Source organism: Desulfotomaculum sp., assembly GCF_982386235.1.
Map to the genome: position 1 here is coordinate 57672 of NZ_CEVWQM010000005.1, position 57671 is coordinate 115342.

General features: G+C 43.4%; 56 protein-coding genes, 1 tRNA gene and 2 riboswitches (1 of these 59 only partly in view). Of the genes, 42 read left to right on the forward strand and 15 right to left on the reverse strand.

The genetic code is table 11. From position 1 onward, the window contains the following. Positions 1-489: 489 nt before the first annotated feature. The 5 genes from AC1U9Z_RS04200 to AC1U9Z_RS04220 all read left to right on the forward strand — a co-directional run bounded on the left by AC1U9Z_RS04200 (position 490) and on the right by AC1U9Z_RS04220 (position 4560). Positions 490-1311 (forward strand): ankyrin repeat domain-containing protein, encoded by an 822-nt coding sequence (locus AC1U9Z_RS04200; RefSeq protein ID WP_479955883.1) that lies wholly within the window; start codon positions 490-492, stop codon positions 1309-1311. Positions 1312-1851: 540 nt separating this feature from the next. Next, on the forward strand, positions 1852-2937 hold the full coding sequence (locus tag AC1U9Z_RS04205) for a transketolase C-terminal domain-containing protein (protein ID WP_333532047.1): 1086 nt from the start codon (positions 1852-1854) through the stop codon (positions 2935-2937). 30 nt (positions 2938-2967) lie between these two features. Further along, on the forward strand, positions 2968-3741 hold the full coding sequence (locus AC1U9Z_RS04210; protein ID WP_333532046.1) for a thiamine pyrophosphate-dependent enzyme: 774 nt from the start codon (positions 2968-2970) through the stop codon (positions 3739-3741). After that, on the forward strand, positions 3734-4297 hold the full coding sequence (locus AC1U9Z_RS04215) for a 2-oxoacid:acceptor oxidoreductase family protein (RefSeq protein WP_333532045.1): 564 nt from the start codon (positions 3734-3736) through the stop codon (positions 4295-4297). Before AC1U9Z_RS04210 ends, AC1U9Z_RS04215 begins: the two co-directional genes overlap by 8 nt. Before the next feature lie 11 nt (positions 4298-4308). Then, positions 4309-4560: a 4Fe-4S dicluster domain-containing protein gene (locus AC1U9Z_RS04220; protein WP_333532044.1), complete on the forward strand. Its 252-nt coding sequence runs from the start codon at positions 4309-4311 to the stop codon at positions 4558-4560. 81 nt (positions 4561-4641) lie between these two features. On the opposite strand, the gene AC1U9Z_RS04225 is transcribed toward AC1U9Z_RS04220, so the two are convergent. Continuing rightward, positions 4642-5778: a PRK06851 family protein gene (locus AC1U9Z_RS04225; RefSeq protein ID WP_479955886.1), complete on the reverse strand. Its 1137-nt coding sequence runs from the start codon at positions 5776-5778 to the stop codon at positions 4642-4644. Positions 5779-6177: 399 nt separating this feature from the next. Here AC1U9Z_RS04225 and AC1U9Z_RS04230 point away from each other — a divergent pair, with 399 nt between their 5' ends. Further along, the gene (locus AC1U9Z_RS04230) at positions 6178-7476 is read left to right on the forward strand and encodes a glutamine synthetase family protein (RefSeq protein ID WP_479955888.1); all 1299 of its coding nucleotides are present in this window, start codon (positions 6178-6180) and stop codon (positions 7474-7476) included. Positions 7477-7538: 62 nt separating this feature from the next. Here the strand turns inward: AC1U9Z_RS04230 and gdhA are convergent, their stop codons facing one another. Continuing rightward, positions 7539-8906: an NADP-specific glutamate dehydrogenase gene (gdhA, locus tag AC1U9Z_RS04235; RefSeq protein ID WP_333532041.1), complete on the reverse strand. Its 1368-nt coding sequence runs from the start codon at positions 8904-8906 to the stop codon at positions 7539-7541. A 353-nt stretch (positions 8907-9259) separates the two neighbouring features. Here gdhA and AC1U9Z_RS04240 point away from each other — a divergent pair, with 353 nt between their 5' ends. The 3 genes from AC1U9Z_RS04240 to glnA all read left to right on the forward strand — a co-directional run bounded on the left by AC1U9Z_RS04240 (position 9260) and on the right by glnA (position 13268). After that, positions 9260-9835, forward strand: a complete 576-nt coding sequence (locus AC1U9Z_RS04240) for an ANTAR domain-containing response regulator (protein ID WP_333532040.1) — start codon at positions 9260-9262, stop codon at positions 9833-9835. 250 nt (positions 9836-10085) lie between these two features. Beyond that, complete coding sequence (locus AC1U9Z_RS04245; protein WP_479955890.1) at positions 10086-11663, forward strand: FMN-binding glutamate synthase family protein; 1578 nt, start codon at positions 10086-10088, stop codon at positions 11661-11663. 270 nt (positions 11664-11933) lie between these two features. After that, a complete protein-coding gene (gene glnA, locus AC1U9Z_RS04250) occupies positions 11934-13268 on the forward strand; it encodes a type I glutamate--ammonia ligase (protein WP_479955892.1) in 1335 nt (444 codons plus the stop codon). A 27-nt stretch (positions 13269-13295) separates the two neighbouring features. On the opposite strand, the gene AC1U9Z_RS04255 is transcribed toward glnA, so the two are convergent. Next, entirely contained in the window at positions 13296-13604 is a 309-nt protein-coding gene (locus AC1U9Z_RS04255; RefSeq protein ID WP_479955894.1) for a DUF2508 family protein, read from the reverse strand. Between the two features lie 179 nt (positions 13605-13783). Here AC1U9Z_RS04255 and AC1U9Z_RS04260 point away from each other — a divergent pair, with 179 nt between their 5' ends. The 3 genes from AC1U9Z_RS04260 to AC1U9Z_RS04270 all read left to right on the forward strand — a co-directional run bounded on the left by AC1U9Z_RS04260 (position 13784) and on the right by AC1U9Z_RS04270 (position 15326). Next, positions 13784-13921: a hypothetical protein gene (locus tag AC1U9Z_RS04260; protein ID WP_333532036.1), complete on the forward strand. Its 138-nt coding sequence runs from the start codon at positions 13784-13786 to the stop codon at positions 13919-13921. Positions 13922-14075: 154 nt separating this feature from the next. Further along, on the forward strand, positions 14076-14585 hold the full coding sequence (locus tag AC1U9Z_RS04265) for a hypothetical protein (protein WP_333532035.1): 510 nt from the start codon (positions 14076-14078) through the stop codon (positions 14583-14585). 15 nt (positions 14586-14600) lie between these two features. Further along, entirely contained in the window at positions 14601-15326 is a 726-nt protein-coding gene (locus AC1U9Z_RS04270) for an endonuclease/exonuclease/phosphatase family protein (RefSeq protein WP_479955896.1), read from the forward strand. 40 nt (positions 15327-15366) lie between these two features. Here AC1U9Z_RS04270 and AC1U9Z_RS04275 read toward each other — a convergent pair whose 3' ends face one another. After that, positions 15367-16170: a LysM peptidoglycan-binding domain-containing protein gene (locus tag AC1U9Z_RS04275; protein ID WP_333532033.1), complete on the reverse strand. Its 804-nt coding sequence runs from the start codon at positions 16168-16170 to the stop codon at positions 15367-15369. Positions 16171-16176: 6 nt separating this feature from the next. After that, a riboswitch (cyclic di-AMP (ydaO/yuaA leader) is annotated at positions 16177-16327 on the reverse strand. Between the two features lie 220 nt (positions 16328-16547). Between AC1U9Z_RS04275 and AC1U9Z_RS04280 the strand changes: the two genes are divergently transcribed. From AC1U9Z_RS04280 to AC1U9Z_RS04305, 6 genes are all read left to right on the forward strand, one after another. Beyond that, positions 16548-17495, forward strand: a complete 948-nt coding sequence (locus AC1U9Z_RS04280; RefSeq protein ID WP_333532032.1) for an L-lactate dehydrogenase — start codon at positions 16548-16550, stop codon at positions 17493-17495. Positions 17496-17713: 218 nt separating this feature from the next. After that, positions 17714-17788 (forward strand) — tRNA-Arg (locus AC1U9Z_RS04285). Positions 17789-18086: 298 nt separating this feature from the next. Next, complete coding sequence (locus AC1U9Z_RS04290) at positions 18087-18767, forward strand: hypothetical protein (RefSeq protein WP_479955898.1); 681 nt, start codon at positions 18087-18089, stop codon at positions 18765-18767. Positions 18768-18770: 3 nt separating this feature from the next. Further along, positions 18771-19010 carry a 4Fe-4S dicluster domain-containing protein gene (locus tag AC1U9Z_RS04295; RefSeq protein WP_479955900.1) on the forward strand — a complete coding sequence of 80 codons (240 nt, stop codon included), beginning with the start codon at positions 18771-18773 and terminating at the stop codon, positions 19008-19010. Positions 19011-19108: 98 nt separating this feature from the next. Continuing rightward, positions 19109-20278: a sensor histidine kinase gene (locus AC1U9Z_RS04300; protein WP_479955902.1), complete on the forward strand. Its 1170-nt coding sequence runs from the start codon at positions 19109-19111 to the stop codon at positions 20276-20278. Next, the gene (locus AC1U9Z_RS04305) at positions 20266-20949 is read left to right on the forward strand and encodes a response regulator transcription factor (RefSeq protein ID WP_333532029.1); all 684 of its coding nucleotides are present in this window, start codon (positions 20266-20268) and stop codon (positions 20947-20949) included. Before AC1U9Z_RS04300 ends, AC1U9Z_RS04305 begins: the two co-directional genes overlap by 13 nt. A 220-nt stretch (positions 20950-21169) precedes the next feature. On the opposite strand, the gene AC1U9Z_RS04310 is transcribed toward AC1U9Z_RS04305, so the two are convergent. Together AC1U9Z_RS04310 and AC1U9Z_RS04315 are read right to left on the reverse strand one after the other, a co-directional pair. Continuing rightward, positions 21170-21487: a transcriptional regulator gene (locus AC1U9Z_RS04310; RefSeq protein WP_479955904.1), complete on the reverse strand. Its 318-nt coding sequence runs from the start codon at positions 21485-21487 to the stop codon at positions 21170-21172. 34 nt (positions 21488-21521) lie between these two features. Continuing rightward, on the reverse strand, positions 21522-21953 hold the full coding sequence (locus AC1U9Z_RS04315) for a MarR family winged helix-turn-helix transcriptional regulator (RefSeq protein ID WP_479955906.1): 432 nt from the start codon (positions 21951-21953) through the stop codon (positions 21522-21524). Between the two features lie 220 nt (positions 21954-22173). Between AC1U9Z_RS04315 and AC1U9Z_RS04320 the strand changes: the two genes are divergently transcribed. The 3 genes from AC1U9Z_RS04320 to AC1U9Z_RS04330 all read left to right on the forward strand — a co-directional run bounded on the left by AC1U9Z_RS04320 (position 22174) and on the right by AC1U9Z_RS04330 (position 25666). Then, the gene (locus tag AC1U9Z_RS04320) at positions 22174-22821 is read left to right on the forward strand and encodes a DUF502 domain-containing protein (RefSeq protein WP_333532026.1); all 648 of its coding nucleotides are present in this window, start codon (positions 22174-22176) and stop codon (positions 22819-22821) included. A gap of 313 nt (positions 22822-23134) precedes the next feature. After that, the gene (locus tag AC1U9Z_RS04325) at positions 23135-24838 is read left to right on the forward strand and encodes a Na/Pi cotransporter family protein (RefSeq protein WP_333532025.1); all 1704 of its coding nucleotides are present in this window, start codon (positions 23135-23137) and stop codon (positions 24836-24838) included. A 114-nt stretch (positions 24839-24952) separates the two neighbouring features. Next, positions 24953-25666 (forward strand): M48 family metallopeptidase, encoded by a 714-nt coding sequence (locus AC1U9Z_RS04330; protein ID WP_479955948.1) that lies wholly within the window; start codon positions 24953-24955, stop codon positions 25664-25666. On the opposite strand, the gene AC1U9Z_RS04335 is transcribed toward AC1U9Z_RS04330, so the two are convergent. Beyond that, complete coding sequence (locus AC1U9Z_RS04335) at positions 25661-26476, reverse strand: hypothetical protein (RefSeq protein ID WP_479955908.1); 816 nt, start codon at positions 26474-26476, stop codon at positions 25661-25663. The two genes, AC1U9Z_RS04330 and AC1U9Z_RS04335, sit on opposite strands and share 6 nt — an antisense overlap. Positions 26477-26700: 224 nt before the next feature. Here AC1U9Z_RS04335 and AC1U9Z_RS04340 point away from each other — a divergent pair, with 224 nt between their 5' ends. Then, entirely contained in the window at positions 26701-28083 is a 1383-nt protein-coding gene (locus AC1U9Z_RS04340) for a sodium-dependent transporter (RefSeq protein WP_333532023.1), read from the forward strand. A 16-nt stretch (positions 28084-28099) separates the two neighbouring features. Here the strand turns inward: AC1U9Z_RS04340 and AC1U9Z_RS04345 are convergent, their stop codons facing one another. Further along, on the reverse strand, positions 28100-28807 hold the full coding sequence (locus AC1U9Z_RS04345) for a zinc dependent phospholipase C family protein (protein WP_333532022.1): 708 nt from the start codon (positions 28805-28807) through the stop codon (positions 28100-28102). A gap of 184 nt (positions 28808-28991) precedes the next feature. Beyond that, positions 28992-29119: riboswitch (cyclic di-AMP (ydaO/yuaA leader) on the forward strand. 5 nt (positions 29120-29124) lie between these two features. On the opposite strand from AC1U9Z_RS04345, the gene AC1U9Z_RS04350 reads away from it, so the two are divergent. Further along, positions 29125-29775 carry a C40 family peptidase gene (locus AC1U9Z_RS04350; RefSeq protein WP_333532021.1) on the forward strand — a complete coding sequence of 217 codons (651 nt, stop codon included), beginning with the start codon at positions 29125-29127 and terminating at the stop codon, positions 29773-29775. A 257-nt stretch (positions 29776-30032) separates the two neighbouring features. Here AC1U9Z_RS04350 and AC1U9Z_RS04355 read toward each other — a convergent pair whose 3' ends face one another. After that, positions 30033-31424, reverse strand: a complete 1392-nt coding sequence (locus tag AC1U9Z_RS04355) for an S-layer homology domain-containing protein (protein WP_479955911.1) — start codon at positions 31422-31424, stop codon at positions 30033-30035. A gap of 317 nt (positions 31425-31741) precedes the next feature. Here AC1U9Z_RS04355 and AC1U9Z_RS04360 point away from each other — a divergent pair, with 317 nt between their 5' ends. Continuing rightward, positions 31742-32257, forward strand: a complete 516-nt coding sequence (locus tag AC1U9Z_RS04360) for a GerMN domain-containing protein (protein ID WP_333532019.1) — start codon at positions 31742-31744, stop codon at positions 32255-32257. 336 nt (positions 32258-32593) lie between these two features. Continuing rightward, entirely contained in the window at positions 32594-33001 is a 408-nt protein-coding gene (locus AC1U9Z_RS04365) for a metal-dependent transcriptional regulator (RefSeq protein WP_333532018.1), read from the forward strand. A 12-nt stretch (positions 33002-33013) separates the two neighbouring features. Here AC1U9Z_RS04365 and AC1U9Z_RS04370 read toward each other — a convergent pair whose 3' ends face one another. The 4 genes from AC1U9Z_RS04370 to lgt all read right to left on the reverse strand — a co-directional run bounded on the left by AC1U9Z_RS04370 (position 33014) and on the right by lgt (position 36481). Then, a complete protein-coding gene (locus AC1U9Z_RS04370; RefSeq protein ID WP_333532017.1) occupies positions 33014-34405 on the reverse strand; it encodes a nucleoside recognition domain-containing protein in 1392 nt (463 codons plus the stop codon). Further along, positions 34374-35186, reverse strand: a complete 813-nt coding sequence (locus tag AC1U9Z_RS04375) for a FeoB small GTPase domain-containing protein (protein WP_333532016.1) — start codon at positions 35184-35186, stop codon at positions 34374-34376. Before AC1U9Z_RS04375 ends, AC1U9Z_RS04370 begins: the two co-directional genes overlap by 32 nt. A 4-nt stretch (positions 35187-35190) precedes the next feature. Further along, positions 35191-35460 carry a FeoA family protein gene (locus tag AC1U9Z_RS04380; protein WP_333532015.1) on the reverse strand — a complete coding sequence of 90 codons (270 nt, stop codon included), beginning with the start codon at positions 35458-35460 and terminating at the stop codon, positions 35191-35193. 253 nt (positions 35461-35713) lie between these two features. Further along, complete coding sequence (lgt, locus tag AC1U9Z_RS04385) at positions 35714-36481, reverse strand: prolipoprotein diacylglyceryl transferase (RefSeq protein ID WP_333532014.1); 768 nt, start codon at positions 36479-36481, stop codon at positions 35714-35716. Between the two features lie 390 nt (positions 36482-36871). On the opposite strand from lgt, the gene AC1U9Z_RS04390 reads away from it, so the two are divergent. The 6 genes from AC1U9Z_RS04390 (at position 36872) to AC1U9Z_RS04415 (ending at position 44938) form a co-directional block, all read left to right on the forward strand. After that, the gene (locus AC1U9Z_RS04390) at positions 36872-37255 is read left to right on the forward strand and encodes a sirohydrochlorin chelatase (RefSeq protein ID WP_333532013.1); all 384 of its coding nucleotides are present in this window, start codon (positions 36872-36874) and stop codon (positions 37253-37255) included. A gap of 291 nt (positions 37256-37546) precedes the next feature. Continuing rightward, entirely contained in the window at positions 37547-38452 is a 906-nt protein-coding gene (locus AC1U9Z_RS04395; RefSeq protein WP_333532012.1) for a GHMP family kinase ATP-binding protein, read from the forward strand. 241 nt (positions 38453-38693) lie between these two features. Next, positions 38694-39920, forward strand: a complete 1227-nt coding sequence (locus AC1U9Z_RS04400; protein ID WP_333532011.1) for a GGDEF domain-containing protein — start codon at positions 38694-38696, stop codon at positions 39918-39920. A gap of 147 nt (positions 39921-40067) precedes the next feature. Next, positions 40068-42506 (forward strand): DEAD/DEAH box helicase, encoded by a 2439-nt coding sequence (locus tag AC1U9Z_RS04405; RefSeq protein WP_333532010.1) that lies wholly within the window; start codon positions 40068-40070, stop codon positions 42504-42506. Beyond that, positions 42466-44022: a helicase-related protein gene (locus tag AC1U9Z_RS04410; RefSeq protein WP_333532056.1), complete on the forward strand. Its 1557-nt coding sequence runs from the start codon at positions 42466-42468 to the stop codon at positions 44020-44022. Before AC1U9Z_RS04405 ends, AC1U9Z_RS04410 begins: the two co-directional genes overlap by 41 nt. A gap of 235 nt (positions 44023-44257) precedes the next feature. Beyond that, positions 44258-44938, forward strand: coding sequence for a CAP domain-containing protein (locus AC1U9Z_RS04415; protein WP_479955914.1), 681 nt, complete (start codon positions 44258-44260; stop codon positions 44936-44938). Positions 44939-45056: 118 nt separating this feature from the next. Here AC1U9Z_RS04415 and AC1U9Z_RS04420 read toward each other — a convergent pair whose 3' ends face one another. After that, a complete protein-coding gene (locus tag AC1U9Z_RS04420; RefSeq protein ID WP_479955916.1) occupies positions 45057-45398 on the reverse strand; it encodes a hypothetical protein in 342 nt (113 codons plus the stop codon). A 179-nt stretch (positions 45399-45577) separates the two neighbouring features. On the opposite strand from AC1U9Z_RS04420, the gene AC1U9Z_RS04425 reads away from it, so the two are divergent. The 3 genes from AC1U9Z_RS04425 (at position 45578) to AC1U9Z_RS04435 (ending at position 47408) form a co-directional block, all read left to right on the forward strand. Next, a complete protein-coding gene (locus AC1U9Z_RS04425) occupies positions 45578-45967 on the forward strand; it encodes a hypothetical protein (RefSeq protein ID WP_479955918.1) in 390 nt (129 codons plus the stop codon). A gap of 29 nt (positions 45968-45996) precedes the next feature. Next, positions 45997-46188, forward strand: a complete 192-nt coding sequence (locus AC1U9Z_RS04430) for a hypothetical protein (RefSeq protein WP_479955920.1) — start codon at positions 45997-45999, stop codon at positions 46186-46188. Positions 46189-46457: 269 nt separating this feature from the next. Then, positions 46458-47408, forward strand: a complete 951-nt coding sequence (locus tag AC1U9Z_RS04435) for a quinate 5-dehydrogenase (RefSeq protein WP_479955922.1) — start codon at positions 46458-46460, stop codon at positions 47406-47408. Positions 47409-47556: 148 nt separating this feature from the next. On the opposite strand, the gene AC1U9Z_RS04440 is transcribed toward AC1U9Z_RS04435, so the two are convergent. After that, positions 47557-48504: a L,D-transpeptidase family protein gene (locus AC1U9Z_RS04440; protein WP_333532004.1), complete on the reverse strand. Its 948-nt coding sequence runs from the start codon at positions 48502-48504 to the stop codon at positions 47557-47559. Between the two features lie 243 nt (positions 48505-48747). Here AC1U9Z_RS04440 and AC1U9Z_RS04445 point away from each other — a divergent pair, with 243 nt between their 5' ends. From AC1U9Z_RS04445 to AC1U9Z_RS04480, 8 genes are all read left to right on the forward strand, one after another. Then, positions 48748-50577: an N-acetylmuramoyl-L-alanine amidase gene (locus tag AC1U9Z_RS04445; RefSeq protein ID WP_333532003.1), complete on the forward strand. Its 1830-nt coding sequence runs from the start codon at positions 48748-48750 to the stop codon at positions 50575-50577. 404 nt (positions 50578-50981) lie between these two features. After that, entirely contained in the window at positions 50982-51410 is a 429-nt protein-coding gene (gene glmS / locus AC1U9Z_RS04450) for a methylaspartate mutase subunit S (protein ID WP_333532002.1), read from the forward strand. A gap of 12 nt (positions 51411-51422) precedes the next feature. Next, positions 51423-52814, forward strand: a complete 1392-nt coding sequence (gene glmL / locus AC1U9Z_RS04455; RefSeq protein ID WP_479955924.1) for a methylaspartate mutase accessory protein GlmL — start codon at positions 51423-51425, stop codon at positions 52812-52814. 138 nt (positions 52815-52952) lie between these two features. Next, positions 52953-54404, forward strand: a complete 1452-nt coding sequence (locus tag AC1U9Z_RS04460; protein ID WP_333532000.1) for a methylaspartate mutase subunit E — start codon at positions 52953-52955, stop codon at positions 54402-54404. 30 nt (positions 54405-54434) lie between these two features. Beyond that, positions 54435-55682, forward strand: coding sequence for a methylaspartate ammonia-lyase (locus tag AC1U9Z_RS04465; RefSeq protein WP_333531999.1), 1248 nt, complete (start codon positions 54435-54437; stop codon positions 55680-55682). Between the two features lie 3 nt (positions 55683-55685). After that, complete coding sequence (locus tag AC1U9Z_RS04470; RefSeq protein ID WP_333531998.1) at positions 55686-56663, forward strand: 2-hydroxyacyl-CoA dehydratase family protein; 978 nt, start codon at positions 55686-55688, stop codon at positions 56661-56663. 4 nt (positions 56664-56667) lie between these two features. After that, a complete protein-coding gene (locus AC1U9Z_RS04475) occupies positions 56668-57423 on the forward strand; it encodes an acyl-CoA dehydratase activase (RefSeq protein ID WP_333531997.1) in 756 nt (251 codons plus the stop codon). A gap of 34 nt (positions 57424-57457) precedes the next feature. Beyond that, positions 57458-57671, forward strand: partial view of an MBL fold metallo-hydrolase gene (locus tag AC1U9Z_RS04480; protein WP_333531996.1) — the 5' portion only. Its footprint extends 533 nt past the window's final position; 214 of the gene's 747 nt are visible here — the first part of the coding sequence; the start codon lies at positions 57458-57460; its stop codon lies off the right edge, out of view.

A 57671-nucleotide genomic window follows, 5' to 3' on the forward strand; every position in this document is an offset into this window, starting at 1 on the left:
AGATTGGTATAGCGATCTTTGATGCATACCCAGGAGATAATTTTAGCCAGCTTTATCCGGTGGTTATCCGCTCTTAATGATTTTATTGGGATTCTATTAAAATCGGCAAGCCCTAATCAACATTCTACAAATTACATGCTTTTTCTCTATTCACAGAATATGTAATATTTTGTCGGATTTAAAAGATATATTTTTGAAACCACAGACACCTCTTTCGAATCTACTGATTAAGGAGGTGAAAGCTTATGGTTTGAGGTGATATTTATGTCATACCTATAATTCCGGAAAAATAAATAGTGTTTCAATTGGTACCGGCGGTGTTCGTATATCATATTCATCTACTCCTGCTAATTGGACAGTAACCGCAGCTAGTCCGAAGATGTACAACAACGGTTGGCCTAATTATTAGGGGAAATTTAAAACAACCAGCATAACCTAATGATATATATAGTGACTGAACCCTTGTATTTAAGGTTCAGTCACTATATTGTGAAAGGAAGTGGTGGTATCTTTAGAAGATATATCGGTTTACTAATAATCGCCCTCTCATTAGTAATATTACAAGGCTGTTCAGATACATCACAGGCAAGAGAGGAATTGGAAAAAAGGGGTTTTACTATTAGTACAGAATCGTTTATTAATTCTATAGAATATAACCAACCGGATGTAGCTTTTCTTTTTTTAAGGGCGGGTATGGATCCTAATACGATAATAACTGAAACTAAAGAGCCTGTTATAATATTGGCATCTAAAAATGGTAATGTTAAAATTGTAAAGCTATTAATTGACTTTGGAGCTGATATAAATAATAGAGATACCTATGGTGGAACAGCACTAATTCATGCATCAAGTAACGGAAATATAGAAGTTGAAAAAGTTCTCCTAGAAGCAGGAGCAGATATAAATGCAGAAGACTTTAATTTTGGAAACGCATTAACCGCTGCACTAGTAAGGGGATATATTAATGACGTAAAATTATTAATTTCTCAAGGTGCAAATGTTAATTATCTGAATAACTTGGGGCAAACACCTCTTATGATGGCATCATATTTTGGGTATGCGGAGATTGTTAAAACATTAATTGAAAATGGTGCTGATATTAATACCGCATGCAGGGATAAAGGGTGGACTCCTTTGATGTATGCCATTGAACAAAGTCATTATGAGGTAGTTAAAATGTTAGTTGAAAATGGGGCAAAACAAGATATCCATTCTTGGGTTGGAGAGACCGCACTAGATATGGCAAAAAAAATTGATAATAAATTAATTCTACAAATACTAAACAAAGTTGAGGCTCAATCCGATTTTTAACAAATATCGCGCTGATTGGCGATAACCAGTTTATTGCCAGTTTTGGAGATTACGGTTGGTTATAAAGCCTTAGCAGTAAGTCTTAGTGATATTGCAGCCATGGGGGTGGCCTACCCATGTGGTGGTTGGCATTTCTGATACAGTACAAGATAGAAAACATCGAGGGACTATACCAGGGTTAGCCGTGATATTGCACGGAGGTTTAAAAGCAATATTTTAATTTTTTTTACTCGGTGTTTATTTTTTCACAAAAGCTTCTTTGAGCCTTTTAAGCCCAAAGAGGCTTTTTATTGAGCAAAAAAGTTTTTTTGTCATCTGTATAATCAGACGATGGTTTAAAATTTATTCAATTTTTCTAATTTTAAAAAAAGGAATATTCAGAAATGTATAGAAAGGCATATTTTACTACTTTATTTACTAGTACTTAGGTGCAGAGGTAATCTACAAAGGGAAATTATAAATTTTTATGTGAACTGATCTTGCTAGTAATGAGGTGGTTTCCTAAAAAGCTTTACTATAACAGGAGGTGTACTAATTCCTATGTCAGAAAAACCCATTATCGGAGAAAAGCGGGCTTTTATGACGGGTAACGAGGTAGTTGCCTGGGCTTGTTTAGCAGCAGGTGCCGATATTATGTACGGCTATCCCATTACCCCACAAAACGAAATTATGCACTATTGGACCCGTTTAATACCCAAGTATGATCGCAAATTCCTGCAAACCGAGGATGAATTGTCCGCTGGTTTTACCACCATCGGTGGTGTATTGGCAGGCCTTAAAGCCTTTACTGCCACTGCCGGCCCTGGTAACACCTTGATGCAGGAACCAATGTCTATGGCGGAAATGATGAGACTGCCAACGGTATCGATCGTACAGCAGCGTGGTGGCCCATCTACAGCCACTGTTATTTACTCCCAACAGGAAGTTACCATGACAACCCAGGGTGGTAATGGTGAAGGAATACGTATTGTGTATTCCCCAAGCAATCACCAAGAACTATTCGATTATACACTGAAAGCCTTTAATACTGCCTGGAAGTACCGTTTTCCCACCTTCGTATTAGGCGACGGTTATCAAGCCAAATTGCGTGAATCCGTAACCCTATATGATCCTGAGGAAAGGGGTTATGTCAGAGTACCCTCTGAAAAATATGTAGGTAAACCAGGTAGTATCGGTGTAGACCGTGAACCAGGTCTTTATCGTAATACCTTTAACACAGAGGAAGAACTCTATGATGTTTTACAACAACACTTTGCTGATTATGAAAAAATGGCACCGGAAGTAATCGAGTATGAGCAAGAAAATGTAGAAGATGCTGATTTGGTCATCATCGCTCACGGTGTTGTTTTCCGTGGCGTAAAGGATGCCGTAAAGGAATTAAGAGAAGCGGGCTATAAGGTAGGATTTTTCCGTCCCATCACTCTTCGCCCCTTCCCAGCAGAGCAACTGAGAGCAGTGGCTGATAAGACTAAAAAGTTATTGATTGCTGAGTCTGCCCAAGGCCAATTGGCAAAGTTAATTCAGTCTGCCATTTACGGTGCAACGGCAGAAATTGTGCCCCTCTTCCGCCCTGGTGTAGGTATCACCACAGAACAGATTGTAGCCAGAGCAAAAGAGGCACTATAGATTTTTAAAGCTAAGGAGGGAGGTTTCAACATGTCTGTGTCTTTACAACCTGCCATGCCGAAAAGCTGGCGTCCAGAATCAAAACCCCATAAATTTTGTCCCGGTTGTGGCCATGGTCTGGTACTAAAGTGCCTAGGTGAAGCCATTGATGAACTGGGAATACAAGATAGAGTCGTATTTGGCTGTGACATTGGCTGTTCCTTGCTGTCCTGGGATTTCTTTAACTGTGACAGCGTACAAACCCACCACGGTCGTACCACACCGGTAATGACCGGGATTAAACGCGCGAATCCCGACCTGATTACCGTTGCCTACATGGGTGACGGCGGCGGTTATGCCATTGGTATTGGCGGTATTGTCAACGCTGCTGCCCGGAACGAGAAGGTAACCGTACTCTTGGCTAACAACACCGTCTATGCTATGACCGGTGGTCAGATGTCCCCCTGCACCATGCCGGGACAAAAGGTGGAGACTGCCCCCTACGGTCGTGACCCAGAGGCCACCGGTATGCCAACCCAGGGTCCCGAAATGCTGGCTGCTATCACCGGAGAGGGAGCCTATGTGGCCCGCGGTACCACTGCTAATTTGAAGCAGCTAAAGGGTTATATTAAAAAAGCACTGCAAAACCAAATGGATGGCAGAGGTTTCTCCTTTGTGGAAGCTCTGGCAGGCTGCCCCACCAACTGGCGCACCAATGCCGAGAAGACTTGGGCCTTTATCGAAAAAGAAATGCCTCAGTACTATAAGGTTGGAGAAAAGAAGAACCCCTTCGAGGTTAAAAAGGAGGTTCAGCAGAATGGCTAAGGCTGTTAAGATTTGCATGGCCGGTGAAGGTGGCCAGGGTGTTCAATCTGTGGCAGGGATTCTTGCTGATGCTGCCAATGAACTGGGTCGGGAAGCCCTTTATATACCAAACTTTGGTGTTGAGCAGCGTGGTGGTGTATCCATCGCCTTTTTACAAATTCATGATAAGCACATTGGTGCTCCGAAGTTTGACAAGGCAGATATTTTGGTTGCCCTAAGTGATCGTGCTGTACGCCGTTGCAGACAATATGTGGATGCCAATACTGTTTTTGTCTATGATGCCAGCATCCAAGGCGTAGAAAATGATTTACCTAAGGAAGGCGAGGCAAAGAAAGTATTAGCCATTCCCGCCTTAGAAATTTCCCAAAATGAACTACACCCCCGCGTATTTAACATTCTGATCATGGGTGCTGTAATTGGTGCCACCGGAGTTATCCCTGTGGATGCTGCCAAGTCTGCCATTGAGAAGAAATTGGGTTATAAATTTGAACAGAATCCTCAACTGCGTGAAATGAATTTTAAGGCCATTGAACGCGGCATTGAGCTGATGAAATAGGGGGGGAAATCATGGAATTCAGAGCTCAGACCCTAGAATTAACCAAAAGTGATTGGACTATTTTCCTTGGCCTGTGTAAGGGCTGTGGTTTGTGCATTCAGAAATGCCCCAAGAAGAGTCTATCCTTTTCCAAAAAGCTAGGCGTATATAGTACTCCGGCAGTGGAGAGCAGTGATGAGTGCAATGGCTGCGGCATTTGCCAGATGGTTTGCCCCGATGCAGCCATTTTTGTACAAAGAAAGTCTAAGAAAGCGGAAGAATAAGTCGATGTTCGTTGGTTAAGAGGCACGATAATAAGCAAAGCCGATAATCTCAAATGTGAGAATTATCGGCTTTTTCTTAATTTAAGTCGTTATTTCCTCCGCATATTTTAAAATCCGGGCCAGGGTTTCATCCCTTTTGGCACTAATTGCATCAAAATCCATGGTCGGTATATAAAACTGCTCTAATACATCATGCTCAGCTTTGGCTGCGGCGATGTAACTGATGGCACGACCAATGGCGGAGTGAAGTCTTTCGTTAGCACACTTAATTTCCCTCTCATAAGCAACTAAGACATCTTGCTTCAGGTGCTGGTTGAGATCTTTAATTTTTACCTTCTTCAAGCCGGGTATGCCTTGAAGTTTTAAATCAATACCGGGTATATCTTTCAAAACAGCTATTTTTAGCTCGGGGACAACTACTAAATCCACAGCCGTTGGTTCAAAGGCACAGTGATAAACTTCGGTGTTTAGCCCGTGCATATGCATTGCTTGGGCAATGGTGCCGACTACCTGAGAACCGATCGTGTGGGCATCTCCAGTAATAAAATACAATTTCTTAATACCATCTAAAATGGTTTCCAAATAATGGTCCTGACCATTGGGTGTGATGGCAGTGCCAAATAGGTGTCTAGCAAAGGCTTCCTTTTCAAACTGCATCTTTTTTTCTTTAACTAAATCTTCCAATATATCTTCGGCGATGCTGTGGATCATTCCATTGACACCACCCATATTGATAGCCTCGGCATAATAACTATCCAATTCATCCTTGATAGCCTTAGCTTCATTTAATTGATGATAGGCAATTTTAAAAAGGCGTCCTACCCGGGTATTGGCCTTTATAATAAGATCCTTATTTTTCCTGATATTAGCTTCATTCCAATATTCACCTAAATTGATAACCTCATCCACCGCACCAGGGTTTTTGGGGTCGACCACGTGAGGGGCGGTGCCATCCAGCAAGGCCACACCAATTGAGGGGATGCATACCCCATCTAAGGAGCCATTATCCGAGGAGCAGCAGTGGTACTCAACATCATAGCCTTTATCCAACATTTGCTCCCCAATGTAGCGCATGAAAGTAGATTTTCCTACGCCTGGACCACCCTTGAGAACCAGGATACGGGTGGCATCCGGCTTGATAAGATAATCGTAGTAAGAGAAAAAGCCGCGACTTGTATTGCCGCCGGGAAAAACTTTTTTAAGTTTTCCTTTACCCATAAATTTACCCCCTTGTAAAATTTCGAATCGATCAATAAGGCACCATACATTAGGGAAAACCATACCCTATGCGGTGCTTATGAGCGATTACCACGTTGTGACATCTAATATGTTTATTCTTATTAATTAATGATGATTGATATGATATTTTTTCGGGATAATTATGTATACAGGTACTGACTTTTAGCAGGTCTTTGGTTTTCTAACAATTGCTTTTCGTACTTGGTATCCTTATACTTTAAATAAGTCAATCCTTGTAGGAGAGATTTGGTAATAAAAATGCTTTAGAAACAGGGAAAACTTCCGAGCAATCGTGAATTGGAATTTGCCAGATCCATTCAGGAAGTAAGGATAGGGTAGGAACTTTCTTCATACAGTATCAGCAAGGGGGTAAACAAGATGCAGCCTTTAGCGGTTCAAGAAGTAATTGAAAGGGCACAGGAATGTCACGTAAAATTTGTCAGACTGCAATTTACGGATATTCAAGGTTCTTTTAAAAACGTTGCTGTCACAGTTGAAGAACTTGAAAGTGCGTTGCATTCCAAGATTAGCCTAGACAGTGCGGTGGTTGAGGGAAAATATGGAGTTCTTCAAAGGGATGTTTTTTTAAGACCAGATCCAAACACCTTTCAAGTCTTTCCTTGGCGTCCCCGGGAAGGGGCGGTGGCAAGATTAATTTGTGATATCATTGATGCAGACGGGAATCCTTATCCTGGTTGTGTCCGAAGTAAATTAAGAGATTCGCTGGTATGGCTAAGAAAAAATAACTTTGAACTTACCTTTGGGGCAGAAATTGAATTTTTTCTTTTCCAAACAAATCAGAAAGGTCATCCTATCCCTTGTACCCACGATAACGCAGGCCTTTGTGATTTGACCCCTGTGGACTTGGGCGAGAATGCTCGCCGGGATATGGTGCTTACCTTAGAAGAAATGGGGTTTCAAATAGTCGCCAGTCACCATGAGAGTGCCCCAGGTCAACATGAAATTGTGCTGCGAGAAGATGAGCCCTTAAACATGGCTGATAAAATTGCTACTTTCAAATTTGTGGTACGGACCATTGCTCAACGGCATGGTTTACATGCGTCCTTTATGCCCAAGCCTTTGCCCGATTTTAATGGATCTGGCATGGCCTTGAGTATTTGTTTGCGGCAGGAAGGAAGGAATGCTTTGTATGATGCTGTGGCTCAATATGGTCTTAGTACACAGGGAGGTAGTCTTATTGCGGGAATAACCAACCATGCTTCTGCCATTACCGCTGTGATTAATCCCTTGGTTAATTCCTACAAACGACTGGGCTATGCCAATTTAGACCGTATTTTAAAAGGCTGGTCTGAAGGCAACCGCAATTCCATGATTCGTGTGCCAAGCCAGAGAGGTGACGATACTCGAATTGTTTTAAGAAGTTCAGATGCCACCTGTAACCCATACCTTGCCCTCTATTTAGTGATGCAAGCGGGGTCGATGGGGATAGAACATCGATTGCCCCTCCCAACCTCATTGGATGAAAATACGGTGGATCACAGAGTACCCAAAAATTTAGGAGAGGCCATAGAAGCCTTGGAGCGTGATGCGTATATTAAGGGAATACTTGGCCCGGTAATTTTTGAACGTTATTTGGATTACAAGAAACAGGAATGGGAGGATTTCCATAACCATGTGCATCCTTGGGAGATAGAAAAATATCTAACCAATTATTAATAAACATACGGTCCCAAGACATAAAAACACCCCACGACTTAAGTCATGGGGTGAAAAATTGACTAAATGACCCCTTGGGCCAGCATAGCCTCGGCAACTTTAATAAAGCCTGCGATATTAGCACCAACAACCAAGTTGCCAGGATAGCCATATTCCTCTGCGGCTTTAACGCTACTTCGATAAATGTTTGTCATTATATCATGTAACTTATTATCCACTTCTTCAAAGGTCCAGGATAGTCTCATGCTGTTTTGGGACATTTCCAGTGCAGAAACGGAAACCCCACCAGCATTGGCCGCCTTGGCCGGGGCAAAGAGGACATTATTCTTTAAAAATACATTGATAGCTTCCAGAGTGGAGGGCATGTTTGCTCCTTCACCAATTGCCTTTACCCCATTGCTTACCAGTGTCTTGGCTGAATTTTCATCGATTTCATTCTGAGTGGCACAGGGCATAGCGATATCACAGGGGATGGACCAGATGCCGGAGCAACCTTCAAAATACTCAGCTTCGGGATGTTCTTTGACATATTCGGATATTCTTTTTCTCTCAATCTCTTTTAGTCTTTTAACTGTTTTTAAGTCAATACCATTTTTATCATAGACATAGCCATTTGAATCACTACAAGCTACAACCTTGGCACCCAATTGGCTAGCCTTTTCTGTGGCATAGATCGCAACATTGCCTGAGCCAGATATGACCACGGTACTTCCGTTAAAGCTGAGGCCTTTGTCCTTCAACATTTCTTCTACAAGATAAACAGCACCATATCCTGTGGCCTCTTTTCTGGCTAAACTTCCGCCGTAGCTAAGTCCCTTGCCAGTTAACACACCGGCTTCATAGCCCCCGCGAATTCTTTTGTATTGACCAAACATAAAGCCAATTTCTCTTGCCCCAACGCCAATATCTCCAGCGGGAACGTCAATATCCGGTCCAATATATTTGCAAAGCTCGGTCATAAAGCTTTGGGTAAATCTCATCATTTCTCCGTCGGATTTTCCCTTGGGGTCAAAGTCTGAGCCACCTTTTCCACCACCGATGGGTTGGCCAGTTAGGGAGTTCTTAAGAATTTGTTCAAATCCTAAAAACTTCATGATACTGGCATTAACAGAAGGATGGAATCGAATACCACCCTTGTAAGGTCCGATGGCACTGTTAAACTGTACACGGAAACCACGATTCACCCTTGGCTTACCTTGATCATCAACCCAGGGAACCCTAAAAGTTATCATTCTTTCTGGTTCCACAAGTCTTTCCAAAATACTATTTTCCATGTATTCAGGATGCTTTGCCAATGCAGGGACAAGGGATTCAAGAATTTCCTTTACAGCCTGGTGAAACTCACTTTCGTTGGGATTCCTTCTTTGCACGGACTCATAAACCTCTTTTACATAGGCTTGTGCTACTTGGACACTCTGTGGTGTAGTCATTTTCTACCGCTCCTTCTTTATTTATCGTTTTATGGCCTAAACAAATAGCATCGGTAAATGGTTTTTTCTTACATGACTATAATATAATTAATAATCCTTCAAAACAATATTTAACAGGAAATAATACAATATGATAACCATATTCCTTTAAAGATATTTTATTTTAGGGACAAAAAGAGACCCTGTCCGATCATGAAAATACGTTATTATTTAGATTTTCCTTAGTTATTTTGACAATTGCTTTTCGCGTTGGACATCCTTATACTTGATATGAGTCTACCAATAAAAGGATAGACATATCCATAGAATAAATAGTATCTTTATTCAAACGTCATGAAAATTGGGGTGTAAATATGTTTGGTAGGCGAGTTCTGCTGGCAGACCCGGACCCGGATTTTCGAAAAAGTCTTAAAAACACACTTCAACAGCATGGATACTTGGTGGTTGCGGAGACCGAAGATGGCCAAGGTACGCTACAGGCTGCCTTTCAGCATCAACCAGATATTGTACTAATGGAGGGGGAAATTCCAGGCAGTAGGGGATTGGAAATTGCCAGAACCATAGTTGAACATCATCTGGCCCCAGTGGTATTAATTACTTCCCAGACTCATCGGGAATTGTTGGAAGAGGCAAAGGTATCTTCTATCCTAGGTTTTTTAATTAAACCCATTGAGATTTTGAGTTTAATCCCTACATTGGAGATGGCTCTGGCAACCTTTAAGCGATTGGTTCGGATGGAGGAAGAAAACAAAAAGCTAAAGAAGAAGCTCGAGGAACAACGTTTGGTTGAACAGGCTAAAGGGCTGCTCATAGAGAAAAAGGGCTTTAATGAACAGAAAGCCCATCGCTATATGCAAAAGCTAAGTATGGATCGGTGTTGTTCATTGGCAAAGGTGGCCCAATTGATTATTGCTTCACTGACAAAATAAGCGTAGAGGTGTACCTTCTAAGTATACAATATATCAAGAGGCTCCTTATTGACTAAAGTACATCGTTATAGGTATAGTAAAGATACCAAGTAAATAACCAAAGGGGCAAAGGCGTCCCAACTGGACCTTTTAAAGTAAGGGTCTGGTTGGGGCGTTTTTGTTTTTTAAGCCACGATTTTCTTCACCGACTTTGGTGTTGGAAGGTAGGTATTTAAACGCACAAACGAATCATTTTTAGGAGGTAATGTAAATGACTTATAGTAAAGGCACAAATGCCAGTTCGGCTACCCTAACCAAACTACGTACCCCGGATAGCTACTGTCCCTTTAGCGGTATGTGCAGCACTTGTTTAGATGGCTGCCCTGGTTTCTGCGAGATTGGTAAATCTGCCATACGTGGCAAGGAAAGTCTTTACCCCCAACCCTTCGGCAAGGTAACTTCTGCGTCCCAAAAGGATTATCCGGTGGACTACTCCCATTTTAACATTATGGGTACGGCTGTGGGTGCTAAAGGAATTGAAGCAGATTCAAATAAGGCTATTTTCCCCGCTGTTAATTTGGAAACATATCTAGGTGTCAACAAAGACCTGAAACTTACGACACCCATCGTGGTTGCTGCCATGGGTTCTACCAATATTGCTTCGGATAACTGGGATCATCTGGCTGCTGGTTGTGCTATTTCCGGTGCAGGTATTGCCATCGGTGAGAATGTTTGCGCAATGGATCCCAATGTGGAGATTAAAAATGGCCGGGTGTTTCACTCTCCCAATTTAGCTAGAAGAATTAAGGATTTCCAAGAGTGGTCCCAAGGTACTGGTTTCATTGCTGTTCAGGCCAATGTTGAGGATACCATGCTTGGCGTACAGGAATATGCTTTGGAAAAATTGGGGGTAGAAGCAGTTGAGATCAAGTGGGGCCAAGGTGCTAAGGATATTGGCGGGGAAGTTAAGCTAAATAGTCTGGAACGTGCCCTGCAATTAAAGAGCCGGGGCTACATTGTATTGCCTAACCCCGAGGACCCAAAGGTACAGGAAGCTTATCAAGCCGGTGCCTTCAAAGAGTTTGAGCGTCACTCCCGCATTGGTATGGTTAGCGAAGAGGACTTTGTTAAGCGAGTAGAAGACCTGCGTGCTGCTGGTGCAAAGTACGTATTCTTAAAAACCGGTGCCTACCGTCCTGCTGACTTAGCCCGGTCTGTAAAATTTGCATCCATCGCTAAAATTGATCTGCTGACGGTGGATGGTGCCGGTGGCGGTACTGGTATGAGTCCCTGGCGGATGATGAACGAATGGGGCTTACCCACTGTTTACATTCAGTCTTTGCTAACGAAGTACTGTGATAAACTGGCTGCCAAGGGCGAATACGTGCCCCCCATTGCAATTGCGGGCGGCTTAACGCTGGAAGATCACATGTTTAAAGGCCTGGCCATGAGTGCTCCCTTTGTTAAGGCTATTGCCATGGCACGTTCTCCACTGACCGCTGCTATGGTTGGTAAGAATATTGGTGAAATGCTAAAAACCGGCAAAGTTCCCAATGAATATAAGAAATACGGTGAAACCCTAGAGCAAATATTCATTAACGCTGCTGTATTGAAAGAGAAGTTGGGTGATCGCTACAAGGATCTACCGGTAGGTGCTATCGGCGTATACTCCTACTTCGAACGCTTATCTCAGGGTCTGCGCCAGTTTATGTGCGGTGCACGTAAATTTGCATTAGAATACATTACCCGGGATGATTTGGTGGCGATAACTCCGGAGGCAGCTCAGGTAAGCGGCATCAAGTACATTATGGATGCCGATGCTGCTGAAGTGGAAAGTATTCTTGGTTAATTATGCAGGAGGACCTGAAGCCTCTTTTGTCTAGGCCTTTCTATTAATTGGTTTAGGCAGCAGAGTTTTTCCAGAAGCATAATGTCCTATATTTAGGGGTAGATATTTCTAAGATTTTCATATATAATTTAAATAATTGAAAAGCACATTGTGCATATGATTTGGCAATGAGGCCTACAATGGGTAATAATTATTTCTTACCTATCTGTAGGCTTTTTTTATTATAAAGTATACTTATCCTTGTAAGGATATGGAGAAAGGTGTGTTAGTGTGGCAAAATTGACGAACGATGACGTCAGACAATTATGCAAAGACTTAAATGTAAAATTTATTCGCCTGCAATTTACGGATATCTTTGGTGTATTGAAAAACGTAGCCATTACCGTAGAGCAATTGGATAAAGCCCTGGCTGGAGAGTTAATGTTCGATGGGTCTTCCATTGAAGGATTTGTCCGTATTGAAGAATCAGATATGTATCTTCGTCCGGACCCCAGTTCCTTTGTTGTTTTCCCTTGGAAACCAAGAGATGGTGCAGTGGCACGTTTAATTTGTGATATCTACAATCCTGACGGTACACCCTTTATCGGTGATCCACGCTATGCCTTGCGGCGGGCCATTGCCGAGGCAGAGGCCATGGGCTATTCCATGAACGTAGGTCCAGAGGCAGAATTCTTCCTTTTTCACGTCGATAGTGAGGGGCGTCCCACAACCAAAACGCATGATCGGGCTGGTTATTTTGATATGACACCCATTGACTTGGGAGAGGATGCCCGCCGTGATATGGTTCTTACCCTGGAACAAATGGGATTTGAGATTGAAGCATCTCATCACGAGGTTGCGCCTGGCCAGCATGAGATTGATTTTAAATATTCCGATGCTTTGGATGTAGCAGATAAAATTGTAACCTTTAAGTTGGCTGTACGAACGGTGGCCCAACGTCACGGACTTCATGCCACCTTTATGCCGAAGCCAGTTTTTGGCATGGCCGGCTCAGGTATGCACTTGAACCAATCCCTGATCTTCAAGGATGGTGAGAATGCTTTCTATGATCCAGCAATGCCGAATGGTATGAGTGAAATTAGCATGAGTTATATCGCCGGGTTGATGAGTCACATCGATGCCATCACAGCTATTATTAACCCCACCATTAACTCTTACAAGCGTTTGGTTTCCGGTTACGAGGCTCCGGTTTATGTGGCCTGGTCTGCTCAAAACCGCAGTCCATTAATCCGTATTCCAGCTAAGCGGGGGATGTCTACCCGTATTGAATTACGCAGTCCGGACCCATCCTGTAACCCCTATTTGGCTTTGGCTGTCTGCCTGAGGGCTGGTTTGGATGGTATTAAAAAAGGGATGGTACCGCCGCTACCCTGTGATCGAAATATTTATGAAATGACTTCGCCTGAGCGGCAGGAATTGGGTATTACCCATTTGCCGAATAGTCTTTATGAAGCAGTCCAGGCCTTATCAGCAGATGAAGTTGTTAAAGATGCACTGGGTTCCCATATCTATGAACGTTATCTGGAAGCGAAAACCATCGAATGGGATCGTTATAGAATGCAAGTAAGTCCTTGGGAATTGGAAGAATACTTGACTAAATTCTAAGCCCCGTAAAAACAACCCCTGCAACAGCTAGCTATGGCTACCTGTTGCAGGGGTTAATTGTTTTGTATCCCAAATGTGGTAGTGTTCATTTCTAGCCTTTTGCAACAGGGCCATATATTTTCTTTCACAGGCGGTGGTCTGGAGAATAGCCGCCTCGAGCATATCCCGATCAGCCCATTCCATTTGATTCTGGGCAATTAGCCAGGCTTTTTTTGCCAGCTCAATTTGCACTTCTAAGGAGTTTTCGTCTAACTTTTGGGGAAAGATCGTTTTTTTAAGCTTACCCCAGGAAAAATCCCTTATTAGGCAAAGAAAGATTTCCTTGTCTACTTTCATAAAAGTACCTCCTTGTCCACTTTGTTAATGTGTATTAGTAAGGAGGAAGAAGTAGTACAAGAAGTAAAATAGATTTAAAATCAAATGAATTGTTTTACAATTGCAACTTAGACCGAAAGGCTTGCTTCTAAAAATTGTGATTGTTATAATTTTCTCAAGAGAACATAGGAGGTGTTAGTATGGCAAAAGTAATAGCCAAAATGAAAATTATCAATGGCAAAATGCAACTAACCCGTATCGGTGAGGGTGAAAAGAAAATTAAGATGGGTTGCTGCTACAAATTGTATGCGGCCTTTAGAAAAGTAAATGGTGCATAGCTAAGGGTGTAAAGTTGGAAAACGTTTTCCAACTTTTTTATTTTATGACACGGGTTATTGCCATCAGACAAAAAGTAGCATACGGATACCTAAACGCATAGCATATTTCAACGAGACAAATGAGAATGAGAACCCGTTATTATGGGGGAGGGCTATGGGTGGAGCTATTATTTATCCCGAGATTATAGGTACTTTGGCAGATAGCATTTTTTTAGTGGTACCTGCCATTAAAAAAGAAATGGCACAGTATGCCGAGCGCAGAGCAATGGGGGAAGAGGTAGAGTATCACCTCGAATGGAATTTGATCATTAACAAGACCCTGGAAATATGCCTAATAACAATGGATATCGTTTGGGATGATGAAAACATGACAGTGATCGGCTTTACTTCTAAATCCTGGGAGCAGTTGGCGCAATTTATGCTTTATCGAAACCTAATATTGCTTCCGGATCGAGGCTTAATTGGGGATGATAAACAATTAATAAGTCCCCTGGCTGCCCAAGAAGGCTTTTTATTAAAAGGGCTGGATAAAGGGCTGAAAAATTTGGCCAATAAAGCAGCCAATATACCCCCAGACCTTAATGTGCGGGGAATGATGTCTTATTTAAGTAATATGCTAAACTTTAATCGAAAGGTTATTGAATATGGACATTATCTTAGCTAATGGGGGTGGTGAAAATTGTTTCCTATCCGGGTAGTTAGCTATAATATCCGTCATGCCCAGGGAATAAATGGAGCAGTTGATATTCACCAAATTGCTAAGTCCCTGGCATATACTGGAGGTAAGTTGATTGGCTTACAAGAAGTAGATAAACATATGCCGCGCAGCCATTTTGTTCATCAAGCCAAAACACTTGGGCAGCTGCTATACAAAAATTGGGTTTACGGGCCCAACCTGAACTGGGGAGTTGCCCAGTTCGGTAATGCAATTCTATCTCATTGGCCGGTGCTTCTGTACAGGCAGTATATGCTTCCCAGTAAGGGAGAAAAAAGGGGTTTACTCGAGGCAATCATTCTATTAAAACATAGAAAGATTAGCTTTTTTTGTACCCACTTAGGGTTAAAGCGTGAGGAGAGAATGGATCAAGTAAGGGATATATTGGGGATTATTGGTAGATGTTCTTATCCCTGTATTCTAGTGGGGGATTTTAATAATGGTCCTACATCGGAGGAGTACCGATTACTTACCACGATTCTTAAAGATGCAACCGATATGGGTGAACCCCATAAAACTTACCCTGCGCAACAGCCACAAGAGCAAATCGATTATATTTTTGTATCTTCTGAATGGAATACCCTATCTGCAACTACCTATCACACACTGGCTTCCGATCATTTGCCCATAGAAGCAACCTTACGATTGATGGAGAATGCAGAAATCGATAAGGATATTCAGTTTTTATAGAAATAAGAAGCACTGGCATTCATGCCAGTGCTTATGTTATTTATTTTGCCTTTGCATAAACCATTTTGCCATAATTAGCGGCTACAGGCAGGGAGAGAAGAAATGAGTTGGTGGAACCTTTATCAAAGAAATATAGTGCCCCGTTGGTAGGATCATTACCATCTAATGCTGCCTGGGCAGCTTTAATTGCATTGGCTGTGGCAGGTTTATTGATCCAACCGTTTCTGACAGGAGAAAACTGGTTTTGGGCATAGATTACGTCGCGAATATTATTGGGGAAAATGGAACTTTGTACCCGGTTAATAACAACCGCTGCTACACTAATCTGGGCTTCCATCGGTTCTCCTCCTGCTTCAGCAGTGACCAGACGTGCCAGCAAATCGAAATCTTCATCATCATAGGGAATAACCGGTCTTTGGGCACTGCGGCTTACGGTAGCAGCCACTGGAGCGGCGGTATTCCTCACACTTGCCCCTGGAATTATAAGTTGTTTGCCAGGATGAATGGTAGAACTAGTGAGCCCATTGACCTGCATGATAGTATTTAACCCAACACCAAACTTCTGGGCGATGGCATAGAGACTATCACCAGACTTCACCGTATAGCTTATCTCCGTAGGTTTAGCCTCTGGTATTGTAAGAACATGCCCAGGGTCAAGAACATCACTGGTAAGACCATTGGCGGTCTTGATCTGAGTAATACTAACACCAACTTTTTGACTAATTAAATAAAGTGAGTCACCAGGTACCACTGTATATTGAGCGGCTAAAGCTGTTGATGGCATGAGGATAGCAAAAAGACACAAGGATACGATGACCCGTTTAAGGCGGTGCAAAAAACGCATATGTACTTTTACCCTCCTTGGGGCCTCCGAGGTTAGTTGACGGGTTCGGGTTGAGGGCACCCTACCGCATTTTAAACACCTCCATAAAATTGCGGATTCACCCCATAAATTTTGATCCCCCGTACTCCGGTAAACGGAGATTCGGCCTAGTTATTTTAGTTACAAACCATTGTACATGTTTTCCAGATTTACGTCTATCCACAATATTTGGAAAATACATGAGACATAGGTATTTAATAACTGGAAATACTAAATGAACCATCCGGCGTCAGTCATCCGCCATCGGCTTTATGAGCCGTGTTTTGGTGTATATTTTGCCTCCGTTGTATGAGCTGGGGTGATGATGGTTAATTTGAAAATTAATCGAGGGGTGAACAATGGTGAAATTAAGAAAGGGAGCCAAGATAGCTATTATAGGAGCGGGGTTTGTTGGGTCGACTGCAGCCTTTGCGATTATGTCCAGTGGTTTGGCCAGTGACCTTGTTTTGGTTGATGTTAGTCACGCAAAGGCAGAAGGGGAGGCGATGGATCTAGGGGATGCCGCAGCCTTTATTAAACCCATTAATGTATATGCAGGCTCCTTTGAGGATTGTAAGGATTCTAATATTATTGTCTTTACAGCCGGAGCCAATCAAAAACCCGGTGAGACACGGTTAGATTTGGTCAACAAGAACGTTAGTATTTTAAAAGATAGTTTACCGCAGTTGTTAAAATATTGTCCGAATGCCATTTATTTAATTGTTGCTAATCCAGTGGATGTTTTAACCTATGCCGCCTTAAAGATATCGAACCTACCTGCAAACCAAGTATTTGGTTCAGGAACAATTTTGGATACCTCAAGATTTAGAGCAGAAGTGGCTGATTATTGTAATGTGGACCCTCGTAATGTTCATGCTTATATAATTGGTGAGCATGGTGACTCTGAAGTACCTATCTGGAGTACAGCAGATGTGGCAGGGATCCCCCTAGAGCAATTTTCTAAATTACGAGGTTTGGAGCCCATCTGTAGAAATGAAATTGCCAATCGGGTGCGCACGGCAGCCTATGAGATTATTCAGCGTAAGGAGGCAACCTATTATGCCATAGCTGTTTCTATAAAAAGAATTTGTGAAGCCGTCTTAAGGGATGAAGATTCTATCTTGACCGTGTCCGGTATGATCAATGATTTCTACGGAATACAAGATTGCTGTTTCAGTTTGCCTACAATTGTCAATGGCTCTGGACGAGACAAGGTACTCCCTATAAGTATGACGGAGGAAGAAGAAACTGCCCTAAGAAATTCAGCACATATACTAAAAGAGGCCATTAAACAGGCAGGTTTTTGATTTTCCGCATACTGGTTGCTAGATGAGACATTATTGAGCCATGAACCATGGGCATTAGCTCATGGCTCATGGTCAATCGTATTTTCAAACTTGGCAATTAACTCAGGGTCTTGAACTGTTCAAGAGGCTGTGATATCATTTAAAAGTTGTTGCTAATCAACATTTATCCACTTGCAAAAAAACAAATTATTGTTATAATAAAAAAGCACAATTATTTTGCGCCTGTAGCTCAGGGGATAGAGCGCCGGCCTCCGGAGCCGGAAGCGCAGGTTCGATTCCTGCCAGGCGCACCATATCTGACACATCAAGAAACTCGCAAAGCCTTAGAATACAAGGTCTTGCGGGTTTTCTATGTTTTACGGGTAAGGTGAAGGCATTCAGACGAAGACAAAGAATTTCTTAGACAGCTAAATACCTTAATTCTAGTTGTTTCTGCTGATTTTTTAGGGGGCAAATATGTTTGAACCCATGATTGCTCAGGAATTATTATTATTAGTTTTACTCTTATTTATAAAAAATTTATAATTTGATTAAGATAAGTTTATTTTTGTCCTTTAGAATAACCTCATCCAGAAAAAAGGAGGGGTTCAGATGAACAAAATTAAACTTATGTATAGTATCGCGAAAACCATGAAAGAAAAGGATCATTTCAATGGTTCTCTCCAGGTCGAATGCATAAAGGATCAGGCAAAGTTATTCCAAATGACGAACGAGTTTTCCAAAAACCTGTCCAGTGGTATGATTAAAGCCAGGATTAAGACGGAAATGGACTACGCAGGAAAAAGTTTCAAGCATGAGAGCAGCAATGAATTTAGCCATGGGCAGAATCCTCACCGACATGAAGGCTTTTTTAAAGACAGGCACGCTCGTTTTCACCATGGGTGCTGCGGGCACTTTGGGTTGAAAGATTTTTTTTCTAAACTGACATTGGCCTTGGATCTGCTGGAAAGAATTAAGGTTGAAGAACAACCGGATAATACCACTAGGATGACGTTAGAATTGGATGAACTGCCTAAAGAGTTACAAGCACTAAAACATTCATTTAGGAAAGAACACCGTCAAGGGCAAGAGTACCACAGGCACCACCATGAGCACTGCTTGATGAAAGAATTACACGCACTGGAAAATCCCAACCTGGTCCTACTTGCCACAATTAACAAAAAGAATGAGCTGGAATGTATTGATTTAAAGCTAAGCGGCAAACAGGCAGGCGGTTTAGAAGAAAATCACACGCTTAACATCCATGCCAAGCTGATCTTTAGCAATAAATAACCGATGAACCATCTGATTAGCCAATTCCTGCAGCATCCTAGGAAAAGAATTCTAAAAACCAAGCACATCACGATAAACATAAAAAAGTGCCAGGCATGTTATCAATGTGTTGCAGTGTGTCCCAATGATGTGCTTGCTAAAATGAATTTCCTTTGTCATCGGCATGTCCGCCTGGATAAACCGCAAAACTGTACCGGGTGCCTGGCTTGTAAAAAAGCATGCACCCACCAAGCCATAACGTAGCTTAAATAAAAGAATTAGACATAGGAACCATGCTAAAACTCCCGTGTCTAATTCAATTTTCTTGTTTTTTGGTATTTTAAAAATGTAGCAGGTGAATTATGAACAGGTATAAAAGATTTAACCATCATGAATATCATAGGCTCAGGCATGAATATGGTCGCTTTTATAAACGCTACCGCAATCACGGCCACTGGCACAGGGATTTTGACCGGTCACACCGGGCTCTAAAACTCCTGCGCCCAATTTTTTTACTCCTGATCATCCTATTGATTTACCTGATGTTTAGATTCCCTGTTAGCAAAGTCCTCACATTTTTATTTGGCTTATTTATCCTCAGTCAAATTGTTCATTTAATTTGGATAACACATTTGGAAAAGAGAATTTTCATTCCCATTTCCCGACTGCATAATGGTGTTAAAGAAATTGCTAAAGGAAACTATCATGTTAAGATCGATCATACAACCTTTAATGAAATCGGTTTCTTAATTGATTCTTTTAATGATATGGCTGCAAAATTGCAAAGGAATGAAACCCTTAAACAGGAGTATGAAGAAAACTGGAAGACATTAATTGCCAATATCTCCCATGATTTAAAAACTCCGATCACAGCCATTGGTGGCTATATTGATGCCATTCATGACGGCGTGGTTACTTCTCCGGAGAAACTGGATCAGTACCTGCATGTTATTAAAAAGAATACGTTATATATCAACCGTCTCATCGATGATTTGTTTTTGTTTTCTAAACTGGATATGCACCAACTGGAATTTCAGATGGAAAGCATTGGAATCAAAGCCTTTATGGATGACCTGATGGCGGAATTCCGCTTTGAATTTGAAGAAAGGGGCCTTGGCTTCCAGTATACGGATGATACGGACGTAAATTATAAAGTGACCCTGGACGGAAAAAGGATTTATCAGGTGATTCACAATGTTATCGGTAATTCCGTCAAATATGGCCCGCCGGGAAACCTATGTCTGAAAATCAGGCTGTATCAGAAGGCAGGCTTTATCTGTCTGGCTATCCAGGATAACGGTCCTGGGATTCCAGAAGATAAGATCACTCGGATTTTTGATCGTTTCTACCGGATTGATAGTGAACGCACAAAGGACTTGATGAGTACCGGTTTGGGTCTTTCCATCGCTAAAGAACTGATGGCAGCCCACGGCGGAAAAATACAGGTAACCAGTGTTTTGGGGGAAGGCTCCTGTTTTACACTGATGTTGCCTATATCTAGTGAGGAAGGATCTGCCCCATGCATATTCTGATCATTGAAGACGATCTCCATATAGCCAAATTGGAAAAGGATTACTTTCAGTTTAACGGATATAAAGTTGATATCGCCCAGAATGGGGAACTTGGTTTAAAAAAGGCATTAACCGGGGTTTACGATATTATTATTGTGGACTTGATGCTGCCAGGCAAAGATGGTTACGAAATTGTTAAGGAAATACGCAGGAATTTTGAAATCCCTGTGCTGATCGTTTCAGCCAAAGGAGAAGATATCGATAAGATCAGAGGACTTGGTTTTGGTGCGGATGATTATATAACGAAACCCTTTAGCTTGACGGAACTGGTGGCCAGAGTAAAGTCCCACATTCAAAGATATGAACGTTTAACGGGTAAAAGGGCAGCCGTAGAAATTATCAGTCATAAGGGTTTAGAGATCAATACTTCTTCCCATAAGGTTTTTGTTAACAGTAGGGAGGTTGTATTGACAACCAAAGAATATGAAATTTTATTATTTCTTGCCTCCAATCCCAATATTGTTTTTAGCAAAGAACAGCTTTTTGACCGTATTTGGGGCGAGGATTCCCTTGGGGATCTGGCTACGGTAACTGTTCATATCCAAAAAATACGGAAGAAGATTGAAAAAGACCCGGCTAATCCACAGTACATCGAAACGTTATGGGGCACCGGCTACAGGTTTAAGGGGTAGCTAGCCGGCTCCATCAATAATGTCCCCCATAACCTCATATGAACAGGGGAACCAATGCTCCAACAAGGGAATTAGTATACTCAAAAATACGGTGCTTCTTTATTCATTACTTCCTTTAGGTATCATTCATTTAGATATTCCTGTGGCCCAGCCGATATTTTCAAAAAGCAAGCCAGTTGTTGCAAAAAGCGGAACGACCCGGTGTCGTTCCGCCTTTTGCTTAAAGGTGACTAGCGGATTGATTCTCCATAGCAATGTATTTTTCTCTACAGGACCAACTGCAAAAGTAATGTTTTTCATTGTCTTTAGCCAGAATAAAAGCCTTTGGTTTTGGTATCGTACAGCCACAAATACTATCCGTAACCAATTCTACTTCTTCTTTAACAGTCGGTATTTCTTGAATTTGTTTTTGTTCAGGGTTATTTTCCAGTTGTTGTTGAGCTTTTTTCCTAAGTTGAATAAGGCTAAAGATATTAATTACGCCTCGTAATATTAAATATATAAACAATATATTTAGAAAACTTTCAACAAAGCTCATAAGATACCCCCTTTAAATTATTCTGCATGATATATTAAAGCGGCTTTGTTTTTTTTAGTAGTTTTTTAAATACCTCACAGACTGTAGCTAATTCATCCTCTCCTATATGATCAAATTGTTTTACTAAAAGTTGGATTCTTTCAACCTCAATTTCAGAAAGTATTTTTCTGCCATTTTCAGTTAGTGTGAGCCAGACAATACGACGGTCCTTCTCGGATCTATTTTTCTCAATCCAACCATTTTTATAGAGCCTATCTAAAATAGTGGTGGCAGCAGAGGGAGAAATGTCTAATGTATGAGCAATATCAGCTGCTTTGCAGGTGTTTTGTAGTGCAATGAGTTTAAGCAAAAAAAACTGACTTGGGGTTATCGAGTCTTTTAATAATCCTTTTATCTGACAACTATTGTTTTGTACGAACTCATGAAGCAGCATATCCATTAATATTATCTTTTCTCTCTTATTCAAGATAATGATGCTCCTTTTTCTTGTTTGTTATATTATAAGCCATATTAATAGTTATGTCCATTAATAGTTTACGTCATTAACCAAAATCCGTGAAAGATTGCAGCAGGATATAGGAAATCGATCCGTTCCTCTAATTTTCCAGTAAAATTAAAGGTTTTAGCAAATAAATATAGAAAGTAACTAACTTGAAAATTTAGCAAAATATTCAGGAGTTGAGTTTATGCGAAAAATTTCAATTTACTTTGTAAAGGGATTATTAGTTTTATTGCCGCTCCTGGGCACCTTTTATATTTTAGCCTTTACTTATGACAAAATTTCTGGGGTGGGCAGTGCAATTCTTTACCCCTTAGTGGGGCGGGATTTGCCTGGGATTGATTTTATCTTTGTGATTCTAATGGTAACCTTGCTGGGGATGGTGGCTAACTGGTGGATATCGAAAAAGATATTAGCTCTCATCGAGGGTTTTATTTGCAGTATGCCTGGGGTTAAGAATATTTATAATACCTTGAAGGATGCCTTAAAATCGCTGGTTGGTGACAAAAAGAAATTTGATACGGTTGCCCTGGTAAAACTGGGTGAAAATACCCATCGGTTAGGTTTTTTGACGATAAAGGAATCACCATTAAAAGATAAAGACGGCGGGGAACTGGTTGGAGTTTATTTTCCCCAAACATTACAGGTGGCCGGAGATATGTACTGGGTTCCTAAAGAGAGTGTGCTTATTGTGGACATACCAGTGGACCAAGCCCTAAGGCTAATTATTTCTGGGGGAGCCACTGGCTCTGATCAGTTTATAAAAAGTAATCAATGGCAGGTAATACCCAAAAAAACGAAAAGAAAAACCGTGTGGAACATTTTTGACGAATAATCTTACCTTTTATGCGAGCAATATTTGAGGCCCCGGGGGTAAGAGTTGAATAAATGGGATTATACCCAGACAGTATATTTAGACTAGTCAGAAAACGGCAATGATTCAGCTAATGCGGCTGGGTCATTGTTTTTTGCTTAATATATTATAAACTGTTATATTTCGCGGTTTGACACTTATTAACCAATGAATTACAATACAATATAATATAAATTTATTTTAAATGCATATCGGAATAATTGTTATATCCAAAGTTATTCCGTCGTACTTGTGAAATTTATACCATAGTTCAACATAGAAAGGTGGGGGGGAAATGTCCTGGCAATCAACAATACTTAGTATGATCGGCGGTATGGGCCTGTTATTATACGGTATGTATGTTTTGAGTGAGGGGCTGCAAAAAATTGCCGGGAAAAAACTCCGGGAGGCCTTAACTACTCTAACTAAAAACAGAATCATTGCGATGGGGCTAGGAGCCATGGTTACGATTTTGTTCCAAAGTAGTACGGCAACCACCGTGATTCTGGTAAGCTTAACCAGTGCATCGATTATTAGTTTAAGGCAGACTTTAGCTGTGATTTTGGGTGCAGACATAGGCACCACCGTAACGGCACAATTAATAGCCCTTAAGGCCACAGAAATCTCCTTACCTATCGTAGGTATTGGTGCTACGATTGTTTTCTTTTCTAAGAATAACAAGAATAAACGCATTGGCCAGGTATTAATTGGTTTTGGCTTACTTTTTTTAGGTTTAAAAATCATGTCAGATACCATGTATCCCTTGAGAAATGACCCTGCCTTTGAGAACTTACTGTTACAGATGAGTGACAGGCCAGTCTTAGCATTAGCCTTGGCAGCGGTATTTACATTTTTGGTTCACAGCAGTGCAGCAACCATTGGTATTATTATGCTGCTGGCAATGCAGGGTATGATTACCTTAGTGCCTGCTATTTACATGCTATTTGGTGCCAACATAGGGACGGCATTTACGGCGATTCTATCCAGTCTGGGGTCTTCCAGGGAATCGAAGAGGGTTGCCACAGCCCACCTGTTATTTAAGGTGGTAGGTGTCTTGCTATTTCTTCCCTTTGTTACCCCATTGGCAGCTTTAATGTCAAATATAACGGCCAATGCAGGCTTTCAAGTTGCCAACGTTCATACCCTTTTTAATATTGCCATTGCTATATTATTTGTACCCTTTGTATCTCAATTTGTCCGATTTCTGGAGTACATTATTCCTGACAAAAAAGAAGCTGCGGATGATGTTATACCTAAATACTTGGATGAAAGCCTTATCAGCAGCCCGGAACTGGCCATTGGTATGGCGACCAAAGAGATTATGCACATATCCGATCACGTGACGGATATGATGAGGGAAGTATATCCGCTGCTAAAAAACTTTGATCAAGACCATGCTGAAAAATTACTTCAAAAGGAACATCATATTGATGTCTTATCCAAGGCCAGTAATAAATATCTAACCCTCTTACTTAGGCACCAACTATCGAAGGATGAGTTTAATAAAACAATGGGTCTAGTGCATATCGTCCGGGATTACGAACATATTGGCGATATCATTGAAAAGAATTTAATGTCCAAGGCAGAAAGCAAATCTGTTAATAACCTGGATTTCTCCGAAGAAGGGCATAAAGATATCCAGGCTATGCATAATAAGGTTTTTGAATTACTTCACCTGGTAAACACCTGCTTTGCCACCAATAGCTGCCTATTGGCGGAAAAAGCTAAAAGCTTTCAGGAAGATATTGCGGATTTGGAGTTTCGTCTCAGGATGAGTCATATTGCACGGATGCAAAAGGGAGCCGAGGAAACGGTGAACACCAGTTTTATCCATATGGATGTTATCAATGCCTATCTAAGAATCAGTGAGCACCTCAAGAACATTGCGATGGCCCTCACCGATGAAGTATCTTGTACCTGGCATGATGAGGCCCTAATACTTACGCCACCTTCGGAAATGTGGGCCGGAAGCAGTCAGCAAAATTCACCAAATAGGTAGATAATGGGTCTTGCCCTGTCAAGGGGGTGTCGATTGCTACGAAAAGTAGTTTGCGATACTCCCTTATTTATGTATTAAGCATTAAAAATTATTTCAAAGGGTAGTTGTTAAGTGATGAAAACAAAAGCGATACAATTGGGTGGGAAGAAAATACCTTACCTGCTTCGGGAGAGTAGCAGAGCAAAGAACATCAGCCTAAAAATTAGTATAGAAAAAGGGTTAGAGGTTGTGGTGCCGGTTAATTACCCCACCGGTCAGGTTGAGACACTACTAAGGGAAAAAGGGGAATGGATATTACAAAAACTAACCTTAATTTCCCAACGGGCACAACAGAAAAAAGAAAACAGCCTGGCAGAAAAACAGGCTGTACGTTTTTTGGGGAAATCCTACCCTGTGGTTCTGGTTTTTCAACAGGGCTACCCAGAGGTGGAACTGGTGGAAGATAGGATAATTGTTATGCTTCCACGGGAATATCAAGATAGGGTGGCTCAGATTATTGAGTCTTGGCTAAGGTACCAGGCCAAAAAAATTATTATGCAGAGATTAGAGGTTGTAGCCAAGGTATTCGGAGTTCATTACAAGCAGGTATTTATTAAAGATCAGAAAACCCGCTGGGGAAGTTGTTCCAGCCAAGGCAACTTAAATTTTAATTACCGATTAGTCATGGCACCACTATCCGTTATTGATTACCTGGTGGCCCATGAAGCAGCTCACTTAATAGAGATGAATCATTCCAAAAAATTTTGGGCCTTGGTGGAGCGTATTTGTCCCAATTACAAGGTTCAGCGAAAATGGTTAAAGGAACATGGCACAGAATTAACCCTATAGTTTTACTTCGGCCAAGGGCTTATCCTTAGAGTCACAAAGGGTCAGGGTGGTTGCTTTGTATTGGTTTTGGTCCATTTTAAAGGTGGTTTTTAATAACCCAATGGTGTCGGCATGGGATATGCCAATGACCCTTTGGATGGTGATAATTTCTTTGATGCCGTCATCATTGTAGTCCACCAGGCTATAATCCGCGATGGGATCGATCCAAGTGGCAATGTTATTTAACATATCTTCCAGATTGCTATATTGTTTTTGGTCTAGCTCAATCACTGCTTTAAGACCAGTCTCTTTATCTTCAAACTTGACATAATAATCGCCCATGTACTTGACCTCAAACCTTGGCGAGCTAGGATTCATTTCGTTTTCGTTGCTAAAAATTTGTTGTAAATTATTTTCGGATGCTTTATACACATTCAAACCCATTGCCCCAGCACTGCCACTGGACTGACGGTAAAGAAGGACTTCATCCCTTTGGTCATTGTCAATGTCTGCTAATGCCAGTTTAGCAAAGGAGTATAGACCATCTTCATGAAAAAGTTTGACTTTTTCCACCCCGTCTACTACTAAGGACCAGGATTGGGGTATGCCCTCCGGGGTCTCTTCAACATACAAAATCATTTTTTCCGGGGTTTTATTGCCAAAGATATTTTTGTCTAGTGTTTGTAGCATATGGGTATTGGCTGTGACAATAAAAGAAGCTTCTTCCTTAGCTAACGGATTGACTGGCTTAACCTCCGTATTTTGGAAGGAACAGCCGGCCACCAAAAGAGTTTGGGAGATAATCAAAAGGATCAAGGCTATTTTTTTCATTTCATTCTCCTCAATCTAATTTATATAAGTGATTATATTGTCTAAGACGCAGCATAAAGCAAAACGTTACACTTGAAAATCATGGGTATGGAGGAAAAAGTAAAATTAATTGAAAATTACAATCCACCTAGTACATCTTTTAGGGATGTATTAAAATGTTACAGTACGCTGGCAAGCAGTCAAAGGGTAGTTGACAAAATTGCTTTTCAGGAAGGACGGAATATATGCAAAAGTCTGACGTAAGTATGACACAAATTTCTGGCAGGGAAGGCTTTGGCAGTACATTAGGTGTGATTGCTGCAACCTTAGGCTCTGCGGTGGGCCTGGGGAACATTTGGAAATTTCCTTATATCACCGGTGAAAACGGTGGTGCCGCATTTATTCTTATTTACCTCGGTTGTGTTTGTTTTATTGGTTTACCCGTTATGATTTCGGAATTTATTATTGGCCGCAGGGCCAACACCGCCTGTGTGGGAGCTTTTAAAAAACTAGCCCCGGCGACACCTTGGTTCTTTACGGGATTATCCGGAGTGATCTGTGCTTTCTTTATTATGTTTTATTACACTTCGGTGGCTGGGTGGGTTTTTGCCTATATTTTTAAAGCCTTGACCGGAAAAATTGTAACCAGTGATCCGAAAATAGCCGAACAGGTTTTTTCCAGTTTAGTTACCAGTGTATGGTCCCCCTTAATCTGGCAATGGATTGTGCTCTTTGTGACGGGGGCTATTATTTTAGCCGGCGTTAAAAACGGCATCGAGCGAATGGCTAAGACCTTGCTACCCATACTTTTTCTTTTGTTAGTTATCTGTGTCATACGGGCCCTAACACTTCCCGGTGCCGCAGCAGGTGTGTCTTTTTTGTTTAGCCCGGATTTTTCTAAAATTACCGGCGCCACCATTCTGGCAGCCATGGGCTTAGCTTTCTTTAAACTTTCTGTTGGTATAGGTGTTATGACCACCTATGGCAGCTATATCGGCAGAGAGGAAAATCTGATTGGCACTGGGGTTAAGGTTGTTATCGCGGATACGATGGTTTCTGTATTGGCTGGTTTGGCCATCTTCCCAGCGGTGTTTGCCTTTGGTTTTAACCCAGATATGGGTCCGTCCTTACTTTTTATAACGATACCGATGGTTTTTAACGCCATGCCCTTCGGGCAAGTATTTTTAACCATCTTCTTTATTTTAGCTGCTATCGCTGCCATGGGCGCGATGATTTCCCTTTTTAACTCTCCTGTGGCTTATCTCACAGAGGACAGAGGCTGGTCCAGAACCAAAGCAACCATATTTACAGGGCTGGTTATGGCTGCCGTAGGCAGCACGGCGACCCTGTCCAACAGTTTGTTGGCTGATGTTCAGCTATTTAACCTGAATCTATTTAATTTTTACAGTTATTTAACAGATAATCTAATGATGCCCTTAACCGGTTTGTTTTTTGCCATATTTGCGGGATGGAAGCTTAGTCGTTGGGAGATTTTTGATGAAGTTTCGAATGGCGGTAGTTTAAATAATAGATCAAGGATAAGTTTTTACTTTGCTGCTATCCGCTTCGTGGCACCCATAGCGATCATCATTATTATTCTAAATGGGTTAGGCTTTATTAAATTATAGAATTGTTAGAAAAACTTCACCTTCCCAGGGTGGGGTTTTTTATGCGCTGGAAAAAGAAACTAAGAAAACCCGCGGTGACTCTTTGGGTTCGTTGCAGCAGGATGCCAGCTACCCTTTCAACCGAGGCAAGGCCTTTTTGCTGGATTAGTTCAGGCAGGTAATGGGATGAGATCCGGGCATTTTCCTTTACCCAACCGCAGGCGTGGGGTGCAACATGGTAAATACCTTCTAATCTTACGACAAAATCATGATAGTTGTCTCTGGACCAATCCTCAAAAAATTTATGACCGCTTAGTACCAGACCGCAGGCGTGATGGGGTACACACAAGTCCTGTAAAATGTGGCAGGCGGCACCCAAATAAAAAATAGATTTTTCCCGGTGTCCTGATTGCCAATATTTGATGGAACGCTCAAAATAATAGCTGCATTCCGTTGGTGCATCAGGGCCGTGCCAGAGGCCAGTGGCTTTAGCATGGTTATAATAATGACTAATGTTTTTAAAGCCCTGGTCACTCCAGTGGGACCCTCGGTTCAGTGCTTCCAAATAGGACTGAAGGATGCGACCTTCACCTTGAAGGCCATCTTTTTTTAATATCTCAAGGGCCTGTTGATTGCAAAAGTCATGGGTATTACGCGGTCGGTCAGTTTTTATAATAACCTGAAAGGGCAAGGTTAAGGATAACATAACCTTGGCACAGTTCCAGGTGGCGTGGGTTAATGTCATAGACTGTCACCTAATAAATGAAATAGACGTTCCAAAACATTATTCCCTCCAAATAGGAAAAATATGAAATAGGTGGTTAAGTCGGAAAGAAAGGAGGGACCAAAGGCCAAAATTGGCTTAGTCTGACAAAAAAGTTTATTTTTTTGGAAGGAAATTGGTACCTTTTGGCGAATTTGTTAATAAAATAAGAAGAACGCCGAATTTCATTGAAAACGGGGGAACCATTTTTATGGGGTTAACTACCATTGGTAGCGGGCAAACTTTCTGTCCGAACCCGTCAGCTAACTCCGTAGGTGTAGAAAGTGGGGAAAACATCATTGTCGTTGCTTAAAAAGATGGCAGTGCTGGCTAGCTCTGTGTGTATGGCCATAGTGGTGTGGGTTGGTTTTGCCGATGCAGCTCAGGTGACTGTACAAAGTGGTGATACATTGTGGTCCATTGCCAATCGTTGCGGAACCTCGGTGGAGAACGTTAAACAACTGAATAACCTCGAAAGTGATAGTTTGCAAATTGGCCAGGTGCTAGATGTGCCTGATCAATCAGCCAACCAGGCCGTTAGACCCCGTACCGAAGATCCCGAAACTTCCAGGGGTGTAGTAGACCGTGCCGTAGCCGTTTTAGATTATGCTAAGCAATATGTTGGTGTTAAATACCGTTCCGGTGGAGAAAGTCCTGCGGGTTTTGATTGTTCAGGCTATGTACGTTATGTTTTTAAAAACTTTGGTTTTGATTTGGTTCATACCGCCGCCGGTCAATATCATGCAGGTGTTGCCATTAAAAAAGCCGAGTTGCGACCAGGGGATCTAGTATTCTTTAATACCGGTGGTGCTGGTATTAACCATTCTGGTATTTATATGGGGAACAGTCAATTTATTCACTCCTCTTCCTCCCGTGGTATACGTATTGATTCTCTTTCTGATAGCTACTGGTCTCCTAAATATCGTGGGGCCAATCGAATTTTAAAGTAATAAGTTAAAGCCCTGGAGTAAGCTCCGGGGCTTTTATATTTAGCCATTAGCATAGTAGCCGTTAGCAGTTAGCTGCCTTGAAAAATGGCTTAGTCATTCGACGGTGCCAGGCACTTGCCCGCTGTTAGGTTATCTTAGTTTGAAGGGTTTTGCTGCGGCCAAGAGCCAGGCACCTGGTTGTAAAATACTTTGGGAAGGGTCTTTAGCTCATGGCCCATAGACAGTAGAAGACACCCAGCAGGGTGCCTTCTTTTAGCTTAGTAGGTAAATTCTATGGCGTCCGATTCCTCAATCTCGAAACCTTCCACGATATCTTCTGCAAACCATACGGTATAATCTTCATCATCTTCCAAACGGTCATCATCGTCTAGGGTAAGTGTTAACTTACTACCGCTAATGCTGGCAGCATCAATATCAAGTTCCTTATTCCCGGCCATTACATGGATGCCGGAACCATTGGCAGAGAAGTCGTCACCTTTTTGGATGGTCTGGTTAAATTCAATAACGATGGTGGTAGCATTGGTTGCTTTTACCTTATTAACAGCCAGTTCGGCAGCCTCGGTGGTAAAGCACCATTCTCCCTTTTTAAGGCCGGTGAAGACATGATCCTTAGTATCAGTTTCTACAAGAATACCATCGTTAATCGTAATGCAATACTTGGTGTTACTGTCCAGTTTTTTGTTGTTAGCCAATTTAATCTGCAGTTTGTCATTGTTTTTGGTGAAGACAACGGCGTACTCAATATTAGCAGCGACCCATTTCCCGCCACTGTACTTATACATGTTCACTGCATCAACTAAATCCTCTAAATCATTACCCTTTGTATAGCCCATCGCTTCTTCAAACCGAACGGTAAATTCCTTGGTGTCAACATCAATCTTAGCATTGTGGCTAGGGGTTAGTTTTTGAATGTAGTCTTCTGTTTGTTTTTCTTTATCGGTGTTATCCTCTAAATCAGCGACGTCAATGAAACGGCTGATCATCACCGCAAATTCACCCCTGGAAATGGGCTTAAAGGGATTTAAATAGCCATCCGGCGTACCTTTCATAATACCTTTATTATACATGGAGGCAACATATATTAATTCATCCTTCTTTAGTTGGTTAGCATCCTTAGCAAAGGAAAGCATCTCCTTTAAAGAGATATTTTCATCTCCGGCGGCACGACTTAACCACATGGCTACCTCAATACGAGTGGCTGGCTTATTGCCAAGCCATTTGGTTAGTTCCCAATCAGCAAGAATTCCTGCATCATAGGCTTGCAGTGGAGCCACACCCATCCAACTGGGGAAAATATTTTGAATCAATTCGGCTTTGTCGCTGTCGGTCCCTTGATGGTCTACCACTCTCATAATAATGGCAATGGCTTCGTTTTTTGATACGGATTGTTGGGGTTTAAAACTTTTATCCTCATAACCTTTCATTATACCCGTTAACTGTAGTTTTTCAATTTCATACTTGGCCCAATGGTTTTTAATATCTTTAAAGTTGCTAGTATAGGTATATTGCACCATTTTCTTTTGTAAGCCTGGTGCCACCTTCTTATCTTTTTTATCGTTGTCAGCCCAGGCAGCCCCTGCTAATAATGTTGAACACATACAAACTGTAAGGATAGTAGCTGTAATTTTAGCAATTTTTTTCAAAATCATTCTCCTTTCAAAGATCTTTAACAGTACACCTACTATTGGGGCGCCTCCAATAACGGGTGTTATCTTTGTTTTGTATTACGTGGTAAAAAATTAATATCAAGGGGTACCCAGTTTGGATTATTCGCAGGTCATTGATTCTAACTTTGCCATTGCCCTTAGAGGGCTAACAGCTAATGGCGAACAGCACTTTAAGCGTGACAAATATACCTCCCCGCCGTCATAGTTTGTAAGAGTAGGATCTATTTTTTCTGGTAATTTTGTTGCCTATATGTTAAACTTTGACTGATTTGCAAATCTATCTGTTAGGAGGCAAGCATATGAAAAGAATTGCGTTTTTTTTAATGATTATCCTTTCCTTAATCTTTGCTGGTTGTGTTGATAATACAAAGGAACAGCAACCTCAAAAACAAACCGGGACCCAATCCCAAGACCCGGCAAAGGGAAAGGTAAAGATTACGTTGTATTTTGCTAATGAAAATGCCGATGCCTTAGTACCAGTGGAACGGGAAATTGATAAGCCCAATGACATGGTGATTGCTCTGGTTAATGAGCTTAATAAGCCAGAAAAATATGCAGCAGTTTTACCCCAGGGAACAGAGTTAATCGACTATAAAGCCGAAGGTGATACCCTGATTCTTAACTTTAACCAGGCCTTTGTCAATTTACAGGGGTCCACCGGGGAGCTTATTACTGTAAATTCACTGGTTAATACACTAACGGAGCTACCCCAATACAAAAGTGTGAAGCTTTTGGTTGAGCAAAAGCCCCTGGAAACTGGGCATGCCATTTATGACCAACCGTTACCAAGAAATGAAAGTGTGATCCAGAAATAAGGCCGTCCCATTGGAAATTTTTGAATTTGCAGCCCCATCAAAAAGGAGTGCGGCTAAACTACTTGAAAGTAGTTGAGCCACACTCCTTTTTTGCATTGAAGAGCTAGTTATTTGTATTGGATTGTTCATACTCGAAGTGTAGTTTAATATCCTGTGTAAATTTACGACGACTCAGCTCTTTTAAGATATGATTTAAAAAGAATACCCCTAAGGATATAACCACACCAAAGAAATAGTTTTCCATGACCATCCCACCTTTGAAATTGATAACATAGAAACAAAAGGAAAGGAATAATTCTTTTTTGCTTCTATATTGTAAATAGAGGGGGTGTTTTTATGTTGTCTCCCAGTTTAGAAGATTACTTGGAAGAGATTTACCGTCTTAGTCAAAGTGGTCAATCCATACGGGTTACAGATATTGCTGCCTGCCTTACAGTCAGTTTGCCATCTGTCACCAGAGCCTTACAGAAACTAAATGAAAGCCAATACATTCATTATCGTCCCTATAAGGATATTGTCTTAACGAATAAAGGCAAGGAATTAGGACACTTTTTAGTAGAGAGAAATAGGATTATACGGGAGTTTTTACGTTTAATTGGTTCCCAGTGTGATGTGGCAGCTGAGGCGGAGGCAATGGAACACTATCTTTCTCTACCAACTGTAACGGCAATCATAAACTTTGTTAAATTCACGGAACAACATCCATCTTGGTTAGATGATTTTAGAAAATATAGCAAAGGGTAGTAATCCAACCGATTAAACCAGTCCCAAGAGTCTGGCAGATTGGGCAACGATAAAACATACTGCGCAGGCAATCGAGAGTGGAAGGATAGCCGCCAAGATGGTCCATTTAATGCTAGCTGATTCACGCCAGATGGTCCAAAGGGTCGTACTGCAGGGGAAATGCAATAGTGAAAACAACATCATACAAACCGCAGTGAGCCAGGTCCAACCGTGTTCAACCACAAATAATTGTTGCAATGCCTGGATACTGTTCAGTTCAAGCATGGTACCTGATGCCAGGTAACTCATGATTAAAATAGGCAATACAATTTCATTAGCCGGCAGGCCAAGAATGAAGGCTGTTAGGATAAAGCCGTCTAAACCGATAAGCTGACCAAAGGAATTAAAAAAGTTAGCAATATGGATCAGAATACTATGGTTACCCAGATCGATATTGGCCAACAGCCAAATAACAGCACCGGCCGGTGCCGCCATGCAAATGGCACGGCCCAGTACAAAAATTGTTCGATCAAAAATGGAACGGACAATAATTTTTGCCACCTGTGGTTTACGGTAGGGTGGAAGTTCCAAGGTAAAGGAAGAAGGTATTCCTTTTAATAGTGTTTTAGACAATAGCCAAGAAACAAACAAGGTCATGAGAATACCCAGCATTACCACCCCAACCACAATGAAGGTGGCACCAAAGGTAGTGCCTAGCCCCAAGACCAATAAACTGGCCAGGGCGATCAGGGTAGGAAAGCGTCCGTTACATGGCACAAAATTGTTCGTTAACATGGCAATCAATCGTTCGCGGGGAGATTCAATGATCCTGCAAGCAACAATACCAGCGGCGTTACAGCCGAAGCCCATACTCATGGTTAGGGCTTGCTTGCCGTGGGTACCAGCCTTTTTAAAAAAACGGTCAAGGTTAAAGGCTACCCTGGGTAGATAGCCCATATCTTCAAGCAGGGTAAAGCAGGGAAAGAAGATGGCCATTGGTGGCAGCATGACAGAGACAACCCAGGCCAAACTCCGGTAGACACCCTCAACAAAAAGGCCGTTAACCCATTCTGGTGCTTTCAGATAATGGCAAAAATCTGTTAACCGATCCTGAACCCAAAAAAGTCCTGTGGCCAATAACTCCGAGGGGTAATTTGCTCCGGTTATCGTAAGCCAGAAAATTGCACTTAATAATAGGAGCATGGAGGGGAAGCCCCAGACCCTAGAGGTTAAAATATCATCCAAAGTTCTATCCCAATCAATTCGGGGTTTTTCCTGTTGCCTGACAACGAGGTTGGTAATTTCCTCGGCTGCGTTATAAATACCAGCCACAATGGTATCATTAATGTTAATAGCCCCCTGGGGATTCAAATGCCTGGTCTGAGATAAAATATCATCTAATTTGCTGGAGCAATGCTGGTTCATGCCCAGGCTCACCCCCTGTTTTTGATCGGAAACCTTCCTCCTGGGGGAACATTTTCTTTAGCGCTTTAATGATTGCAGTGTCATTATCCAATAGTCGTAAGGCCAGCCAGCGGCTATTAAATTTTTCTCCAACTAACAGCCTAACTTGTGGTTCTATTTGTGCGATGGCCTTTTCCAGTGGTTCAGGGTACCGAACGATATAGGGATTGATTTTAATTGTTCCTTTGACCACATCTGTGATCGTGTTTGTTAATTGTTCCAAGCCCTCACCATCCCGGGCGGCAGTTGCCGCCACTGGCACACCTAAAATGTTGGCTAAGCCTTTGATGTCGACACTAATTTTCTTCTTTTTTGCTTCATCCATTAAATTTACACAGACCACGACCTTGGGGGTAATTTCAAGTACCTGTAACACCAGGTTTAAGTTTCTTTCGACACAGGTGGCGTCAATCACAACCACAGTGGCATCTGGTTTGTTGAAGCAGAGGTAGTCTCTGGCCACCTGTTCTTCTGCGGAGTTTGCAAGTAAGGAATAAGTACCGGGAAGGTCAATTAAATTATAGATCAAACCCTGGTTCATAAACTTACCCTCAGCCCTTATGACCGTTTTACCGGGCCAGTTACCTGTGTGTTGGTTTAGGCCGGTTAAAGCATTAAAAACAGTGCTTTTTCCGGTATTGGGGTTACCAGCCAGCGCAATTACATAATCAACTTTTGCCCGCCCCCGATGAAAGATTTCTCTTTTTGCCCTGGAACCACAGGACTGATTTGTCAAACCCATGTATTTAGTCCTCCTTGTAATTCACCATTATTTGAATGCTTTCTTCCTTTCTAAAGGCAATAACCGCACCTCTTATTTTATAAGCCTTAGGGTCTCCCGCAGGGCTTACCCGAAGGGTTTCGATCCTTGTGCCTGGCACCAGTCCCAGATCCAGCATTCTCCTTTTAGTGATACCCTCCGCCTCAATAGAATTTACGATTGCCCCTTTACCAACAGGCAATTGGTAAAGAGGAATAATTTGGCTTGTGCTAAGCGCTCCCTGAATTTCTTTCATCTAGACATCAACCTCCTAACTTAAATTACCCATAAACTTAGCCTTGGCTAACAATAGGATAAACAATTTAAGGCCGAAGAATTTACATTCTTGGATAACTCCCAATGTTGCCAGGGAACGGGACCCTACAAGCCCAAGGTCTACGGCTATTTTTTATGATAGTTAGTTAAAGCTAACTGTTATCGGTTACCTCATCTTATGTAGGAATGATTCACTAGGTCACCAGAAAGATTATAAAAAATAAAAAACCCCATCAGCGAAGGGGTTTTCTTTTATCTTTATTCGATTGTTTACCAAGGTAGATATAACCAATGATTGTCAACATGATAAAGATAAGACTAACCAACTGGGCGGCCCTCAGGGGACCAACCATTAAACTATCGGTCCGCAGGCCTTCAATAAAGAAACGGCCCAGGGAATATAGACCCAGATAGGTCATAAATAGCTGACCATAGGCATCGATCCTTTTCCGCCGCCACATAAGAAAGGCAAAAACTAGCAGGTTCCAAAGGGATTCATATAAAAAGGTAGGATGCCGGTAAGCTCCGTCAATGTACATGGCCCAGGGCAGGTTCGTGGGGTAGCCATAGGCCTCTTGGTTAAAATAGTTTCCCCAGCGTCCAATTGCCTGGCCCAAGGGGAAGCTGGGGGCAACTAGATCGCTTATTTGCCAAAAACGCAAGCCTCGTATTCGGGTAAAAAGGTATCCCGTAATAATTGCAGTGATCAACCCGCCGTGAATAGCCAAACCACCATGCCAAATTTTAAGTATTTCACTTAGATGCTGTCCATAGTAGCTCCACTCTAAAATCACGTAATACAGCCGGGCACCCAACCAGGAGAGGGGAGCACAGATTAAGACCATATCAATAATATCATCTTCTTTTACCCCTACCCGGCGAGCTTCACGGATGGCTAACCAAGTACCAAGCAGTACCGCTGCCATCATTAAAATGCCATACCAACGAATGGTAATGGGTCCCCAAGCAAAAAAGAAGGGGTCTACTTCGAAATGGGTCAAACTTTGTCATCCTTTCGAAAAAATCAAACTGACCTTATTATAACCTTGATCTGGCTTTTTGAAAAATTTTTCTCCATTAAAATATCCTAAAAACCACAAAGATTTGATTTTTCTTGTATTCTCGGTACTCTTATACTATAATTTTTCTGTTAGTCATTAAAGTATTAGCCATTCGTCATGGGCCGTGGGTCTTAGGGACTTAAACCATCAGCGATGTCATCCTGAGCGATAGCGAAGGATCTTTCCTATCCTTGGAAGGTTAGCCCCAAGATCCTTCGCTATCACTCAGGATGACGCTGGGTTTTCATTCTTTGATGGATCGTTAACGGCAAGGAAGTCTTTAGCCAATAGCTAACAGCAAAGGGCTAAAGGCTAAACGGAGGGACAAGCGTGCAAAAAGGTGTAATTATATTGGGACATGGCAGTAGATATCAAGAGGCAAATCGGGAAGTTTTTCAGATTACGGAGCAGGTTAAGACCGTAGAAACAGATGCTAAGGTAGAGACCGGTTTTCTCCAGTTTGCTGAACCAACCCTGCCCCAAATCGTGGAGGAAATGAATCAGCAGGGAGTTAAAGTGATCATTGTCGTCCCCTTGTTACTAACATGGGGAAGCCATATTCAACAAGACTTACCAATACTATTACAAGCACAAAAAAGGCTTTATCCCCATATTACCTTTCAGTTGGCACCGCACCTAGGGGTGGATCGAAGAATTGCAGAAATTATTTTGGATCGGGTTAACCAGGGCAAAGAAATAGGGATGGAAAATTAAGACGGATGGTAGGTCGGATGACCTATTTTTACATACTTTTGTTGATTTTTCGGAACTATAGGTACCCAAGCATCGTCAAAAAGATCGGGCATATTAGCCATTAGCGATTTAAAGACCAAATATTTTAGCTAAAAGGCTAAAAACTAAAAGCGATTGCATGTGATCATATATGTGATAATGTTAACATATGTCAACTTTATTACTTAGCTACACAGGTTAGACTACCCTGTAATGATGGGTAGGTGGCATGACAGGTGAGACCTACGGAGCTTTAGGGGAGATGATTTAGGCGTGGGTGATGTTATATATCCCGATGGGTCAAGAAGCAAGAATACTGTGATTTTACGTGGTTTTGCCGCAGCCCCGGGAACCTGTGGTGAGCTGGTACAAGGCACGATTAAAGGAGAATCTTACCTTATTACGTGTCCCATAGATTTCTGGAGTGAAGTTATAGTTGAGCTTAGCGAAAATGGTGACTATCATGGGTCACTGGACAAATCCTGTCGTGCACTGAAGATGACCTTAGAATACTTAGGAAAAAAGCATTCTTTGGTATCGATCAAAAGGAGTTCTATGCTGCCGGAGAGCAAAGGCATGGGCAGTAGTACTGCAGATATAGCCGCTGCTTGCTTGGCCACAGCCAGAGCCTTTGGACAGGAATTGGCACCAGAGATCATAGCCAAAATTGCCACAGCCATTGAACCAAGTGACGGTCAGATGTATCCTGGGATTACCCTCTGTAATCACTTTACCGGAGAAGCAAGAAAATATTTAGGTCAGGCCCCCCCACTTAAACTGGTCATTGCAGACCCTGGTGGCACAGTGGATACGATTCTCTTTAATAACCGTAAAGACCTGGCCAGTAAAAACTTTCAAAAGGAACCAATGGTAAGACAGGCGGTCGAACTGGTTACCCGAGGTCTGTTAACCGAGGATTGGGAAATGATGGGTCGGGGAGCTAGCATCAGTGCCCAAGCGAATCAGGTGGTAATGCCCAAACCTTATCTGGCCCAGTGGCGCAAATGGGCTTCAGAAATGAATGCCCTTGGTGTATTGGTGGCTCACAACGGGACAGTGATGGGTATGATTATGCGTCCAGACGGGGTGGTGGTGGAGGAAGCAGCCCAATATATTAAGGGAAAAAAACCAGACTGGAATGTTTGGCATACCTCAATGATTAGTGGTGGTTTAAAATAACGAAGGCTGAATGCTGATTTCAGGCACCTGGTTTTCATTAGAATTTGTCATCAAATGTTTATTTTCTAAGTGATGCTGTCAGGGGCTGATAAGCTAAAAGGAATTTACAAACTCCGGTTAACCGGAGTTTGTTTTTTATTTTAAAATAACGGAACTTATAGCGAAGGAAAGAGGAATTATCCAAGCAATGTTTAAATATTATCCACTATAAAACTTATTATGCTTTGGAGAAGGTGGTTAATTGAAGGCTACTTCACCCCAAAAAATATTTTTGGTCTCCTTTTTGTCTATGACCATTGCTATGGCCACATTAGCCTATGCCACCTATCAGGCCTGCTATAATATCTTGGTTAAGGATTTAGGCCTCAGGGCTCAATTTACAGCCCAGGTGGCAGCTAATCTTGTGGAAGTTGACCAGGAGCTAGTCCAAGAAATGCTGGGTCTGGATATCCTAAGTTCCCGCAACCATATTGAAGCCCTTGAATTTAAACGAAAAGTGGAGCCCCTTTTAAGATATAATGATATCAAGTATATATATGTTGAAACCAGGCTTACGGGTAATCAAATAAAATACTTCGTCAATCCCGACGAGGAAAAGATATTTAATGAGCCGCCTGGTACACCGATGGAGTATTTTTATGTTTTGACTAGCAGAGACGAGCGTGCCTACAGCAATCGGGATCGCTATGACGTTGGCAACGCTATTAGAGAAAAGGCCCATAATGGAAGGATTCCGACCTATGGTTTACCTGCCAGTGGCAAATGGGGCAGTGTGATCACCGGTTATCAACCGATATATGATTCGAAACATCGGTTTGTCGGCTTATTGGGAGTTGATATTGCCGGGGACTATTTTGACCAGTCAATTTGGTATGTAAAAAATATTATCATGGTCAGTTTTGGTATTATTGTGATGTTGGGCGGGGTGATTCTCTACCAAGCCTCCAAAACATTGAGTAAACCCATGTATATGGATCAATTAACCAAGTTGTTTAACCGAGAATATTTAAAAACACGGCTGGAAAGTGAGATTAGTCGGAGCCGTCGGAGCGGTAGACCCCTTAGTCTACTCATGTTGGATATAGATTATTTTAAAAGCGTTAATGATCGGTATGGCCACCAAAATGGTGATATTGTCCTAAAAAAAATATCGGAGGTTATTTTAATATCCATTAGGGAGGAAGATATTGCCTGCCGCTATGGTGGTGAAGAAATAGCGGTCATATTACCTGATATTGGACTGAGTGAAGCAACGATTGTGGCAGAAAGATTATGCAAAACCATTGAAACCACCTGTTTCTTTGTGGATCATCAGGAGGAACCCTTGCATACAACCACAAGTATCGGTGTAGCCCAGTGGTCAGAGCATGATACCATGGATAGTTTGATAAAGAAGGCCGATGATGCCCTATATCGGGCCAAGAAAAACGGGCGCAATCAATATCAGTGCTGTGGTGAACTAAAATAAAAAACTCCGGAATAACTTATCCCGGAGTTTTTTATTTTATTAGTAGTGGGTATCATAGGCATAAGAACATTGGCTAAAGAAATAAGTTGTGATAAAGTTTATGTGCAGAAAAAAATGGTAAACAATGATACCGGGGAGTGTTCTAAAGTGGTTGTAAAAGATAAGGAACAATTTAAAACCTCGATCCTGCAAGAACTGCCTGAGGATAAACCGATGCCCCTGTTGGATTTAGTTTTAAAGTTAAGATTAAAGCCCCAGGTTCTCCTTGCTGCGCTGCAGTCCTTGGTGGCAAACCATCACTTAAAAGTTGCCAGACTCAAAGTCAGTGGTGAAGAAGTAGAATCCGTGTGGTTAGCAAGAAATGAAGTGCCAGCCCAGGAATTGTCCGCCGCAGGGGAGGGAGATTGGAGCTACAGTCCTCAATTGGTGGCTGTTCGCCAGCGAAAATTAGCGGCCCTTTTAGGCGACGATACCAGGGGAAGAATATTACGTCTTTTAAGAGACGGAAAACCAAGAAACCTGACGCAAATCAAGCTAGAAATCGGAGATGAAGAACTACCCTCACTCCGCAATATGGACCAGGTTGTGGAACTGACCGATGGTACATTTACCCTCAGGGATACAACCCAGGGACAGGCTGAGTTGGAAAGGCGATACCGGGAACTAAAACTGCTTAAGGAAAAACACACTTTTCAAGAAAAAAAGCTCAAGGAAATCTTTGCTGAGGGCAATGCCTTGACCCGGGAAGAACTGGTAGAGGCCCTGGGCGGTGAGCTGCTGCCAAAGGTAAAGTTTCCCGTTATAAGATTGTTAAGCGGGCTTTATGCAGCCGCAGACAGCCCCGCAGCCTGGGCCGATACCGCTAATTATGTCACGAGAACGGGGCCTCTGACCCTGGATGATTTCGCTAGGAAGTTTCGCATTCATGGTACCCTGGCAGCTTCTCTACGTGCTGGCCGGGAAATTTCCCCTTTCCTTATATTGCCTAACAACCAGATAACCACAGTGGCAACACCCGAGGGAGAGGCTGAACTGGCCCGTCGGGAGATGGGGAAGGGTTTAAAAGAAAAACTACAGGGGATTTATGTACAGCAACCCTTCTTTACTCTAGGGCAGGTTTTAGAGCATCCTGAGCAAAGAGAAATCGTTACGAATATGATCCAAGCCGACGGGGCCTACCGGATTCATATCAATGGCGTGGGGCTGTGGACCTCTCCCTATCCCCATGAGCCTAAAACGATTGTGCAGGAATTAAAAAAATTAACGGGTATCCATTTGGAAAGCAACGAAGGGCAAGCTATCTTACCCCTGACTTGGCTTGCAGCCCGATCCATGACAGTGCCGGAAGCCGCGGACCGTTTAAGGCTGGGGGAAGAAGATATTTTAAACCTTTGTGAATTGGAGGAACTGGGTTCCTTCCGTCTGGGCAATAGTACCCGTCTTTGGCGGGATGAAGTTAAAGCAATAAAGTACCGTCCAGATTTACATAAAGTTGTTAAAAGGGCCACCAAATTAACCACCCTGGAGGCAGCCGATCTGCTGGATACCACACCGGAGCGGATTCGCAGGCTGGTACGGGAGGGCTACATTAATCCCGTGGGAGAGATTGAAGCAGAAAATGGCCGCATGGGTATTCTTGTTCGCCGGGGAGATATTCAAGCCATCAAAGAAAATTTTGCTGGCATTGAACATGAATGGTCCCTGGCTGCTAAACAACAAAGGCGGGAAGCTGCTCCGTCCACGACCCTTCGTAAAGAGAAACCACCGGCAGGTAAAAAAAGGCCCCGCAGGGCGGTAAATGCACCACCTCCGCTGGGACCGGTTTCACTGGACCCTTTCCAGGAGCAAGCGGTTCAGGCAGCCCTGGCTGGGCGTAATGTCCTGGTGGCTGCTCCCACCGGGACAGGTAAGACCGTGATTGCCGAGCGGCTCATTGAAGCAGTGATGGCCAGGGGAAAGTCAGCCGTTTATACATCACCTTTAAAGGCCTTAAGCAACCAAAAATTTGTTGATTTTCGTAATGTTTTTGGTCAGGATCAGGTGGGCTTAGTGACCGGGGATATAGCCATCAATGCCTATGCACCACTTTTAATCATGACTACAGAAATCTTTCGCAATCGTTGTTTTTCCGAACCGGAGGGTTTGTCCCATGTGGCCTGTGTGGTCTTTGATGAAATTCATTATTTAGACGACCCAGACAGGGGAACAGCTTGGGAGGAAAGTATCATCTTTGCTCCGCCCCATGTGAAGTTTCTAGGCCTATCGGCGACGGTACCAAATCTACATGAGATTTCAGATTGGATGAGTGAAGTACGGGATGAACCAGTGGAAGTGGTGGTGGAAACCAACCGAGCTGTACCACTGGCCATAAATTGGCTTAATTCAGAGGGGATTATCCTTGATGAAGATGAAGCCAGGGAATATATTGAGGAAGCGGTTCGCAAGCGGACCCAAGAGCGTAAAGCGGAACGGGCTGCCCGGGAATTGGCCAGGGAGCTAGCCAGGGAAGAAAACAATGACCAAGAAAACGGGAGGTGGAGGAAACGTGGAGCGGGCCGAAGCAGAAAATCCTTCCATCGCCATTGAGGCAGTGCAGGATAACCTGCCAGCGTTATATTTTGTTTTTGGTCGGGCACGTACCGAGGAATTAGCCTCAGAATTGGGGCGGGAATGGGACTTTTTATTCCCCGATGAAAAAAATCAGGTTTTGAAAGCAATTACAGATACGGAAAAGGATCACCCGGAAATATTTCAAAGGGGACACCGGAGAATCCTTCGTAAGCTGCTTCAGCAGGGGATTGGCTATCATCATGCAGGGCTGGCACCCGTTTTAAAAAACCTGGTGGAAAGGCTCTATGAGAATAGACTCCTTTGGGTGCTGTTTTGTACTGAAACCTTTGCTGCCGGTGTCAATTTCCCTGCTGCCACCACACTATTCCATTCCTGTCGCAAGTGGGACGGCAAAGAGTTTAGGACACTAATGAATAGGGAGTTTTTCCAAATGGCGGGCCGTGCCGGCCGCCGGGGTTTTGATCGTGTGGGGCATGTGTACATCCGCATTGACGACAAATTTCCAGACCAGACTGGTTTCTTTGATGAGACGGAGGTTGAATCGGTATATGGCCGCTTAACCATTTCCCCCAATACGGTATTGAGCTTGCTAAAATGGAAGACCGATGAGGAAATTGACCAGTTTTTAACCCAAAACTTTTCTGCTTATCAAGAAAGGCGATCGGAGCGGGAAATTAAAGCTTTGCTAAGTGATATTGACCATCAAGTGGGGCAAGCCAAGGGGTATTTTTGTGAATTCCGTGAGGATGCCACCTGTCCGTTACAACGCCGTAAAATGCTTCGGGAACAGAAAAGGTTAAGCTCGTCAAAATATAAAAATCGTCCCGGCTCCCAGGAAAGGCTCTATGAAATTAAACAAATCATGGGCAATCAAAAGGCCCAGCGTTGTCTGCATGAAATCTGCATGGATGCCAGAGACCAATTGGAAGCCTTAGGTTATCAGCGGGCTGGCTTAGTGGGTCAGATGAATGCCATTAAACAACAATCGAAGAAATATATCAACGAATATCATTCAGTTAAAAGCATTTTGGAAAGTTTAGGCTATATCAAGGAACGGGAGTTCTACCCCCGGGGCAATTTTGCCCTGGAAATGCATGTACAGGAGATTTTAGTAACGGAATTGGCCTTTTCCGGCTTGCTGGAAGACTTGCCCCTGGAGGTAGTGGCAGGGATATTGGCAGGGATCGATTATATCCCTGGTCGTCGTGAATTTGTACCAGCCCCGCCCTACGATCCAATGCCTGTTCAGGAAATTGTAGATGAACTGCTAGATGCTGGCGTACCACCCCAGTTTGCAGTTTGGTCCAGCACACCAGGCTTTGTTGCCCATGCCTGGTATACCGGGCAGGGTCTGGATTTCTTACTAGAAAATACCAGCTTACAGGAAGGTGATATTGTTTCCATCATTCGCCGCCTCATTGATTTACTTCGTCAAATTGATGATGCCAGTCATAGTAATCCATCCCTGCGGGAGCGAATCAAGGAAATGCGCCGGGCCATCGACAGAGACGAGGTGGCAGTAGTTTTCTAAAATCCCCTTCAAAATCCCCCTCTTCAGAGGGGGATTTTTTTAAATAACAAAACCAAATTACACCACCTGTCAGCTATTTGACGTATAGGACAGGATATTAATTTTAATTACTGGTTATTTTGTCATCCCAAGGCATGACCAAGATTATCATAGCTTGTCATAAAATATCCCTAAACGTTACTATTAAAATACCGCTTTGAAAAGTGGCAATATAAAAAAGTGAAAGGGGATATTCATGAAAAAGGCAATAAAATTGTTTTCTAGCTTAATGGTAGGTGCGTTTGCTTTTGTTCTTGCAGTTTCCGCTCCTGGCACCGGTTCCGCTGAAGCCTATGTGAGTTATAACAATACCACTAGCAGTAGCCCAAATTATAAAGTCTATAATACAACCAACTATCAATCTTATAATTACAACAATACCAAGCCTGCTACGAACACCCAAACAACTTACAACAAACCAACTTATAACCAACCGACCTATAACCAGCCTTCTGCCAACAACACAGGATCCGGCAATCAATCATCTGGTGTTGTGGTTTCCTCTGATGAGCAAGCCATGTTAAGCCTGATCAACAAAGAGCGTGCGGCTGCTGGCTTAAAGCCACTGTCCATGGATGCTGCGTTGACCCAAATTGCTCGGACCAAAGCTAAAGATATGGTTGATAACAACTATTTTTCCCATACCTCACCCACTTACGGTTCTCCCTTTGATATGATGAAAAAGAATGGTGTGGTTTATCACTATGCCGGGGAAAATTTAGCTGGGGCATCGAATGTAAATACCGCCCACGCTAATTTAATGAATTCCCCCAGCCACAAGGCCAATATCTTAAAACCCGAATATACCAAGGTGGGAATTGGTGTAGTAAGCGGCAGCAAGTATGGCAAGATCTATGTTCAAGAATTTAACGGTTAAAAATTTTTAGCCATCCGTTTTTGGGGGTCAGAGAAGGTTCGCTAATTAAATAAGTAAAGAGGCCACCGGCAGGCATATGGGTGGCCTCTTTACTTAATTTAATTGCCCAAAGGGGTTCCTACATAAGATTTTGCTCTTTATTCGTAATCTTTAAAAGATAGGCTGCTGCCACCATTTTTGCATTTATCACATCCGGGCTTTGCTTGGGGAGGATTTCCATTTGATCCTGTAGGGTACAACCTTCCCTGGAGCAGCGAAATAACTCTTCACTAATCACCTGCATGCTCTCCTGTTTTTCTGCATAGCTGATAGCGGAGGACAAGACATCTTTCAGCACATTGGACTGGGTTTCTTTGCTTAGATCCTCTGACACTCCTACCTTTAAACCTCGGCAAATGTCAATAAGGGCAACTAAAATATATTGTTCTGGTGTAGGAAACGGTGTGTTGGTGTCACTCATTTTATCCACTCCCAAATATTTTTCTTCAGTTTACCATATTTCTTCTTTAAATGGATAGCTTGGCCTTAATATACTTTTCCTTTGCTGCCGCAGGAGGGGAATATTTACAGTAAATTATATATTTATTTGCTGACTCTAAGGGAAAAATAAAAAAAAACAAATAAAGGGGGTTTTTAAAAATGACACTGCCCCAGGGTATGCGTTCGATCCTTGCCTATTTTCCTTCCAGTACCAAAGCAGAAGCAGCTATCCAGGAATTAAAACAAATGGGTATTGATGAGGTATCCTTAGACCGAATTTCCCGCTACGGAGTTAGTACCGATGCAGCAATCAATAACGGGTTAAATGCAGAAACACTAACTGGTTTAACCATTTTTTCTGCGAATACCAGTAATCTGGAGAACAACGATTCTAGAGTATTAATGGGGGCGGATCCCTCAAATTCTGGGATGGCCGCTGATAATTACGGTGTTGCCGGCGGTAAATCCTTTTTAGTAACCGTGGTGACAACCGACGAACTGGGTGACCGGGCGTTCCAAGTACTAAAAGAACACGGCGGCTCACTTTAAATCCTTTTCGGCAAAGGGAGGTGTTATGCATGGAAAGGCAAGTTAAAGACCTGGTTGAGGCGATGGCACCCAGGGAGGGTTCAGCCAACCGTTCCTTTACAGATGCCCAAATAGAAACCTTTCAGTCTGGCTATGTTGATAACTATGATGAAGCATTAGAAGTGCTAGAGAAAAAGGATTTTACCCTTTTGAGGAGTAATAACAAGGATAAGTATAAGTGAAAGCAGGGATAACCATTATCCGTCAGCCATCAGCCATCAGCCGTTAGCTGGTCGCTGCTGGCTGTTAGCATTTGGCCTTGGGCCATGAACCATGAACCATGGGACTTGGGTTTGTAGGGGCAGACCTCTGGTCGCCCGTTCCCTCGTTACTCAACGATTGTTCATCCCCTGCTGGTGGTTTCACCATATAATCGTTAAGGTTAGTGTAAAAATCACCTTGGATTGGTTACAATAAGAGGTAAGAAATGTTTATTTCTGGGGGGACGATGTTGAAGAAGGTAGTTAGCGTTAGTCTGGGATCATCGAAGCGAAATCATCTAGCTCAGGTGGAACTATTAGGTGAACAATTTGAAATCAGCCGGGTAGGTACCGACGGCGATATGTATAAAGCTAAATCCATTCTGCGGGAGTTGGATGGCAAGGTAGATGCAATAGGCCTGGGAGGTATTGATGTTTACCTATATGCTGGCAAGACCCGCTATGTTTTACAGGACGGGTTACGTTTGCTGGAAACAGTAAAAAAAACACCCGTTGTGGATGGCAGTGGCTTAAAAAATACCCTTGAACGCCAAACCGTTATTTTTATAAAAGAGCAGGGCTTGATCAAACAAAATACACGGGTATTAATGGTTAGCGCAATGGATCGTTTTGGCATGGCCGAGGCATTTTCCCAAAGTGGCTGTCAACTAACCATTGGTGACTTAATATTTGCCCTGGGTATTCCTATACCTATTTATAATTTAGATAAATTACATAGCATGGCGGAAAAATTAATGCCTATCATTTCCCGGCTGCCCTTTAAGCTTTTTTACCCCACTGGCCAACGACAGGAAAAACAACATAACAGTACCAAATACTCTAAATACTATGATGAGGCCCAAATAATAGCAGGGGATTATCATTTTATTTATAAATACTTGCCTGAGCGGCTAAAGGGACAAGTTATTTTGACGAATACAACTACACAGCAAGATGTGGAAGAATTGATGGAGCGAGGAGCCGGAGCACTGGTAACCACTACGCCAAGTATTCAAGGACGTACCTTTGGTACCAACGTCATGGAAGCGGTTTTCCTGGCACTTTTAAACAAAACCTGGGAAGAAGTCACAGTGGATGATTATACTCGGCTGCTAAAGGAACTAGACTGGCAACCCACGGTTACTTGGTTGAAAAAGGAGTCAAAAACAAGCCATCTGCCATCCGCTTCGATAAGGCCTTGAGCCATGCTTCTTGAGAGATCATCCGACCAGATCACGGTGAATAGCTAAGAGCTAAAGGAATATCCCCTAGCTCAAAAGCGGAAGGCCGATGACTAAAAGGCCCAAGGCTCATGGCCCAGGGCCATTATAAAAGAAACCAGGGGTATTTTTATAATCCCAGGGATCGATACATATTGCTGTCTACACAATTATCCATTGGGAGGTTGTGGGCTTTACGATACTTTTTAATGGCAGCTTCTAAACCATAGCCAAAGATACCATCAACCTGCATTTCGTAATAACCCAGCCTTTTTAAGGTGCGTTGGACCTCAAATACATCCGAACCTCTGGCACCACGCACCAATCGCCCATGTCCCTGCCCTGGAACACCAAAGGGGCTGCCAATCACATAGACAGGCGTACCCTGGGGAATCCAGGGATAAAGCTGTTCCACACTGGAATTGTGCATGCGAATGCAGCCGTGGCTGGCATAGCTGCCAATGGAAAATGGTTTATTGGTACCATGAATGCCAAAACTTCCCCAGGGAACATTTAGGCCCAACCAACGGGTACCAAAGCCAGTTCCCCAATGGGTAGATTTATGGACCACCTGCCAACTACCAACTGGTGAGGGCGTCTTGGGTTTGCCACAGGCGATATTAAACTGCTTATGGGGTTTGCCGTCAGAGAGCACGGTCAATTTGCGGGTAGTGGTATCTACAATAATTGCAATTTTACCACTGGGTGGCGGAGTTTCTTCCGCTTTGGTCACCGGTTGTTCCAGGGAGAGAGCCAAACCATGCCAAGTAGCCCAATTTACTATGCCATCAGCTTTTAAATCGTTGCTTTGTTGGAATTTTCGCAGGGCACTTTGGGTTTGGGCGTCATAAATACCATTCGTTGGCCCTTGGTAATAGTTTAAGGATTGAAGCTCTTGCTGGAGAGTTTTTACATCTTCTCCTTGCATCGGAGGGTTGGCTGGCATCAGTATTCGGTCAATATCTTCATTAACAGGGCAAAAATTTGGGTTTGTTGCATTTTCAGTGGCAGAACACATACCGGGATGAATAAATACGAGTGCAATAAATAATCCAATGGAAAAAATAAATTTAATCATAGCACCCTCCATGACAAATGTTTCGATAAACTAAATCTTTACCTAATTTCCGATCCTTATACCATCTTTCATGGTTTAAGTAAGGCACAGTTTTAGCTAATCCTACCTAAAATTACCGGAAGAGTTTGTTACAAAAACAAGAGGTTTTTCGTCAAATAGATAGAAATTATTATGCTATATAATTTTCCATAAATAGAAAAGGCTATAAAGTTAGTCTGTAATTTTCCTAGAAGGAAGGTAGATATGACTATTCATTTAAAATCATGCCGTTTTTATCGTTATGCCATTCTGGTGGGGCTGGGTTTAAGCCTACTCTTCAATCCCTTTGGGGCAGTGCAAGCGGCTGATGCAGCCCAGATGGCTATCGTCAATGGGGACAAAATCAATTTAAGGAGCGGCCCGGGAGCGAACACTGCTTTGGTAGGACAGTCGGATAAAGGAGCCCAATTACCCATATTAGCCAAAAATGGGGATTGGTATAAGGTACAGTTTAATGGCAAGGAGGCCTGGGTTGCAGGTTGGTTAGTCAATGTAAAAACAACCCCCACTACCAGTACACCTGGTAATAACACGGCAACGCCTCAGACAAATACAAAGGTTGCAGTAGTGAATGGGGATTCCCTAAATGTTCGGAACGGCCCCAGTACGACAAACAATGTAGTAGGCAATGTAAAAAAAGGGGAAAAATTAACGATCCTGGAGCAGAAAGGTGACTGGTACAAGGTACAGGGAACCAATATTACCGGTTGGGTAGCCAGTTGGTTAGTCACGGTTCAGAATAAACCGGATACTCCTCCCCCTGTGACAACACCCCCGGCCACGAGCAAGCCCACCACGGATAACCAAGTAGCAGTCATTAATACGGACAATTTAAACTTGCGTAGTGGGCCAGGAACCGATCACGGGGTGGCTGGACAGGTCAGCAGAGGTATTCGGTTGCCTATAATTAGCCGTTCTGGTCAGTGGGTACAGGTAAAACAAACCGATGGCTCCACGGCCTGGGTAGCAGGTTGGTTGGTGTCTGTGGTTGATCAGCCGGAACCTCCCCAGCCTAAACCAACTAGTTCAGGTGGTTATGCCTGGTTACCAAGCTTCCTCCCGGATGACCCGGATGACAATGAGAAAACCAATGAAAATACCCCGCCAGAGGACAAGCAGCACATACCAGGGGCAAAATTACTCGATGTTCAAGTGGTTGAAGAAGGAGACCACACCTATATCAATATTGTTAGTGATAAAGATATTAATCATAATACCTTTACACTATCAAATCCCTTTCGTTTTGTAGTAAATCTAAATGATGTTTCCTTAAATGATAAGCCATCAACCATCTCGGCCGAAACAGGGCTGGTGAGCCAAATCCGAACGGGTTATAATGAAGATCCCTATTACTCACGTTTGGTGATTGACTTAAAGGAGCAGGCCAGAGTGAAGGTCAGCCTAGCCAATGATAAAAAGTCCCTGACTCTGGATATCAGTAAAATTTCTTACAGTGATGGTATGGCAGGTAAAACTGTCTTCCTGGATGCCGGTCATGGTGGCAAAGACAACGGTGCCTCCGGTCAAAACGGTTTAAGGGAAAAAGATGTAAACCTTGATATTACCCTGAAGGTGGCGGACCTCTTAAAAAGGCAAGGAGCCAATGTTATTTTTAGCCGTGCCGATGATCAATTTATTGATCTGTATGAGAGGACCCGTATGGCCAATGAACAGAGTGCCGATATTTTTGTCAGTATCCACAGCAATGCCAACACGAACCGTAGCATTGCTGGAACCTCTACCTATTACTACGCTCCTTCCACCATACCAAATCTCTATCAACAAAAGGACGATCGTTATCGATTGGCCCAGGATGTTCAAAGGGAACTGGTGGCGACCCTGGGACGTCGTGATATTGGTGTATTGCAGTCCAATTTTGCGGTACTGCGTACCAGCATGATGCCCAGTATCCTGGTTGAAACAGCCTTTGTTTCCAATGCAGAGGAGGAGGCTTTGTTAGGGTCAGAGGAATTTAGAGAAAGGGCAGCAACTGCCATTGTTAATGGAATCAGTGCCTATTTTGATGGCAAATAGAAGCTGAAAGCGGACCCGGTGAATCAAACTCACCGGGTTCCTTTTTTGTTTAGGATGGAACACAGGGGGACGGTTCTTTTGTGTTGTTCTGTAGAACAACACAAAAGAACCGTCCCCCTGTGTTCCTGTTGCTCAGAATGACACCAATTTAAAGTTCATTATTCGATGCAATATAAAAATTAGTAGAAATTAATCGTTAAATAGGGAGGAAGAATTTCTAAAATGGGAGAAACTATTAGAAAAACTTGGCTCCCGCCATACCCTAAAAGGCATAACCTAAGGGTACAGGGCAAGTAGGCGGAAGCCTTAGCTTTTCTTATGCATGTCGGAAAGTTCATGAATTTTCGATGTGCGGAAAATCTGTTTTTTATAAAAGCTACTGTTAATTTAGGAGGTCTGCAGTTTTGGTTGAGGGGAAAAAACAATTAACTTTAGTGCTAGGCGTAATTGGGGCAGACGTTCACGCAGTGGGAAACCGAATACTTGAATATGCTTTCACGGAAGCGGGCTTTAAAGTAGTGAATATTGGTGTCATGGCTTCCCAAGAAGAATTTATCAATGCGGCAGTGGAAACCAATGCGAGTGCAATTCTTGTTTCTTCACTCTATGGTCACGGGGAAATTGATTGTCGGGGACTGAGAGAAAAAACCATTGAAGCAGGAATTGGCAATATCAAGTTGTATGTGGGTGGCAACCTGGTGGTGGGCAAACAGGATTGGCAAGAGGTGGAGAAGAAGTTTCTCGACATGGGCTTTAACAGGGCTTATCCACCGGGCACCATGCCCCAGGAAGCCATTGATGATTTAGCTAAGGATTTTGGTTTAACATGCTAAGGGGGTACAGGTATGGAACTGGCCCTATTAATTGACTTTGGCAGTACCTATACCAAGGTTACAGCGGTTAATGTAGAAACTGCCGAGGTTATGGTTACAGCCAAAGGACTTACCACGGTGGAGACGAATATTCTGGAAGGTCTCAATAAAGCCCTTGGGGAAATAAAACCTCATTTTGGCGGTGAACTACCCGAATTTCAGCACCGCTTGGCCTGCAGCAGTGCCGCCGGCGGCCTGCGCATGGTGGCCATAGGGCTGGTCAAGGAATTGACGGTGGAAGCTGCAAGGCAGGCGGCACTAGGTGCAGGTGCCAGGATACTGGGAGTCTATGCCCATCAATTAACCATGACGGAGATTGCAGAAATAGATAATCATCGGCCAGATATTATTCTGCTGGCCGGTGGTACCGATGGCGGTAATAAAGAAGTCCTCCTGCACAACGCGAATATGCTGGCCAAATTGAAAAGCGTCGCTACTATCGTTGTTGCCGGCAATAAATCCGCTGCGGATGAGGTGCAGGATAGATTACTGGCGGCAGGTAAAGATGTCAAAATCACAGCCAATGTTTTGCCTGAATTAAATAAGCTTAATGTTGAACCAGCCCGGGAGGCCATTCGGGTTACCTTCTTAGAAAAGATTGTTGAAGCAAAGGGCCTGCGCAGGGCGGAAAGCTATGTTCAGGGCGTGCTCATGCCTACCCCGGCGGCGGTTTTACATGCGGCAAAACTTCTGGCCACTGGTACCGAAGAAGAAGCTGGCCTGGGGGAATTATTGATTGTTGATATTGGAGGTGCCACCACAGATATTCATTCGGTGGCTGATGGTCACCCAAGTCGTTCCGGTGTTACCTATAAGGGCTTACCGGAACCCTTTGCCAAACGAACGGTGGAAGGAGATTTGGGTATGCGTGTCAGTGCCAGTTCCCTACTGGAGTCCGTAGGGACCCGTAGACTAGCCGCTGCAGCAGGTTTGCCTGAGGAAAAAGTCCTGGCCTATATCCAGCATGTACACAACCGTGTGGAGCAATTGCCAGACAATGAAGAACAATGGAAAATTGATACCACCATGGCCAGGTTAGCCACGGATCTAGCCATGTCCAGGCATGTGGGGACGTTGGAACAAGCCTGGACACCGATGGGGGCTATGTATATACAACATGGCAAAGATTTAACAGAGATACCTTTTCTAATTGGTACCGGCGGTGTCATCGTACAACACCCCAACCCCAAGGAAATCTTGGCGGGTGCCCTTTTTAAGCAAGATGAACCGATGGTGCTGCGACCCAAGCAGCCGAAATTAATGTTGGATAAAGAATATATCCTGGCCGCCGTAGGTCTCCTGGCCGAAGTAAAACCCACCGCAGCCCTAAGGCTGGCGAAAAAGTATCTAAAGCTTGTGATATAGGTCTTTGGGGTCGGCTATTAGCTAAAAGAAAAAAATCAAAGGCCAGGCCTTGCTATATAGAAAAGTCTATCGAAAACCGAAAGCCAAATGTCAAAAGCTACAAGCTAAAGACGAAAGGCTATAAGGAGTGTGAGATTCTTGCAATTAACCAATAAAAAGCTGGATTGGGATCAATTTTTGGAAATTCGTAAGGAGATACTCAACAGTTGGCCCACAGGACAAGAGGTTGATTTGGAAGAGGCCATCGCATATCAAGCCCAGATTCCTGCCAATCGACGGTTTGCGGAGAAATTGGCAGCGGCTAAAAAGGAAGGTGTTACCTTAGCCCAACCCAGGGCCGGTGTTGCCCTGGTGAGTGAACATATTGAGCTTTTGCGCTTTCTGGAAACAGAAGGGGAGGCAGACTTGCTGCCCACCACCATTGATAGTTATACCAGGCAGAACCGCTATAACGAAGCCCAGGCTGGGATTGACGAAAGTCGTGTGGTGGGGCGTTCGATGTTAAATGGTTTTCCGGCGGTTAACCACGGTGTTGTGGCCTGCCGTCAGGTGGTGGAAGCTTTAAAGTCCCCGGTACAGGTTCGTCATGGCACTCCCGATGCTCGGCTATTAACAGAAATTTCTTTGGCAGGGGGTTTTACAGCCTATGAAGGAGGCGGTATCTCCTACAATATTCCCTATGCCAAGGAAGTTCCCTTGGAGCGGTCTATTCGAGATTGGCAATATGCCGATCGATTGGTGGGATATTATGAAGAGAGGGGCATTTCGATCAATCGTGAGCCCTTCGGTCCCTTGACAGGCACACTTGTGCCGCCAAGTATTTCCCACAGTATTGCCATTATTGAGGCACTGCTGGCTGCAGAACAGGGTGTTAAGAGTTTAACGCTGGGCTATGGTCAGTGCGGCAACCTCATTCAAGATGTGGCGGCCATTCGCTCCCTGGAGGAATTGGCCGAAGAATACCTCTCTCGTTTTGGCTACTTAGATACGGTAATCACAACGGTTTTCCACCAATGGATGGGCGGTTTCCCCCAGGACGAGAGCAAAGCCTTTGGTGTAATTAGCTGGGGTGCAGCCACTGCGGCCCTGGCCAAGGCCACGAAGGTTATTGTTAAGACACCCCACGAAGCAATGGGCATTCCTACCAAGGAAGCCAATGCGGCCGGTATTAAAGCCACAAAGCAGGTATTAAATATGTTAAAGGATCAACCCCTGATGAAATCCCAGGAGCTAAAGGATGAAAAGGAGTTAATCAAAGCCGAGACCAGGGCTATCCTGGAAAAACTCTTGGATTTTGGCCAGGGAGATATTGCGGTTGGTACTGTCCGTGGTTTTCAAGCAGGGCTCATTGATGTGCCCTTTGCCCCGAGCCGTTTCAATGCCGGTAAGCTGCTTCCGGCCAGGGATAGCCTTGGGGCCGTTCGCTTGTTAGACTTTGGCAATCTACCCTTTGGTGAAGATATCAAGGATATGCACCGGGAAAAAATAGCTGCCAGAGGAAAATCCGAAGGCAGGGAACCCAGCTTCCAAATGGTCATTGATGATATCTATGCCATTGGTAAGGGTATGCTGGTGGGTAAGGCAAGATAAGATAGCAAATGATTATGGAGGCACAAAGCGATGAAAATAACCGGGGCTGTTGTTTCGCCGGGCTTAACAGGTTTTTACTTTGATGACCAGAAGGCCATCAAGCTGGGACGGGAACACGATGGGTTTGCCTACCTGGGTGAACCGGTTACCACAGGTTTTTCGAAGGTTCGTCAACGGGGAGAAGCCATTTCTGTGCTGCTGCTGCTGGAAAATGGTGCTGTGGCCTATGGTGATTGTGCAGCGGTACAATACTCTGGGGCCGGCGGCAGGGACCCCTTGTTTTTAGCCAGTGATTTTATCCCTGTGCTGGAGCAGGAAATTTTTCCCAAGCTCATTGGGCGGGAGGTTACAGGCTTTCGGGCCTTGGCCGAGGAGTTTGATCAGTTAACCCGCCCCGATGGCAGCCGTTATCATACGGCCCTGCGTTATGGCGTAACCCAGGCTTTACTGGATGCTGCGGCCAAAGCAGCCCGGTGCACCATGGCGGAGGTGGTGGGCAGGGAATACAATTGCCAATTAACAGACAACCAGGTGCCTATTTTTTGTCAAACCGGTGATGAACGTTATGACAATGCAGATAAAATTATTATCAAAAGAGCGGACGTATTGCCCCATGGCTTAATTAATAACGTAGAGGAAAAGTTAGGGCAGCATGGAGAGAAGCTGCTGGAGTATGTGACCTGGCTAAGGGAGCGTTGCCAGCAGCTGGCCGATGATAACTACACGCCCATTTTGCATATCGACGTTTATGGTACCGTTGGCCAGGCCTTTCAGGAAAACCTCCCTCGCATGGCGGATTACTTGGCCCAGTTGGAATTGGCTGCATCACCCTTGAAACTGCGCATTGAAGGTCCGCTGGATCAGGGCAGTAAACCGGCGCAAATCCAAGCATTGGCAGAGTTGCGGCGATTGTTAGAGCAGCGGCAGATTAATGTGGAGATTGTGGCAGATGAATGGTGCAATACCCTGGAGGATATCCGGGAGTTTGTGGATGCCAAAGCAGGGCATATGGTGCAGATTAAAACACCGGATCTAGGTGGTATTAATAATACCATTGAAGCCATCTTATACGCTAAAGAGCGGGGCATTGGAGCCTACCTGGGTGGTACTTGCAATGAGACCGATCGTTCAGCACAGGTTTGCGTTCATATTGGTATCGCTACCCAGCCGGATCAAATGCTGGCCAAGCCGGGCATGGGTGTGGATGAGGGTTTCATGATTATCTACAATGAAATGAACCGCACGCTGGCTCTGCTCCGGGCTAAGGGGGTAATTTAGTCTGTGCGGAAGATAGGAATGACCACCACCATTCCGGCGGAGGTGGTTTATGCCGCTGGTCTTATACCAGTGGATCTCAACAACATTTTTATTGGCCATGAAAATCCACAGTCATTGGTGGAAGAAGCAGAGGTGGCGGGCTATCCGCGTAACCTCTGTTCCTGGATCAAAGGACTTTATTCCACCACCATGCAGAGTGACGACATTCAAACCATTGTCGCCGTCACTCAGGGAGATTGCAGCAATACACACGCTCTTATGGAAACCTTGGAAATGGCCGGAGTCAATGTAATACCCTTTGCTTTTCCCTTTGACCGGGATTATGATTTGTTAAAATTGCAAATGGAAAAACTAATGGCTGCCCTGGGAACCACTTGGGATAAGGTTTACCAGGCTAAGAAAAGAATGGATGCAGCCAGAAGCAAAGTACATGAACTTGATCGCTTAACCTGGCAGGGTGATCGTGTTAGGGGCTGGGATAACCATTTGTTCCAGGTCTGCTGTAGTGATCTGGAAGGAGACCCCGAGGGTTTTGGACGCCGGGTGGATCAGTATCTAGCAGAACTGCCAAACAAGCCTCCCATCAAAGCCAAGGTAAGGCTGGCCTATATCGGGGTGCCGCCCATTATGGATGATTTGTATGACTATGTGGAGGAGCGGGGAGCCAGAGTGGTCTTTAATGAGGTGCAGCGGCAGTTTGCCATGCCCTTTGACACCGATGATATTGTGGAGCAGTATCGATTATACAGCTACCCCTATGGAATATTCTATCGCTTAGAAGATATTAGCAGGGAATTGGAGAAACGGCAGGTAGATGGGGTCATTCACTATGCCCAAAGTTTTTGCTACCGCCAGATTGAAGATTTAATTATTCGGAAGAAATTAAAATACCCCATTCTTACCATGGAGGGGGATAAACCCAATAAACTGGATGCCCGCACCCGGATGCGGCTGGATGCCTTTTTGGATATGCTGAGGTGATATCTTGATTTGTGGTATTGATTTAGGTAGTAGAAATGTAAAAATAGCCCTTATGGAACAAGAAGGCAGCTTTTCCTTTCATCGGTTTGACACCGTTTCTTTTTACCGTGAACATGGTAAAAGTGTCAACGGGGAATTACAGGTGGATTTCGAGGCCCTGGGCTTAGGCGTGCCAAAGAAAATCGTGGCCACAGGCTATGGTCGGCAGACGATTAATCTGAAGGGTGCAGAGATCGTGCCAGAGATTAAGGCCCACGTGCTAGGTGCCATCTACCAAACCGGACTCCAGGAATTTACCCTGCTCGATTTAGGCGGCCAGGATAGCAAGGTGGTTCTGGTTGCCCGGGGTAAAATGATGGATTTTCAAACCAACGATAAATGTGCCGCCAGTACCGGCCGCTACCTGGAAAACATGGCGGCGGTACTAGACATTAAGATGGAGGAACTAGCCAGCTATGATGAAAACCCAGTGGACCTAAGCTCAACCTGTGCCATCTTTGGGGAAACGGAGTTAATCGGCAAAGTAGTGGAAGGGCACCCCATTGCTCACCTGGGGGCAGGGGTAAACTACACCATTTTTAAAAGAATTAGGCCAATGTTAACCAAGCTGCTCACCAACACCATCGTCTTCACTGGCGGTGTTGCCCATAATCAGGCTCTGGTTAAAATAATAGAAAGAGAAATGAAAGTACCCGTCCTAGTACCCAAATACCCCCAATACAACGGAGCCATTGGCTGTATAGCCTTTGCTCTTGGGTAGTCCTTAGAACAAAAAACTGCGAGGTGTCACCAATTTGAAACTCACCGTTCTTGGCTGCTGGGCACCTTACCCCAGGGTTAGTGGTGCCTGCTCCGGTTATCTGGTACAAGATATGGGGCAGAATCTGCTAATTGATGCTGGTAATGGTGTGCTGAGCAAAATGCTGCAGCATATTAATATTGAGGATCTGGATGCTGTGGTGCTAAGCCACCTGCACCCGGACCATATGATGGATATCTATTGCCTGA

Bases quoted from the DNA above. Each gene is read 5' to 3' on its own strand.
- AC1U9Z_RS04205 (WP_333532047.1), top strand. From the start codon at position 1,852: ATGTCAGAAAAACCCATTATCGGAGAAAAGCGGGCTTTTATGACGGGT.
- AC1U9Z_RS04210 (WP_333532046.1), top strand. From the start codon at position 2,968: ATGTCTGTGTCTTTACAACCTGCCATGCCGAAAAGCTGGCGTCCAGAA.
- AC1U9Z_RS04215 (WP_333532045.1), top strand. From the start codon at position 3,734: ATGGCTAAGGCTGTTAAGATTTGCATGGCCGGTGAAGGTGGCCAGGGT.
- AC1U9Z_RS04220 (WP_333532044.1), top strand. From the start codon at position 4,309: ATGGAATTCAGAGCTCAGACCCTAGAATTAACCAAAAGTGATTGGACT.
- AC1U9Z_RS04225 (WP_479955886.1), bottom strand. From the start codon at position 5,778: ATGGGTAAAGGAAAACTTAAAAAAGTTTTTCCCGGCGGCAATACAAGT.
- AC1U9Z_RS04230 (WP_479955888.1), top strand. From the start codon at position 6,178: ATGCAGCCTTTAGCGGTTCAAGAAGTAATTGAAAGGGCACAGGAATGT.
- gdhA (WP_333532041.1), bottom strand. From the start codon at position 8,906: ATGACTACACCACAGAGTGTCCAAGTAGCACAAGCCTATGTAAAAGAG.
- AC1U9Z_RS04240 (WP_333532040.1), top strand. From the start codon at position 9,260: ATGTTTGGTAGGCGAGTTCTGCTGGCAGACCCGGACCCGGATTTTCGA.
- AC1U9Z_RS04245 (WP_479955890.1), top strand. From the start codon at position 10,086: ATGACTTATAGTAAAGGCACAAATGCCAGTTCGGCTACCCTAACCAAA.
- AC1U9Z_RS04255 (WP_479955894.1), bottom strand. From the start codon at position 13,604: ATGAAAGTAGACAAGGAAATCTTTCTTTGCCTAATAAGGGATTTTTCC.
- AC1U9Z_RS04260 (WP_333532036.1), top strand. From the start codon at position 13,784: ATGGCAAAAGTAATAGCCAAAATGAAAATTATCAATGGCAAAATGCAA.
- AC1U9Z_RS04265 (WP_333532035.1), top strand. From the start codon at position 14,076: ATGGGTGGAGCTATTATTTATCCCGAGATTATAGGTACTTTGGCAGAT.
- AC1U9Z_RS04275 (WP_333532033.1), bottom strand. From the start codon at position 16,170: ATGCGTTTTTTGCACCGCCTTAAACGGGTCATCGTATCCTTGTGTCTT.
- AC1U9Z_RS04280 (WP_333532032.1), top strand. From the start codon at position 16,548: ATGGTGAAATTAAGAAAGGGAGCCAAGATAGCTATTATAGGAGCGGGG.
- AC1U9Z_RS04290 (WP_479955898.1), top strand. From the start codon at position 18,087: ATGAACAAAATTAAACTTATGTATAGTATCGCGAAAACCATGAAAGAA.
- AC1U9Z_RS04295 (WP_479955900.1), top strand. From the start codon at position 18,771: ATGAACCATCTGATTAGCCAATTCCTGCAGCATCCTAGGAAAAGAATT.
- AC1U9Z_RS04300 (WP_479955902.1), top strand. From the start codon at position 19,109: ATGAACAGGTATAAAAGATTTAACCATCATGAATATCATAGGCTCAGG.
- AC1U9Z_RS04305 (WP_333532029.1), top strand. From the start codon at position 20,266: ATGCATATTCTGATCATTGAAGACGATCTCCATATAGCCAAATTGGAA.
- AC1U9Z_RS04310 (WP_479955904.1), bottom strand. From the start codon at position 21,487: ATGAGCTTTGTTGAAAGTTTTCTAAATATATTGTTTATATATTTAATA.
- AC1U9Z_RS04320 (WP_333532026.1), top strand. From the start codon at position 22,174: ATGCGAAAAATTTCAATTTACTTTGTAAAGGGATTATTAGTTTTATTG.
- AC1U9Z_RS04325 (WP_333532025.1), top strand. From the start codon at position 23,135: ATGTCCTGGCAATCAACAATACTTAGTATGATCGGCGGTATGGGCCTG.
- AC1U9Z_RS04330 (WP_479955948.1), top strand. From the start codon at position 24,953: ATGAAAACAAAAGCGATACAATTGGGTGGGAAGAAAATACCTTACCTG.
- AC1U9Z_RS04335 (WP_479955908.1), bottom strand. From the start codon at position 26,476: ATGAAAAAAATAGCCTTGATCCTTTTGATTATCTCCCAAACTCTTTTG.
- AC1U9Z_RS04340 (WP_333532023.1), top strand. From the start codon at position 26,701: ATGCAAAAGTCTGACGTAAGTATGACACAAATTTCTGGCAGGGAAGGC.
- AC1U9Z_RS04345 (WP_333532022.1), bottom strand. From the start codon at position 28,807: ATGACATTAACCCACGCCACCTGGAACTGTGCCAAGGTTATGTTATCC.
- AC1U9Z_RS04355 (WP_479955911.1), bottom strand. From the start codon at position 31,424: ATGATTTTGAAAAAAATTGCTAAAATTACAGCTACTATCCTTACAGTT.
- AC1U9Z_RS04360 (WP_333532019.1), top strand. From the start codon at position 31,742: ATGAAAAGAATTGCGTTTTTTTTAATGATTATCCTTTCCTTAATCTTT.
- AC1U9Z_RS04365 (WP_333532018.1), top strand. From the start codon at position 32,594: ATGTTGTCTCCCAGTTTAGAAGATTACTTGGAAGAGATTTACCGTCTT.
- AC1U9Z_RS04370 (WP_333532017.1), bottom strand. From the start codon at position 34,405: ATGAACCAGCATTGCTCCAGCAAATTAGATGATATTTTATCTCAGACC.
- AC1U9Z_RS04375 (WP_333532016.1), bottom strand. From the start codon at position 35,186: ATGGGTTTGACAAATCAGTCCTGTGGTTCCAGGGCAAAAAGAGAAATC.
- AC1U9Z_RS04380 (WP_333532015.1), bottom strand. From the start codon at position 35,460: ATGAAAGAAATTCAGGGAGCGCTTAGCACAAGCCAAATTATTCCTCTT.
- AC1U9Z_RS04415 (WP_479955914.1), top strand. From the start codon at position 44,258: ATGAAAAAGGCAATAAAATTGTTTTCTAGCTTAATGGTAGGTGCGTTT.
- AC1U9Z_RS04420 (WP_479955916.1), bottom strand. From the start codon at position 45,398: ATGAGTGACACCAACACACCGTTTCCTACACCAGAACAATATATTTTA.
- AC1U9Z_RS04425 (WP_479955918.1), top strand. From the start codon at position 45,578: ATGACACTGCCCCAGGGTATGCGTTCGATCCTTGCCTATTTTCCTTCC.
- AC1U9Z_RS04430 (WP_479955920.1), top strand. From the start codon at position 45,997: ATGGAAAGGCAAGTTAAAGACCTGGTTGAGGCGATGGCACCCAGGGAG.
- AC1U9Z_RS04440 (WP_333532004.1), bottom strand. From the start codon at position 48,504: ATGATTAAATTTATTTTTTCCATTGGATTATTTATTGCACTCGTATTT.
- AC1U9Z_RS04445 (WP_333532003.1), top strand. From the start codon at position 48,748: ATGACTATTCATTTAAAATCATGCCGTTTTTATCGTTATGCCATTCTG.
- glmL (WP_479955924.1), top strand. From the start codon at position 51,423: ATGGAACTGGCCCTATTAATTGACTTTGGCAGTACCTATACCAAGGTT.
- AC1U9Z_RS04465 (WP_333531999.1), top strand. From the start codon at position 54,435: ATGAAAATAACCGGGGCTGTTGTTTCGCCGGGCTTAACAGGTTTTTAC.